The following is a 56,275-nucleotide window of genomic DNA, read 5'->3' as shown; positions in this document are numbered from 1 at the left end:
GTCGTCTACATCGAGGGCGTCACCAGCGACCTTTATCTGGAGAAGGCGAACGACGTCCACAAATACACCGTGATGTACGAGCACTTGCGGGCACAGGCCCTGAATGTGGACCAGACCCGGGAGTTCATCAAGGACATCGCCAAGGGATATGCCAGGTGACAACCGGGTTACGAAGTCGCGAGCGCGCACGGTACACCGTGACAAGCCTTTCCCGGAAGACCACTCCGGAATATGCCATCCGGTCGGGTGAACGGGCGTTCTCATCCGGAGAGCCCGCCAAGTAGCGTCGTGATCACGCCGTCAAGAACGTCGGCGGCAACGACCTACCTGGAACCGGAGATGCACATGGCTATTCAAAAGGGCGCCCTGGACACGTGGACCAAGTCCTCGTACTCCGGCGGAAACGGCGCCTGCGTCGAGGTCAAGTCCCCCGTGGTGAAGGCCATCGCCGTGCGGGACTCCAAAGTGCCCGCGGGACCCTCGCTCACCTTCGTCCCGGATTCGTGGAACGCCTTCGTGCACGGGGTGAGCAAGGGTTCCCTCTAGGACCTGTCGGGCATCTGGGACGACCTCAAGGACCTCGACCCCAATCCCTCGACCTCAAGGAATAGGGAAATACCGGAAGTCACGTAGAACACCGGATTTCGACGACAGAGCCCTCTCGACTGGTCCGCCGTCCCGGCCGAGGGGGCTCGGCATTTCCCCCGTCAGCGCAGCTGGTCCACGTAGCGGTCCGTCCCCGGCACCGTCGGGATGAAGGGCGCCACCAGCTCCACCCTCCCCAGCTCCCCCGCCTCCAGGTCCGTGAAGTGATCCGCCCAGCAGGCGCGCGGGTCCTGCTCCAGGAACCACAGCAGCGTCAGCCGCGTGTCGACGCCCTCCACCTGCTTGACGTACGACATCCGGTCCAGCGGGAGCGGCGTCGGCCGGAAGACCGTCACCATCGCCGCCGGGGAGCCGGCGAGCCGCTTCGGCAGCTCCCGCGACCGCAGCCACTCCAGCAGCTCCGCCCGCCGCTCCGGCCCCTCGGCGTCGATCACCTCCACCACCAGCCCCGCGTACGGGTGGTCGAGCGCGTGATGGTCGCGAGGGCCCGCGGCGCCGTCCCGGTAGACGGTCGCCACATGGTCCTGGAACGCGGTGAAGACGTGCGTACGGTCCTGGTGGACGCGCCCGTCGCGATTCAGCCGCTTGTTGATGCCGACGGTCCACTTCATGTGGTCGTCGTAGCGCCCTTCGGTGATCCAGTACGTGGAGATGTAGCACCCCGTGGTCACCGGCTGGGCGACCGCCGACTTCTCCGGGTACCGCAGGAGCTGCAGGTCCCGGGTCGCCACCCACCGCCGCCCCGCGTACATCCAGGGCATCGCCATCGCGCCCGCGTAGTAGTGGTCGTCCTCGTACCAGCGGTTGTACGCGTACTCATGGCCGGGATGCGGCTCGACCATGGTGATCAGGGCATGGCCCGGGTGGACTCCGTAGGGGCCGACGGCCGCCAGTTCCGCGTACACCTCGGACCGAGTGTCCTCGCTCACGACGCTCCCCTTCCTTCCTCCGGTGGACGGACCTACTCTGACGCACCGTCAGATGAAGGACCAGAGCCGGGAGCCGCCGAGATGCTGCTGCAGGGAAAGACCGTCATCGTGTCCGGCGTCGGCGCCGGACTGGGGCACCAGGTCGCCGCGACCGTCGTACGGGACGGGGGCAACGCCGTCCTCGGTGCACGCACGGAGGCGAACCTCGCCAAGACCGCCGCCGAGATCGACCCCGAGGGCGCGCACACCGCCCACCGCCCCACCGACATCACCGACGAGGCCCAGTGCGAGGCGCTGGCGGCGCTCGCCGTCGATCGCTTCGGGCGGATCGACGCGGTCGTCCATGTGGCGGCCTGGGACAGCTACTTCGGCGGCGTGGAGGACGCCGACTTCGCGACCTGGCAGCAGGTCATCGACGTCAATCTGCTGGGGACGCTGCGCATGACCCGGGCCTGCCTCCCCGCACTGAAGGAGCGGGGAGGCTCGGTCGTCATCATCGGCACCCAGTCGGCGGTGGCCGCACCCTCCCAGGTCCGCCAGGCGGCGTACGCGGCGTCCAAGGGCGCCCTCACCTCGTCGATGTACTCCCTGGCGCGCGAGCTGGGCCCGCACCGGATCAGGGTCAACACCGTGCTGCCCGGCTGGATGTGGGGGCCGCCGGTCGAGGCGTACGTCCAGTTCACCGCGCACACCGACGGCGTACCGGAGTCGGAGGTGCTCGGGCGGCTGACCGAGCGCATGGCCCTGCCGGAACTGGCCACGGACGGGGACGTGGCGGAGGCCGTCGCCTTCCTCGCCTCCGACCGGGCGCGGGCGATCACGGGCCAGTCGCTGCTGGTCAACGCCGGCGAGCTGATGCGGTAACAGACACCGCACCTGCCCCTCGGGCCGCACGGGCGATCACCGCCGTGCGGCCCCTTCTCGCCCGACGCCCGGTCATGGATGTGAATGAAGGTCAACAACTCGAACAATTTTACTTGCTCTTGACCTTTCGAGTCGTTGTCGTGGCCGCGCATATAGCCACACCATGAACGGCGTTCACAAGGCGGACCCCTGGAGGGGGACATGAACAGTCTCGACTGGACCGTGCTCATCGGCTACTTCGGCGTGATGGTCGCCATCGGCATCTGGTCCCACAAGCGTGTGGACAACGTCAGCGACTTCTTCACCGCCGGCGGCAAGATGCCGTGGTGGCTGTCGGGCATCTCCCACCACATGTCCGGCTACAGCGCGGTCATGTTCACGGGGTACGCAGCGATCGCCTTCACCTACGGCGTGACCTCGTACGTCACGTGGTCCTTCCCCATCGCGATCGGCATCGCCATCGGATCCCGGCTGTTCGCCCCCCGGCTCAACCGGGTCCGCTCACGCCTCCGTGTCGCGTCACCGCTCGAATACCTCAAGGACCGTTACAACCTGCCCACCCAGCAGGCCCTCGCCTGGTCCGGCGTCCTGCTGAAGATCGTGGACGTGGGCGCCAAGTGGGCCGCCATCGCCACCCTGCTCTCCGTCTTCACCGGCGTCTCGCTCAACATGGGCATCCTGATCACCGGCGCGGTCACGGCCGTCTACTGCACCGTCGGCGGCCTGTGGGCGGACGCCCTCACCGAACTCGGCCAGTTCATCATCCAGTTCGTCGCCGGCATCGCGATGCTGGTCGCCGTCTTGGCCGAGCTGGGCGGCTTCAGCAGCCTCTGGAACGTGTGGGACGAGCCGGTCCTGTCGGGCCACACCGAGCCGCTCGCCGGCCCGTACATGATGGTCTTCCTGATCGCCTACCTCTTCATCAAGACCTTCGAGTACAACGGCGGCATGTGGAACCAGGCCCAGCGCTACATGGCCACCGACTCCGCACGGTCCGCCGAGCGTTCGGGCCGGCTGTCCGCCCTGCTCTGGCTGATCTGGCCGCTGGTGCTGTTCTTCCCGATGTGGGTGGCGCCGGTGATCCTCAGTGACCAGCAGAACGTCGTCCCGGCCGACTCGTACGCCCTGATGGCGGAGCAGCTGCTGCCGCACGGTCTGCTGGGCCTCGTCGTCGTGGGCTTCTTCTCCCACACGATGGCGATGTGCTCCTCCGACGCCAACGCCATCGCGGCGGTCGTCACCCGCGACATCATGCCCGCCGTCTCCCGCAAGGTCCGCGAGTGGGACACGCGCGCCGGACTGCTCGCCGCCCGCTGGTCGACGCTGCTCTTCCTCGGTCTGTCGATGGCCATCGCGACGCAGGTCAACTCGGACTTCTTCGGGGACATCATCACCGTCGTCATCAAGTGGGTGGCCGGCCTGATGGGTCCGATCGCGATCCCGCTGATGCTGGGTCTGCTCCCCTGGTTCCGCAAGAGCGGCCCGACGGCGGCGCTGCTGAGCTGGGGCCTCGGCCTGCTGACCTTCTGGCTGGTCAACTACCCGATCAACTGGAACGTCGAGGGCGGTGTGCCGCTCCAGTACCAGGTGTCCATCCCGCTCGCGGTCTCGCTGGTGCTCTTCATCCTCATCGGCTACATCAAGCCGGAGGACACCCCCGAGCGCGACGGGATCCTCGCGCAGCTCAACCCGGGCGGCGGGGACGGGTCGGGCACCGCGGCCGTCCCGGAGCCGGCCGTGGCCGGCGACACGGTGACGCAGCCGGCGGCGACCAAGGAGTAGCGACGACGCATGTGCGAGAGGGGCGGGCGGTCCGAACGGGGGGCCGCCCGCCCCTCTGTGCGCGTGCTTCGGGCTCCGCCCGCGTGCCTCCGGCTGGGCCGCGTGCTTGGGGCTCCGCCCGCGTGCCACTGCTGGGCCGCGTACCCCGGCTGGGCGGCGCGCCTCGGCCTCGGCCGGGTGCTTCGGCCTCAGCCGCGCGGGTACCTGAGCAGCCAGCCCGGGGCCGAGACCGCGGGGCCGTGGAGGGCCGGGCCCTGCGTCATCTCCATGGCGAAGTCGTCGGCGATTTCGAGGATGGTGGGACGGCCCTCCAGCTCCGCGAGCCAGGCCGGGGGCAGGGCGGTCTCGCCGTGGAGCGCACCGAGGAGGGCGCCGCAGAGCGTGGCCGTGGTGTGGGAGGGGCCGTCGTGGTTGACGGCGAGGCGGAGGCCGTGGCGGATGTCCTCGCCGACGAGGGTGCAGTAGACGGCGACGGCGAGGGCGTCCTCGGCGTGCTGCGGGTTGCCGAGGTCGGCGATGCGGGCCGGGCTCGGAATGCCCTGGCGTACGGCCCCGAGGGCCTGCTTCAGCGCGTCGGTGACCGGCTGGTGGCCGGGGCGGGGCGATAGCAGGGAGAGGGCGCGCTGCACGGACCCGTCGACGGTCTCGCCACGGGCCAGGCCGTGCACGATCACGGCGAAGGCACCGGCCGAGAGATACGCGGTGGGGTGGCCGTGGGTCTGCGCGGCACACTCGACGGCCAGCTGGCACACCAGCTGCGGCTCCCAGCCGACCAGCAGCCCGAAGGGCGCCGAGCGGACGAGCGCCCCGGCGTCGCGTGCGGTGGGGTTCTTGGGCTTGTCGAGGGTGCCGAGGGTCTCGTCGGCGAGCCCGGTGAGGCTGGAGCGGTCGGGGTCGCGGCGGGTGTACAGCCACTCCTCGCGGGCGAGCCAGCCGTTGTCCTTGCGGCGCTCGTCGGGGCCCCAGTCGCGCTGGGTCGCCGCCCAGCGCAGATGGGCACGGTGCACGTCGGTGGGCGGGTGCCAGGCGCCGGTGTCGCGGCGGACCTGGGCGCGTATCAGGCCGTCGACGGTGAAGAGGGTCAGCTGGGTGGCCGCGGTGACGGCGCCGCGGCGGCCGTACGCGGGAACGAGGTCGGCCACGCCGTCCGGGCCGTGGGCGGCGCGTATCTCCTCGACCGTCAGCTCCGCGACCCCGGCGCCGAGCGCGTCGCCGATGGCCGCGCCGAGCAGACAGCCGCGCACCCGGGCGCGGAAGTCCTGCTGCTCGGTACGGCCCCACACGGCTGCGGCTGCTGTGGTCACGCGACTGCTCCCTCCCCACTTGTGCGCAGCACTGTAATCGACCGCGTGAGATCGCTTCATGGGCGGAATCCAGCCGGAGGGGTATGTGGCCGGTTACCCTTCAGGCCGGTTTTGATCGCTGTTCATCACCGCACCCGACGCCACTCGGCGCACCCGTACCGGAGCGGGACCTGCTGATCGGTTGGATCCTGTCCGGAACCGGGGTCCTGCCCGGGTCCCGGGCCGGGACCAGGGGCCGGACCCCTGGCACCGGGACCGCAGTCCTGCCCAGGACCCGGCCCCGGTGCTGACGGGGCCGGGACTCAGTCGGCCAGGGGCAGCAGCTCCGGCAGATGACCGTCGGACGCCGCCGCCGCCGCGATCCGCTCCTCGGGCACCTCCCCGTACAGCGTCGTCCGCGGCTTCGCCGGCCGCCCCGCCGCGTCCGCGATGGCGACCAGGTCCTTGACCGAGCGGTACGAGCCGTAACTGGAGCCCGCCATCCGGGAGATGGTCTCCTCCATGAGCGTGCCACCCAGATCGTTCGCCCCGGAACGGAGCATCTCCGCGGCGCCCTCGGTGCCGAGCTTGACCCAGCTGGTCTGGATGTTCGGGATGTACGGGTGCAGGAGCAGCCGGGCCATGGCCGTCACCGCCCGGTTGTCGCGGGTCGTCGGGCCGGGCCGGGCGATTCCCGCCAGGTACACCGGCGCGTTGGTGTGGATGAAGGGCAGGGTCACGAACTCCGTGAAGCCGCCGGTCCGCTGCTGGATGCGGGCGAGCGTACGGAAGTGTCCGAGCCAGTGCCGGGGCTGGTCCACGTGCCCGTACATCATGGTCGACGACGAGCGGATGCCCAGCTCGTGCGCGGTGGTGACGACCTCGATCCAGGTGGCGGTGGGCAGCTTGCCCTTCGTCAGCACCCAGCGCACCTCGTCGTCGAGGATCTCGGCGGCCGTCCCGGGGATGGAGTCGAGCCCGGCTTCCTTCGCGGCCGTGAGCCACTCCCGGATCGACATCCCGGTCCTGGTCGCCCCGTTGACGACCTCCATCGGCGAGAAGGCGTGCACGTGCATGCCGGGCACGCGTTCCTTCACGGCCCGTGCGATGTCGAAGTACGCCGTGCCGGGCAGGTCCGGGTGGATGCCGCCCTGCATGCAGACCTCGACGGCCCCGACGTCCCACGCCTGCGCCGCCCGGTCCGCGACCTGCTCGAGCGAGAGGGTGTACGCGTCCGCGTCCGTGCGGCGCTGGGCGAAGGCGCAGAAGCGGCAGCCGGTGTAGCAGACGTTCGTGAAGTTGATGTTCCGCGTGACGATGTACGTGACGTCGTCGCCGACGGCCGATCTGCGCACGTCGTCGGCGATCCGGGTGAGCGCGTCCAGCGCGGGCCCGTCGGCGTGCAGCAGGGCGAGGGCCTCGTCGTCGCCGAGCTTCGTCGGGTCGTCGGCGGCGGTCGCGAGCGCGGCCCGGACGTCGGTGTCGATGCGGGACGGCACCATGCCGGGCGCCGCGGCCTCGCGGAGCGCCTCCCAGTCGCCGTACACCTCGTCGAAGTCGTCACGGCGGTCGCTCGTACGCCCGTCGGTGTCGATGGTGCGGTGCAGGTCGGTGCGCCCGGCGGACGTGAACGCCTCCTCGGGCTCCTGCCAGGGCAGACCGACGGGGAGCGCGTCGGGCCGAGCGAGCCCCGTCTCCGGGTCGGCGAGCGCCCGTACGTGCGGCAGCAGCCTCGGATCCAGCCAGGGCTCGCCGCGCTGCACGAACTCCGGGTACACCGCGAGCCGTTCGCGCAGTTCGAAGCCGGCGGCCCCCGACCTGGCGGCCAGCTCGTCGATCTGCGGCCAGGGCCGCTCGGGGTTGACGTGGTCGGGCGTGAGGGGCGATACCCCGCCCCAGTCGTCGATCCCGGCGCCGATGAGCCGCCCGTACTCGTCGTCCACCAGATTCGGCGGCGCCTGCAGACAGCCGGACGGCCCCATGATGTGCCGCGCGACGGCGATGGTCGCGACGAGGTCGTCCAGCTCGGCGTCCGGCATGCCGCGCATCGCCGTGTCCGGCTTGGCGCGGAAGTTCTGGATGATGAGCTCCTGGATGCCGTGGTACGCCCGCGAGACGCGGCGCAGCGCGAACAGCGACTCCGCGCGCTCCTCGTACGTCTCGCCGATCCCGATCAGCAGCCCGCTGGTGAACGGCACGGAGCTGCGCCCCGCGTCCTCCAGCACCCGCAGCCGCACGGCAGGCTCCTTGTCCGGCGACCCGTAGTGCGGCCCGCCGGGCTCGCTCCACAGGCGGGTCGCGGTGGTCTCCAGCATCATGCCCATCGACGGCGCGACCGGCTTGAGCCGCTGGAAGTCGGTCCAGGTCATGACCCCGGGGTTGAGGTGCGGCAGCAGCCCGGTCTCCTCCAGGATGCGGATCGCCATGGCCCGTACGTACGCGATCGTGTCGTCGTACCCCTCGGCCTCCAGCCACTCCCGCGCCTCGGGCCAGCGGTCCTCGGGCTTGTCCCCGAGCGTGATCAGCGCTTCCTTGCAGCCCAGTTCGGCGCCCCGGCGCGCGATGTCCAGCACCTCGTCCGGCGACATGAACATCCCGTGCCCGGCGCGGCGGAGCTTGCCGGGGACGGTGGCGAAGGTGCAGTAGTGGCACTTGTCGCGGCACAGCCGGGTGAGCGGGATGAACACGCTCTTCGAGTACGTGATGACCCCGGGCCGGCCCGCCGCCTCCAGCCCGGCGTCCCGCACGCGCGCCGCGGACGCACACAGGTCGTCCAGATCCGCACCACGCGCCTGCAGCAGCACGGCGGCCTCGGCGACGTCGAGGGCGACGCCGTCCCGGGCTCGCTTGAGGGCGCGGCGCATGGCGTTGGCGGTGGGGGGTCCGGGCTGGTGTCCGGGCTGGTGATCCGTCATGCAGCGAGCATACGAGCGCGGGCGGACAGCGGAGTGCCCACAAGCGACCATGAAGCGGCCACAATCGGCCGCTGACCGGTTGCTGACCGCTTGCCGGCGGAAACGCGACGTGACCGTCGCCGCGATCCGGGTGTGACTCCCCTCCTGTGGGAGAGCGATGGACCATGGAACTCGACTGGTTCAAGAGCAGCTACAGCAGCGGCGAAGGTGGCACCTGCGTCGAGGTCGCCTACAACTGGCGCAAGTCCAGCCACATCGACGCAGAAGGCGACGAGTGCCTGGAAGTCGCCACCTGCCCCACCACCATCCACGTCCGCGCGACTCCAGGAACCCCGCCGGCCCAGCTCGCCTTCGCGCCCGCCCGCTGGTCCGCGTTCGTCACGCACACGCAGTCCACCCGCGTCGACGCCTAGGCCACTTCGTTCGGATCGTCCGATCGCTGGTCCGGGTGCACGCGTAGGCCACGGGATCGAGCACATGCGCACTCATTGCTCACGGTTTGGACCGCTTCGCGCCCCCTTCGCCGTGGCGTAAAGGTGACTTGACACCTGCTGGACAGCGGAAAGTGCTGACCCCCACGATCTGTGGCACCACGCTGTCCCCTCATGAGACACATGAACAACAGGTGGCGGCCGCGGGTACACGTACCCCGGCCGCAGTACATGGCGGCCGTTGCTCTCGTAGCGCTGCTGGCAGGTCTGACCGCCACACCTGGTGCCGCTCAGGACACGGCTCAGGGCACCGATCAGGCCGAGTCGGTCGTGCGGGGCAAGGCGGCCGATTCGCCCCGATCCACTCGGCACCATGTCACCCTGATCACGGGCGACCGCGTCACCGTGGAGACGGACCCGTCGGGCCGGCAGAGCGTCTCGGTCGAGCCCGCCGAAGGCCGCGAGCACGTCAAGTTCGTCAAGCGTCAGGACGGTCGCGACTGGACGGTCATACCCGTCGACGCGCTTCCCCTGCTCGCGGCGGACCGCCTCGACAAGGCCCTGTTCAACGTCTCGGCCCTGGTCAAGGAGAAGTACGCCGAGCGGCCGAGCCTGCCGCTGATCGTCGAGTACGCGGGTGACGCGGACACCGCCGAGAGCCGGCTGACCGCGGCCGGGGCCGGCAAGGTCAATGCCATCCCCGGTACCTCCTTCGCGACCCTCAGCGAACAGCGCAAGGGAGCCGCGGAGTTCTGGGAGAGCATCGCCCCTGCCAAGGCGGGTGCCGGCTCTTTCAGCGCCGGCATACGCCGGGTCTGGCTCGACGGCCACGCCAAGGTCCAGCTCGACCAGACGGTGCCGCACATCGGGGCGCCCCAGGCCTGGGCGAAGGGCTACCAGGGCGAGGGCGTCAAGGTCGCGGTGCTCGACAGCGGCTACGACCCGAATCACCCGGACCTCAAGGGCCTCATCGCGGACTCCGCGAACTTCACCACCGAACCGAACACCGACGACCTCAACGGCCACGGCACCCATGTGACCTCGACCGTCGCCGGCTCCGGCGCGGCCTCCGGCGGCCGGTACAAGGGCGTCGCGCCCGGTGCGCAGATCCTGTCGGGCAAGGTCTGCACCGCGAGCGGCTACTGCGACAACTCCGACATCATCGAGGGCATGGCCTGGGCCGCCGAGCACGGCGCCAAGGTGATCAGCCTCAGTCTGGGCGATGTCGACACCCCGGAGACCGACGCCATCGAGGCCATGGTCGACACCGTCACCCGTGACCACGGCGTCCTGGTCGTGGCCGCGGCCGGCAACAGCGGCCCCGGCAAGGTCGCCTCGCCCGCCTCCGCCGACCGCGCGCTGGCCGTCGGCGCCACCCAGATCGACGACGAACTCGCCGGCTTCAGCTCGATCGGCCCGCGGGTGGGCGACTTCGGCCTCAAGCCCGACCTCGTCGCCCCCGGCGTCGGCGTCGTCGCCGCTCGGGCGGGCGGTACGACCGCCGAGGACGGCTACACCGGCATGTCCGGAACCTCGATGGCGACCCCGCACGTCGCCGGCGCCGCCGCCATCCTGTTCCAGCAGCACCCCGACTGGACCCCGGAGCAGGTCAAGCGCCAGCTGATGCAGTCGACGACGGGCGGCCTCGAGCGCGGCGCCTACCGCCAGGGCGCCGGTCGGGTCGACATCGCCCGAGCGGTCGACCAGCAGGTCACCGCCGAGCCCACCGGACTGGACTACGGGCAGATCCGCTGGTCCGACGGCGGGCGGCCGCCGGTGAACAAGACGATCACCTACAACAACCCGGGCAGCGCGCCGGTCACCCTCGGCCTGTCGCTCAACGTGTCCTACGACGGAAACAAGCCCGCACCGGAAGGCCTGTTCCGCCTCAGCGCCGACGAGGTCACAGTGCCCGCGCACGGCACCGCGGACGTCACCGTCACCGCGACCCCGGAGACCGCCACGTCCTACAAGGCGTACAGCGGCGTGGTCATCGCGTCCACCGCCGACAAGGCCGTCTCGGTGCGCACCCCGGTCGGCATGGACGTCGAGCAGCCGTCATACAGCCTCCGCATCACCGTGAAGGACCGCTCGGGCAAGGCTCCCGACAACGCCTACCTGATCGTCAGCTCGGCTGATCGCAAGACCTACGAGCTCGAACTGCACGGCAAGGACAGCACCGAGCTGAGGCTGCCGCGCGACAACACCTACTCCGTGAGCGGCTTCCTCTTCGACGCGGCGTTCACCGAGGGCACCGTGGTCGGTGCGCCGAAGGTCGTGATGAGCACCGACCGGGACGTCGCCATCGACGCCCGGAAGGCGAAGCCCGTCACGGTCTCGGCCCCGAGCCGCTCGGCCCGCATCATGTCGGCCGAGATCGGCACCGTCGGCCTGGACGGCGGGCTGTTCTCCGTCACCATGAACAACGCGATCGGCGGCGACCGCATCGAGGGCGTGTACGCCACCCCGACGGCGCAGTACAAGGACTCGAAGTTCACCTACCTGGTGAGCACTGTCTGGGGTGAGCCCGCCACCGCCGGTACGAACCCCTCCTCGGTCTACTACCTCACCCGGCCGGTGCACGGCGCCATCCCGGCGGATCCCGCGTACCACCCCCGCAAGTCGGAGCTGGCCAGGGTGAACACCACGTTCGCCGCCACCGCGCCGGGAGCCCCCGCCTTCCGCTTCGTCTACACGGATGTCGACAACCTGCGTATCGGCTGGCACATGATGAAGGGCGTTCCGGTTCCGAGCCGGCGGGTCGACTACTTCTCGGCGGCCGACGGCCTGCGCTGGCAGACCGCCTTCGACCAGTTCGACTTCCTCGCTCCGGACAGCCCGAACGGGCAGATGTACCTCAGCACCCGGCACGGCTACAAGGCCGGAGCGACGGTCGAGGAGCGATGGAACCAGGGCGTACAGGCCATGGGGTTCGCTCCCGAGGGGATGAACACCTTCCGTGAGGGAGACACGATCCAGTACGCCATCCAGGACTCCGCCAACGGGAATCTCGACCTGGTGGCGGGAACGACGACCGCCAGCCGGCCCACGGCGCAGCTGAGGCGCAACGGTGAACTGGTCTCGGAATGGTGGGGTTATGCCCCGGTACCGGCCGATGCCACCCCCGCCGACTACCGGCTGAACCTCGAGGTGCAGCGCGACCGCAACCCCGTCTCTTCCATCTCCTCCGACGTGCGGGCCGAGTGGCGCTTCCGGTCGCAGACCACGACGACACGCCAGGCTCTGCCGCTGTACGCGGTGCGCATGTCGCCGAAGCTGGACGAGTGGAACCGGGCCATGTCCGGAGGCAAGCTCGACATCCCGGTCCTGATCCAGCGTCCGGTCGGCGCTGCCGTGTCGCCCATCCGCACCTTCACCACCGAGGTCTCCTACGACGAGGGCAAGACCTGGCAGCCGGCCACGGTCGAGGGCTCCGGCATGGAGCGCACCGTGACCGTGGACCACCCGCGCGTCTCCTCGGGCGGCTCGGTCTCGCTGCGCACCTACGTCAAGGACGCCGCCGGCAACTCCTTCCAGCAAACCGTGATCAAGGCCTACCTCCTCAAGTAGCCGCCGGAAGCAGTGCAGGGCCCGCCGGAATCCATCCGGCGGGCCCTTCTGCTGTCCCCTGGCGCCTGCCCGTGCCTCGGGAGTCCGCGCGAGCGGCCCCTCCCGGTCTCATTCTGTCGTCGTTCCTTCGCATCGCAGGTTGCTGATGTCGATCGAGACCAGCAATTCGTCGCGGATCGCCGAGCCGGCCTCGTCCCGCCGGTAGGCCCGGCGCACGGTGGGGAACCGGAGCCCGTCCACCTCGACGATGTCGTGTACGTACTGCGCGGCGGCGAACCCGCCGGCCACGTCGACGTGGTAGTCGTGCCGCCGCAGCAGGTTGTCCGGGCCGAAGTAGAAGTCCTGGATCGTGCTGTGTCCCGCGATGTACGCCGGGAAGGCCGCGCGCAGGCCCCGCCAGCGCTCACCGCCCTCCTGCCACGGTGCGATCTCCGAGATCTCGACGCCGGGCATGGCGAGGAGGAAGGGTGTGGTCAGGTACGTCCACAACGCGTATCCGTTGAAGTAGGCGCGGTGCAGCGGGTCCCAGGGCGTGCGCATCTCATGGCCGTCGAAGGACGCCCTCGGGTTGGCGCGCTCCGCCACGGTCCGACCGTCCAGCTTCTCGATGGCGATGCGATCCGGGGTGAAGTCGGTGCGCTGGTCCGGCGCGCCGAACGGGTACACGGAGGCGTGCTGGGTGTGCGCGGAGACCGTCATCTCCCGGGGATCCGAATCCTGCACCAGGCCCTTCATCCCCCACAGCAGGCCGCCGGTGACGATCGTGGCCCGCACCGTCTGCACCTGCCGCCAGCGCTCCAGCCCTCCGTGGGCCGAGAGCACCTCCTGCAGCAGCGGGCTCACCCGCGGATCTTGCGTCTGCATCGTCGGGCACTCCGTTCGTTCGGCGGGGCTGCAACCGCGACGTCGTGAGTCCGGACGGCACCCGCCCTTACCTATGACATAAACGTAAGCCTTTTACCTACGTCAAGCAAGGTGGATATCGACGCAACCGAATATGCTTTGGCTATGTCCTTTGCGGCCACTGGACGCTTGGGGATGGAGCCGGCCGCAGGCCCGCCCTGGTGCAAGACCTGCGGGCCTCGCCTCCTGGCGGTGCCCGTCCCGTGCGTCGCGGCCGGGACGGGGACTTCGTGAGCGGGGTCTCGAATCGGTCGGTCAGAGATACTGCCCGTACTCGTCCAGCACCCCCAGCACCTCCCCCTCCCCCGCCGGCGGCAGCTGCAGCACCACCTCCTCCACGCCCAGCTCCGCGTAGTGCGCGAGCTTGCCCGCCGAGGGCAGGACGGCGTACGGGACGATCTGCAGGGCGCCCGGGTCGCGGCCCGCCTTCCCCCACACCTCGCGCAGAGCCGGCACGGACTCCGTCAGGCCGCGCCCGCCGATCGGCATCCAGCCGTCCGCGTACTCCGCGATGTGGGAGAAGAGCTTCGCGCCGGCCGCCCCGCCGACCAGGATGCGGGGGGCGCCGTCCGTCACCGGCTTCGGGTAGGCGTACGACGCGCGCACCGAGCCGAAGTCGCCCTTGTGCGCCGTCGGTTCGGGCGCCCACAGGGCGCGCATCAGCAGCATCCGGTCGCGGCCGAGCTCGCGCCGCGTGGTCCATTCGACGCCGTGGTCCGCCGCCTCCTCCTTGTTCCAGCCGAAGCCGACGCCGAGCGTGAAGCGGCCGCCGCTCACGAAGTCCAGGGTCGCGATCTGCTTCGCGAGGACGATCGGGTCGTGCTGGGCGACGAGGGTGATGCCGGTGCCCAGGAGCAGGCGATCGGTCACCGCCGCGGCCTGGCCGAGGGCGACGAAGGGGTCGAGCGTGCGGCCGTACTCGGGCGGGAGGTCGCCGCCCGCGGGGTACGGGGTGGTCCGCTCGACCGGGATGTGGGTGTGCTCGGGCAGGTACAGCCCGGCGAAGCCGCGCACCTCGAGTTCGCGTGCCAGGCGCACGGGCGTGATCGTCTCGTCCGTGAGGAAGATCGTGGTCGAGATCCGCATACGGCTCCTCCGTCGGCGTCCGTGCATCAGTCGTCTTGTCGGTGGCGGGCCCAAGGTACGCCGTACGGTGCGGAATTCCGAGGGCCCGTAACGCCACGGCCGCGCAACCCGTGCAGCCCTTTCCCTTGCCCCGCGGTTCACGGCCGAGTACGAGGTTGGTCCAACGCCACTCCTGTCCCTCTCACCAACCCCCGGGGAGCCGACGGCATGTGCAACGACGAGCACGGTGAACACTCGATCAGCAGACGTGGACTGTTCGTGACGGGAGCCGCTGCCGCCCTTACGTTGAGCAGTGTGAGCTTCGCCGAGGCAGCAGCCGAAGAGAGCACCACCAAGGTCGTGCGCGGCACCCTCCCGCCCGGCTCCCCCGACTTCGTGTACCTCCCGGTCGAAATCCCGCGCGGTGTCGCGGAGATCCGGGTCTCGTACGCGTACGAGAAGCCGGCCGTCCCCGCGGGCACCCAGGGCAACGCCCTGGACATCGGCATCTTCGACGAGCGCGGCACGGAGCTCGGCGGGAAGGGCTTCCGGGGCTGGTCGGGCGGGGCGCGCAGCGAGTTCTTCATCCGGGGCGACGACGCGACGCCCGGGTACGTCCCGGGGCCGATCCGCGCGGGCACCTGGCACATCGCGCTCGGGCCGTACACGGTCGCGCCGCAGGGCCTGCCGTACACGATCACGCTCACGCTCACGTACGGCCCCCAGGCGCCGGCCCCCCGCCCGGTGTACCCGCCCGAGCGGGCCAAGGGGCGTGGCCGGGCCTGGTACCGGGGGGACTGCCACCTGCACTCCTGGTACTCGGACGGCAGGCGCACGCCCGCCGAGATCGCCGCGCTCGCCCGCGCCGCCGGGCTCGACTTCATCAACAGCAGCGAGCACAACACGCATGCCGCGCACGCCCACTGGGCGGAGGCGGCGGGCGACGACCTGCTGGTCCTCCTCGGCGAGGAGGTCACCACGCGCAACGGTCACGGCGTCGCCCTCGGCACCGACCCGGGCACGTTCGTCGACTGGCGCTACCGCGTCCGCGACAACCGCTTCGGCCACTACGCCCGCGAGATCCGCCGCGCGGGCGGCCTGGTCGTACCGGCGCACCCGCACGCCACCTGCATCGGCTGCAACTGGAAGTTCGGCTTCGGCGAGGCGGACGCGGTGGAGGTGTGGAACGGTCCGTACACGCCGGACGACGAGGTGTCCCTGGCCGCCTGGGACAACACGCTGGTCGCGTCCGCGCGTTCGGGGAAGCGGTGGACCCCGGCGATGGGCAGCAGCGACGCCCACCGCGACCCGGACCCCGTCGGCACCCCGCAGACCGTCGTCCTCGCCGACGATCTCACCCGCGAGGCGATCCTCGACGGCATCCGCGCGGGGCGCAGCTATGTCGCCGAGTCGGCGGCCGTGTCGCTGTCCTTCTCCGCGTCCGGGCCCCGCGGGCAGCATGCGGGCATCGGCGAGCGGCTGCGGGTGGACGCCGACGACCCGGTGACCGTACGCCTGGAGGTGACCGGAGCCCCCGGCCGCACGGCCCGCATCGTCACCGACCAGGGCGTGCTGCACACGGCGACCCTCCCGGCGGAGGGCACGGGCACGGTGGAGTGGCACACGACGGCGGCGTACGCGGCGTACGTACGGGCCGAGGTGCGGCACGCGCCGGTCGTCCCCGTCCCGGGACTCCCGGGGCCGCTGTCCGCGTTCACGAACCCCGTCTTTCTGGGGCACGCCTCCTGACCTGAAGGCCGCCCGGCCCGGGCCGTCGGTCCGGGCCGAGCGGCCTGCTCGGGGCCGAGGAATCGCCGGACAGCACCTCACGGACTAAGCTGAGGTTTTGTCATAGTCTGTCTGGTTTTTCGGATCTCCATGACGGCAGGTGAGTGATGGTGTTGCTCGCGTCGAGGAAGCCCCACGCCTACAAGGGCACATCACCCAAGTCGATCCGCCATGAGTACGACTTCCTGGGCGACTTCTACCGGCTGACCCTGGGGCCCGAACTCACCTACTCCTACGCAATGTGGGAGGAGGGCGACACCCTCGAATCGGCCCAGCTGCGCAAGCTGGACTACCACGCCGAAGCGGCGAAGGCCGTGGGTGCCGCGCGCGTGCTCGACGTCGGTTGCGGTTGGGGCAGCCTCATGCAGCGGCTGGCGGAGACACACGGCGTAGGGCACGTCGTGGGGATCACCATGAGTCCGGGCCAGGCCGCCTGGATCCGTGACCGAAACTGGCCCCGCTGCGAGGTGCGGGTCGAGAACTGGTTCGACCACGAGCCCGAAGCGCCCTACGACGCCATCATCGCCATCGAGGCGATCGAGCACTTCGCGGGCAACAACATCTGGCGGGCCAAGCGCGTCGCCCGCTACCGCGAGTTCTTCCGGAGCGCCCATTCCTGGCTGCGACCGGGCGGGCGGCTCTCCCTGCAGGCCAACGCCTGGAACACCCGCGGCTGGCTCCCGTCCCTGGTACTGCCGGCGCGGCAACTGGCCCCGCAGGGCAGGACGCCGGGCGACGCCGACGGACACCTCGCCCTCAAGGACGTCTACGACGGGGTCCAGAACATCCGCGAGGGCTTCCACGCATCGCGCAAGGTGTTCCCGGAGTGCTTCCTGCCGACCCTCTCCGAGCTCATCGACGCCAGCATCGGGCTGTACAAGCTCGTGGACGTGCGCAGCGACCCGGATGACGGCGTCCTGACGGTCCAGAGCTGGCTGGAGCGGGCGGAGGCCAACCGGCAGCGAGGTGCCGAACTCATCGGTGCAAGCGCGGTGTCCGATGTCATCCGAGAGGAACGCACGGCGCTCAAGTTCCTGCGCGAGCAGCGCTACACCGTTCTGCGCATGGTCCTCGAAAGGGCGTGACCGCCGGTCACAGGCGCACCCCCTCCCGGCCGTTGAACGTACGCCGGTAGGCGGCCGGTGACGTGCCCAGCAGCGTGCGCATGTGCTGCCGCAGGGAGTTGGCCGTGCCGAATCCGGCCCGGTGGGCGACCAGGTCGATGGACAGGTCGCTGGACTCCAGCAACTGGCGGGCGAGTTCGAGGCGCTGGGCCGTGAGCCAGCGGCCGGGCGTCATGCCGACCTCGTCACGGAAGCGGCGGGTGAACGTGCGCAGGCTCATCCGGGCGTGATCGGCCAGCTCGCCGAGGGTCAGCGGCTCCTGGAGGCGCTCCAGCGCCCACGCGCGCGTGGCGGCCGTCGTCGCCGCGGTCGGCTCCGGGACGGGCCGTTCGATGAACTGGGCCTGGCCGCCGTCCCGCCACGGCGGTACGACACAGCGGCGGGCGACCTGGTTGGCCACCGTCGCGCCGTGGTCGCGGCGTACGAGATGCAGGCACAGATCGACGCCCGCGGCGATGCCCGCCGAGGTCAGCACGTCGCCGTGGCGAAGGCGCACGCGTACGGCGAGCAGGGCCACACGCAGGGCAAGATCGTCCTCCGGGTCGAGTAGCCGTGTGACAGGATCATGCACATGACGAACGTTTTCGCGCGGAAGGGCGGCCACCGCCCCGTCCGATGAAGTGGCTGGACGAGGCGGTCGCCGACGGCACGACGTCGACAGGCGGCCACCCGTCCCGTTCAGCGGTGTTCGAGGCGGTGCGCGAGGACCGCGCCGGGCCCGTCGCGCGTCGGCTGCTCCAGCTCACCGGCGCGGAACCGGCGTCCGTACGCCGCGAGGCACTCGAGCTGCTGCGCGGCCTCGTACATGGAGCTGATGCCTGGGAGGCGGCGGCACAGGCGGCGCACGCCCGGTTGGCGGACGAGGACGAGGGAGTACGGCGACGGGCCGCCGATGTGCTCGTACGGTCGGGGCGGGCCGATCTCGCGCTCGTTGCGCTGCGGGAGCTGACGGACCCGGTGGTGCGGACTGCTCTCACCGGCCTGGTGCTCCCCGAGGCCGCCGAGGAGCTGCGCGACGACTCCCTGGCCGCGGTCCGCTTCCTGGCCCGCCTCTCGCTGCTGGGGGATGCGCGGTCTGCGGAGTGGCCGGCGCTCGACGCGGCGCTGCTGGCCGATGCCGAGGAGGCCGCCCCGTACGTACCGTGGATCGGTGAGCGCTGGGCGGGCGGGCTGTACCGGCTCGACCGCGAGGCGCAGACGTACGCGCTGGCCCGGCATCTTCTCGGCAAGGGCCGGCCGATCGTCCTCCAGCAGGTGGGTGTCCAACTGGCGCGGCGGGCCTGCCAGGGCTGGCGTGCCGCGCCCGTCGAGCTGCTGCCGCATCTCGTGCCGCACATCGCCCTGCCCGGCGGGGACGACGCGGTACGCACCGCGTTGATCTCGGAGGCGGCGGTACGTGAGCACGCGGCCCTGCTCGCCGGGACAGAGGTCACCCCGCACCCGAAGCGCCGCCGGTGGACTCGCGGCACCTCGCGGATCCACGACAGTCGCGCTGCCGCCGCGCACCTCGCCACCCGGCCCATCGGCATCGCCCGCCTGAGCAGAGCACCCGAGATCTTCGGCCCGCTGCTGGACGCGGGCCCCCTGACGTTCCGCCAGGCCGCTCAGTTGTACAACCTCACCTTCTCCTGGCCCAATGCGATGCAGGCGTCGTGTGCGCCTTTGTGGTTCCGGCACGCGGGAGCGTCCTCGCTTCCCCGGCTGCTGGGCCTGCTGGTGCGGCAGCTGGACGACCAGGCCCACGGCGAGGCCTTCATGGAGAGCCTCGCGAAGCTGGGCCGCCATGCCCTGCCCGCCGTACCGGATCTGGAGCGCCTCATCGACCGTCGCAAGCGGATTCCCGTCAACGAGCCCTCCCTGGACGCGGAGATGGTCACGGACGAACTCCTCCTGGCCGCGGCCGTACGCGCGCGCCGCCGCATCCTGGAGGACGCATCATCGGTGGACTGACCGGTGGCAGTCCGCCGCTTCCCCTGCTCCTTCGGCGACACCGTCCCCGCAGGGCAGTGGTCGTTCGACACCAGCGGGGCCTGTCCGTTACCGCTGAATCCCGGTGACGTCCGGAAAGGTCGGGCCCGGCCCCCGAGGAAGGAGGCCGGGCCCGGAGGTTCAGCCGGAGAAGGACGGGCCGGGGATCAGTCGGCGACGACCAGCGACGGGGTCTCCTTCGTCAGCACCTCGCCGCGGAAGAAGGCCGGGCTGCGGCGCTGCATCACCACCATGATCACGCCGCCGAGGAGCAGCAGGCCGACGCCGATGACGAAGACGGAGCCGACGCCGAAGACCGCGGAGCCGGAGCCGTAGGCCGGATCCCACATGTCGTAGAGGGTCTTGCCGAAGACCGCCGTGAGCAGGATGCCGCCGAGGACCGGGAAGAGGCCCTTGAAGGCGAAGTCACGGGCGGAGCGGAAGAGCTCCTGGCGGAAGTACCAGGCGCAGGCGAAGGCGGTGAGCGCGTAGTAGAAGCAGATCATGAGGCCGAGGGCGTAGATCGTGTCGACCAGGACGTGCTCGCTGACCAGGGTCATGACCGTGTAGAACGCGCCGGTGGCGATGCCCGCGACGATCGTGGCCCTGCCGGGGACCTTGTAGCGGGGGTGGACCTTCGCGAAGGACGCGGGGAGTGCCTCGTACGCGGACATCGCGAGCACCGTGCGGGCGACCGGGATGAACGTCGTCTGGAGGCTGGCCGCCGCCGATGCGAGGACGGCGACGAAGAGCGCGATGCCGAGGACCGGGCCCATGACAGGGCCGGCGAGGGCGGCGAAGACGTTGTCGGAGGTGTCCGGGTTGGCGAGGCCGAGGCCCTTGTCGCCCGAGCCGACGGCCATCTGCGCGGCGATGCCGGTGGCGAGGTACGAGCCGACCAGGACGACCATCGCGATGAGCGCGGCGCGGCCGGGGGTCTTGTCGGAGCCGGTCGTCTCCTCGTTCGTGGACAGACAGGCGTCCCAGCCCCAGTACATGAAGATCGACAGCGACAGGCCGGCGGTGAAGGCCGCGAAGGACTGGACCGCGAAGGGGTTCATCCAGGACCAGGAGAAGTCGAGGCCGGTGTCGAGGGCGCCGCTGCCCGCCTTCTGCAGGGCCATGGCGACGAAGACCGCGAGGACGACGAGCTGGAGGCCGACGAGCGCGTACTGCACGCGCTTCGTGGCGGTCATTCCGCGGTAGCTGATCGCGGTGGCGACGGCGATCAGGACGAGGCAGGTGAGGATGTGGACGGCCTTGTTGCCGTCCAGGGCGGCGATCGACTCGCTGCCCGTGATCTCACCGGCCAGCAGCCAGAAGTACGAGGTCGCGACGCCGGCGAGGTTGGAGAGCACGATGATCGTGGCGATCACCAGGCCCCAGCCGCACATCCAGCCGACGCGCGGGCCGAAGGCCTTCACCGTCCAGGTGAAGGAGGTGCCGGAGTCCGGCATCACCTTGTTGAGCTCGCGGTAGGCGAAGGCGACGAGAAGCATGGGCAGGAAGCCGGCCAGAAACACGGCGGGCATCTGCAGGCCGACCTCGCCGGCCGTGGAACCGAGGGTGGAGGTCAGGCAGTACACGGGGGCGACCGTCGAGATACCGATCACGGCACTGCCGAGGAGGCCGACGGAGTTCTTCTCCAGTCCCTTCGCCCGGACGCCCCCTTCAGAGCGTCCCCGTACCGTGTCTCCGACCTGGGGTCGCGTCTCCAGCTGAGTCATGAAGAGGACGTTAAGTGCTGCGGTTCCCGCATCCGGAAGCTTTAACTCCGCTACCTCGACCTTGGATGTTGGCGAGTCGATCATCGTTCAACCAGCGTTTGAAAGGTCACCCAGGATCCGCCTCAAGCTTTCGCAGGTTCACATCCAGGCGTTCCGGATTGCGGAAACCGCAGCAGCGCCCGTTTTGCCCCTTTCAAAATTTTCCCGTGAGGTTCATGTCTCAGTCACGGAGCGGCGCGGCGAGCGGCTCGGCCGGCGGGCGGACGCTCAGCCGCCGGGCCACACGATCGCCTGCAGCTCGCTGTACGCGTGCAGGGCGTACGAGCCCACGTCCCGGCCCACCCCGCTCTTCTTGAACCCCCCGAACGGGGCTTCCATGTTGCGGCCGATCGTGTTCACCCCGACCCCGCCGGCCCGCAGCCGGCGCGCCACCCGGAAGGCCCGGGCCGCGTCCCCCGACCACACATAGTCGATCAGTCCGTAGTCGCTGTCGTTGGCGAGCGCGATGCCCTCCTCCTCGTCGTCGAAGGGGACGACGACCACGACCGGGCCGAAGATCTCCTCCCGTACGATCCGCATTTCGTTGGTGCAGTCGGCGAAGAGCGTCGGGGCCACGTAGAAGCCGCGCGCGAAGCCGGGGCGCTCCCCGCCCGCGACCAGCCGGGCGCCCTCCTTCCTGCCCAGCTCGACGTACGACTCGATCCGGTCTCGGTGCGCCGCGGAGATCACCGGGCCGACGACCGTGCCCTGCGCCGCCGGATCGCCGACCTTCATGAAGGCGAGGTAGCCGGTGAGCTTCTCGATCAGCCGGTCGTGGACGCCCCGCTGGACGAGGACACGCGTGGGGGCGGTGCAGATCTGGCCGCTGTAGAAGGCGAACGTCGTCCCGATGCCCATGACCGCCGAGTCGAGATCGGCGTCGTCGAAGACGAGCGCCGCGCCCTTGCCGCCCAGCTCCATCAGCTGCCGCTTCATCGCCCGGCCGCACACCTCGCCGATGCGCTGCCCGACGGCCGTGGACCCGGTGAAGCTGACCATGTCGACGTCCGGGGAGTCGACGGCCGCCTCGCCCACCTCCGTGCGGGTGCCGCTGACCACGTTGAGGACCCCCGGCGGCGCGCCCGCCTCCGCCAGCGCCTCCGCCATCCGGTACACGGACAGCGGGTCCTGCGGGGCGGGCTTCACGACGACCGTGTTGCCCATGGCGAGCGCGGGGGCGACCTTGCCGGCCGGATTCGCCCACGGGTTGTTGTACGAGGTGATGCAGGTGACCACGCCGACCGGGCGGCGTGCGGCGAGCGCGCCGAAGACGCCGGCCCTGCCCATCGGGCCGGCCTCGTTGATCTGCGGCGGCAGTCCCTGCTCGACGGGCTCCAGCGCGCCCTTCGCGTACCGGCGGAAGCGCGACACCCCGACCGCGACCTGCATGCCGCGGGCCGTCCCGGTCGTCGCGCCGGTCTCGGCGCGGGCGAGCTCCGCGTACGCGTCGAACTCGCGCTGGATCACGTCCGCGGCCCGGTCCAGGACCGCCGCGCGCTCCTCCGGAGCGGTGCGGGACCAGGAATCGAAGGCCTCCCGGGCGGCGGCCGCGGCCTCGTACACCTGGTCGCGGCTCGCCTCGGGCGCGAGGCCGACGACCTCCTCGGTCGCCGGGTCGATCACCTCGTAGTGGCCGCGGTCGGGCTCGGTCCACTCGCCGCCGATGAACAGCCGCTGGGGTGCGCCGGATGCACCGGATGCGCTTGGTGTGCTGGGTGCGTTCACCGGGTGCTCACCGTCCTGGTGTCGCGGCCGGACCGCAGCACCTTGCCCGGGATCGCTCCCGTGACCTCGTCGTCGCGAATGGTCTCGACGCCGTTGACGCGGACGGACACGATCCCGACCGCCCGGGAGTCGAGCCGCGGGCTGTCCCCCGGCAGGTCGTGCACGAGCGTCGCGGGGCCCGCGTCGATCCGCTCCGGGTCGAAGAGGACCAGGTCGGCGTGGAAGCCCTCGACGATCCGGCCGCGCTCGCGCAGGCCGAAGAGCTGCGCCGGGTCGTCGGTGAGCATCTTCACCGCCTCCTCCAGCGAGGCGAGCTTCCGCCCGCGCAGACAGTCGCCGATGAAGCGTGTGGTGTACGGCGCCCCGCACATCCGGTCCAGATGCGCGCCCGCGTCGGAGCCGCCGAGCATGACGTCCTCGTGCTGCCATGTCTCGGCGCGCAGGGCCCAGCTCGCGGGGTCGTTGTCGGTGGGCATCGGCCACAGGACCGTACGCAGGTCGTCGTTGGCGCAGATCTCGACGAGGCACTGGAACGGGTCCTGGCCGCGCTCGGCCGCGATGTCGTTGACGACCCGGCCGCTCAGGCCCTCGTTCTCCGCGCTGTACGTGTCGCCGATGACGTACCGGCCGAAGTTGGCGAGGCGCCGGAAGACGCCCGCCTCCTTGGAGTCGGCGCGGCGCAGCATCCCGGCGCGGACGTCCGGGTCGCGGAGCTTCGCGATCCGCTCGGGGACGGGCAGGCCCAGGATCTCCCCCCACCCCGGGATGAGGTTGAGCGCGCAGAAGGTACCGAGCGACATGTTCATGGGCGTGAGGATCGGCATGGTGAGGGCGACGATCCGGCCGCCGGCCTTGCGGGCGCGCTCGCTCGGGACCAGCTGGCGCGGTACGCGCTCGGGTACGGCGGCGTCGACGGTGAGGACGTTCCAGTTGAGCGGGCGGCCCGCGGCGGCGCTCATCTCGACGAAGAGGTCGATCTCGTCGTCCGAGAACTGGTCGAGGCAGCCCGCGACGATCGCCTCCAGCTGGGTGCCCTCGTGCTCGGCGACGGCGCGGGAGAGCGCGAGGAGCTCCGCCGGCTTCGCGTGACGGGAGGCGACGGGCTGTCCGTCGCCGTCCGAGTGGGTGGACGACTGCGTGGTGGACAGGCCCAAGGCGCCGGCGTCCATCGCGTCGTGGAAGAGCCGCAGCATGGCGTCGAGCTGCTCGGGCGTGGGCTGCCCGCCGACCGCGTCCGGGCCCATGACGTGCCGGCGCAGGGCGCAGTGGCCCACCATGAAGCCCGCGTTGACGGCGATGCGGCCGTCGAGGGCGTCCAGGTACTCGCCGAAGGTGTGCCAGTTCCAGGGGGCGCCCTCTTCGAGCGCGACCAGGGACATGCCCTCGACCTTGGACATCATGCGGCGCGTGTAGTCGGCGTCCTCGGGGCGGTCGGGGTTGAGCGGGGCGAGCGTGAAGCCGCAGTTGCCTCCCGCGACGGTGGTCACGCCGTGGTTCATGGAGGGCGTGGCGTACGGGTCCCAGAAGAGCTGGGCGTCGTAGTGCGTGTGCGGGTCGACGAAGCCGGGGGTGAGGACGAGCCCGGCCGCGTCCTCGCTGGTGCGGGCCTCTTCGGTGACGGTGCCGGGCTCGGCGATGACGGCGATGCGGCCGTCGCGGAGGCCGACGTCCGCGGTGTAGGCGGGGGCGCCGGTGCCGTCCACGACGGTGGCGCCCTTGATCAGGTGGTCCAGCATGGGTTGGCGTCCCTTTCGTCGCTGATCGGTGCCCCGGTCGGAGGCCCCCGCGGCCGGCCGCAGCCGCGCGGCCCTCCGACCGGGCCGGTCGCGGGTGGCGGTCCGGGAAGACGCCGCCCGCGGTCTGTGGGGGTGGGGGTGGGTCGCGTTTTTCCCTCCCCGCCCGTTCCCGAACTGGGGGCAGGCCCCAGCCCCCTTCCGGGGCGCCGCCTCCTGGATCCCGTGCCGGGACACCGTTCCGGGGCTCCTTCGGGAGCCCGTCCAGCGTTGGAGGACGGACACCCGGGCCGCAGGGTCGGTACCGGCTACGTCCCGGGGGTCCGGGGGCGAAGCCCCCGGTTCGGGAAGGGGCGGGGTGGGGAGGAAGCCCGCCGCAGGCGCCCACTGGGCCGCGCCCCGGCCAGGGGAGCCGCCCGCAGGGCGCAACGGGGCCCGGGGCGCAGCCCCGGCAGGGGCCGGCCGGGGGCGGAGCCCGCCGTCAAGCGGACTCGCGGAAGCGGGTGGTGCGGTGGACCGGGTCCGTGTCGATCTTCGGGATCACGTGCTCGCCGACCAGCCTGATCGTCTGCAGCGTGTCCTCCTTCGAGATCCCGATCGGCAGCCCGAACGACAGCTGGTCCGCCCCCGCCTGCTCCCACCGCTTGCACTGCGCCAGCACCTCGTCCGGGTCGCCGCAGATCAACAGCTCCTCGGCGATGAGGAGTTCGATGATCTCCTCGTTGTACTCGGGCAGCGTCTCGGGCCACTCGGGGAAGCCCTCGGGCCGCGGGAAGGTGTCGTGGTAGCGGAAGACGAGGGACGGCAGGTAGTGCAGCCCGCCGCCGACCGCGATCCGTACGGCCTCCTCGTGCGTCGGCGCGCAGATCGCCGTCGTCGTCACCATCACGTTGTCGTTGACGTAGTCGCCGATCGGCTCGGCGTCTACGATCGCCGTCTTGTACTGCTCCAGCACCCACTCCATGTCGGAGACCTTCTGGACGCTGAAGCCCAGCACCCCGAGCCCCTTCTTCGCGGCCATGGCGTACGAGGGCGGGGAGCCGGCCGCGTACCACATCGCCGGATGCGACTTGCCGTACGGCTTGGGCAGGACCTTGCGCGGCGGCAGCGACCAGTGCTTGCCCTGGAACCCGACGTACTCCTCCTGGAGCCACATCTTCGGGAACTCGGCGATGGTCTCTTCCCAGATCTCCTTGGTGTAGTTCATATCGGTGACGCCCGGAATGAACCCCAGGATCTCGTGCGAGCCGGCGCCGCGCCCCGAGCCGAACTCATGGCGCCCTTCGCTCAGGTGGTCGAGCATGGCGACCTTCTCGGCGACCTTCACCGGGTGGTTGACCTGGGCGAGCGGGTTGAAGATGCCCGAGCCCAGGTGGATCCGTTCGGTCGCGTGCGCGAGGTAACCGAGGAAGACGTCGTTCGCCGAGAGGTGCGAGTACTCGTCCAGGAAGTGGTGCTCGGAGGCCCAGGCGTACTTGAAGCCGGACTTGTCGGCCTGGATGACGTACTCGGTCTCCTCCATCAGTGCCTTGTGTTCGGCGAGGGGGTCGGTCTCGGCGCGCTTGCCGACGTAACCCTGCACAAAGAGCCCGAATTCCATGGGGGTCCCACCACCGTCCCTACGGTTTCTGACATACCGTCAGATCTGAATGCGTCGACTGTTCCACCGCGCGTCCGAGGCGTCAATACCTGACGATGCGTCAGAGAACGCTGACCCCCGCCAGCCAGCCCCCGTCGATGACGAACGGCTGGCCCGTGATGTACGAGGAGTCGTCGCTGGACAGGAACAGCGCCAGCCGCGCCACCTCCTCCGGCTGCCCGACCCGCCCCAGCGGCACGAGCTTGCTGTACAGCTCGTCCAGCGCCTCCGGGTCCGCGCCCCCCGGGTTGCTCATCGGGGTGTCGACGGCACCGGGGCAGACGGCGTTGACCCGGATCTTCTTCGGCGCCAGCTCCATCGCGGCCACCCGGGTCAGGCCGAGGATGGCGTGCTTGGTCGCCGCGTAGGCGCCCACGTAGGTCATACCGGTGAGTGCCGTGTACGACGCGGTGTTCACGATCGTGCCGCCGCCCGCGGCCTCGATCTCGGGTGCGACGTTCTTGATGCCCAGGAAGGCGCCGATCTGGTTGACCTGGATGATCTGCTGGAACTCCTCCAGCGGGGTGCTCACCAGCTCGTTGAAGGCCAGGATGCCGGCGTTGTTCACCAGGCCGTCGATGCGGCCGAAGGCGTCCTTGGCGGAGGAGACGGCGGCGGCCCACTCGGCCTCCTGACTCACGTCGAGGTGCACGTAGTGCCCGCCGATCTCCTTGGCCACCGCCTCGCCCTGGTCGTCGAGGACGTCCGCGAGGACGACCTTCGCCCCTTCGGCGGCGAAGAGCCGGGCCTCCTGCTCCCCCTGGCCGCGTGCGGCGCCCGTGATGAGGACGACCCGTCCGTCCAGCTTCCCCATGCCACTCTCCTCGGTTCAGGTACATCAGTTCAGGTGTGGTGCGACGTCGGCGGCGAAGGCCGTCATCTGGTCGATGAGTTCACTGCGGCTCCGGCTGCGGAACCGCACCTGGATCTGGTCCACGCCCATCGCGCCGTACGCGCGCAGCGACTCGGCGAGCGCGTCCGGTTTGCCGGCGAGGGTGCGGCGGCCGACGTCCCAGGACGCGTCGCCGACGTACAGCGGCTCGGTGATCGCGCCGATCTCGACGGGGCCGCTGACCCCCGCCTCCTCGCGCAGCGCCTTGAGCTTCGCGATCTGCGCCGGGAGCCGGTCGCGCGGATCACCCTGCGGCAGCCAGCCGTCGCCCTTGAGCGCGGCCCGGCGCACGGCGGCGGGCGAGGAGCCGCCGACCCAGATGGGCACGCGGGCCTGGGCGGGCCGGGGCTTCTGCCCGAGCCCCTCGAAGGCGAACCGCTCCCCCGCGAAACTCGGGAACTCCTCAGGCCCGAGCGCCGCCCTGAGCGCGTCGATCGCCTCGTCGAGCACGGGTCCGCGGCGCTCGAAGTCCACCCCCAGCGCCTCGAACTCCTCGCGTACGTGACCGGCGCCGACACCGAGGACCAGGCGGCCGGCGGAGAGGTGGTCGAGGGTCGCGTACTGCTTGGCGGTGAGGAGGGGGTGCCGCAGGCCGACGACGGCGACATGGCTGAGAAGCCGGACGCGCTCGGTGATCGCGGCGAGGAAGGAGAGCGTGGCGACGGGGTCGTACCAGACGGTCGACATCGCGTCGGCGAGCCTGCGCGGGATCGCGACGTGGTCGCAGCTCGCGAGGTAGTCGAAGCCGGCGCGGTCGGCGGCGCGGGCGATCTCGGCGAGATCGGCGGGGCCGGCGGCGGCCTCCCAGGGCTCGGCGTAGATGGTGCTCTGCGACTGGACCGGGAGCTGCATCCCGTAGACCACCATGGCCCATCCCCTTGATCTGACGATCCGTCATATACGATGGACCCTATGGTCTTGGCTGACGCTCCATCAGACAAGGGGTGTGCGGGTGCCGGGATTCCGGGGCTGTCTACAGTGCACCGCATGAGCCACGCACCCCTGATCCCGCCCGCGGCCGCCCCCGAGCCACGCCCCGTCCCCGAGCTGCTGGCCACGGCCGAGCGCGCCGCGACTGCGGGCGACTGGGTCGCGGCGGGCCACGCCTGGGTGGAGGCGGCGATGCAGGCCAGCCTCGAAGGGGCGAACCAGGCATCCCGGGTGGCCGCTCCCGAGCTGAAGGTCCTCGCGGACGCGGGCTCGGCGGATGCGGCGGCGCTGCTCTCCGGAATCCTGCTGGACTACTACGACGAATCCGCGCTGCCCATGGCAGTGGAGTACGCGAAGGCGGCCGCCGATGCCGGCCATCCGGCGGGGCAGCGTACGTACGGACACATGCTGGCCACCGGCCAGGGTGTGGACAAGGACGAGGAACGGGCCGCGGAACTGTTCCGCGCGGCGGCCGACGCCGGCGACGCGTACGGCTTGTTCAACTTTGCCGCGACGCGCGACGGCGACGAGAAGCTGCGCCTGCTGGCCGGCGCCGCTGCCCACGGCATCAGCGTGGCGGGCTGCGTGCTCGGTGACCGCCTCGGTGCGGTGGACCGCGACGAGGAGGCCCTGGCCTGGTACCTGTGGGCGGCCGAGCGCGGCGAGACGGAGGCCATGTACGCGGCGGCCTGCTGGTACCGCGACGGGTTCGGCACCGCCCCGGACCCGGTCCAGGCGGTCCGCTGGTACTTCACGATGTACGAGCACGGCAACGGCAACGGCATCCACGACGCCATCGAGCTCGCCAAGCAGGGCATGACCGACGAACAGATCCACGAGGCGGGCCGGCTCGCCGGTGACCCTGGGTGGGCGGAGGCCGTGATCGGCACGATCAGGGGCAAGCGGCCCCAGGACCAGGCGTAACCACAACCGGCGGGCTACCGCACCCGCCGGTAGCTGCTGCCGTCCCTCGTCCGCGACAGCAGACCACCCACCACCAGATAGCGGCGCAGCGCCGAGCAGTCCTCGTGCACCGTGAGCAGCGCCTCGTTGATCTCGCGCTCACTGTAGGCCCGGTCCGGCTCGAACAGGGTCTCGGCGAGGTGCGTGAGCAACTGCTCGCGGCGGGCCGGCCTCCTGGGGATCGCCGTCAGCCGGCCGCGCGAGAAGAGGGCGGCCACGCTGTGCGCACCGCTGGATCCGTCGTCAGACATGGCCGGGAGCCTCGCAGCCGGGCGCCCGAAGGGGCAAAGGGATTTCGCTGAGGCTCAGGTGTCTGCCCGGCAACGTGTGCGCCGTCGAGGCCAACGCCGCCTGATCCACGCCACAAAGGGCACGGGGCCCCCTCCGGGCCCCGTTCTTCTCATGCGTTCTCGTCCCACGTGGTCTCGCCGGCTCGCCGGGCCGGCGGATCAGCTCGGCTCGGCGTACTTCGCCCGCTCAGACGTCCAGGCGTCCATGATCTCCTGGGTCGTCATCCGGTCCGTTCCAGCGGGGAGCGTCCGGCCCGACTTCGCGAGTTCGGCCTCCCACAGGCGTATGTAGTCGGCGCGGCTCTTCTTCGGCTCGGAATGCACGGTCACCCCGGTGTCCGGTGACGCGAGGCACTGGACACCTACGGCGCCGCCGCCGGCGAGTGCGGTACCGGCGAGGAACGCCACGGCGGCCACGGCGCGGCGAGTGCGTATGGGAAGGGGGTCCTTGTCTGTCGTGCGGTCGGCGGAGCAGGGTATCGCCCCAGTGTCATGCACGCGCCCAGAGCCCCGCACGGCGGTGGGGCCACCTTCGGGTGACTGCGGGCCTGCCCCTCGCTCCGGACTCCAGGCAGTCCTCACGGCCCCCGTCCGGACATCCGCACGCCGGGCGGACGGGTCCATCCGGGCGTGCGGAGGTGTCCGGCACTGATGCAGTGCACACATATGGCATACGCGGGAAATGCCGAGGTGGCTGCCTCCCGCTCGTCTCCCCTGCGCGTCAGCAGCGACCGTCTTCCTGGAGCTGGAGTAGCAGCGATGCCCGAAACCGGCGAAGCAACCACCTGCCCGTTCGACTTCAGCGATGGCCTGGAGTTCGACCCCTCGCTCGCGGAACTGATGGCCCGCGAGACCATCACACGGATCCGGCTGCCGTACGGCGATGCCCATGCCTGGCTGGTCACCGGGTTCGACGGCGTTCGGAAGGTGACCACCGATCACCGGTTCAGCCGGGCGGAGATCATGGGACGTGACTATCCGCGGCTCACGCCGGAGCCGATCGTCTCCCCGGAGTCGATCAATGTGATGGACCCGCCGCGCAGCAGTCGGCTGCGGCGACTGGCCTCGCAGGCGTTCACCCCGCGGCATGTGGACCCGATGCGGACGGCGGTCGTACGGCTCGTGGACACGCTGCTCGACGAGATGGTCGCGGCCGGGCCGCCGGCGGATCTGGTGCACCATCTCTCGGACCGGCTGCCCCAGCACACCATCTGCGAGCTGCTCGGGATCCCACGGGCCGACCGGCCCCGGATGCAGGAGTACGCCCATCAGATGCTCTCCACCGGCCCGGACAGCCGGCAGGCCGCGGCAACGGCCAAGGCGGAGCTGCGGGGGTACTTCGGTGGGCTCGTCGACGAGCGGCGGCGTGCCCCGGGGGACGACCTGATCAGCGCGCTGGCCGCGGCCAAGGACGGCGACGACGCGCTCGACGACCAGGAACTGGCGGTCATGGCGCTGACGCTGATGCTCAGCGGCCATGACACCGCCACCTGCCAGATCAGCAACATCTCCTATCTGCTCCTGACCCGCCCCGAGCTGATGGAGCGGCTCAGGAACCGGCCGGAGACCCTGTCCGCCGTCCTGGACGAACTGCTCCGCTTCATCCCGTTCCGCAAGGGCGTCGGCATTCCCCGGGTGGCCCTGGAGGATGTGGAGCTGGGCGGGGTCCGGATCCGGACAGGCGACTTCGTCCATGTGTCGTACCTGACGGCGAACCGCGATCCGGAGCGCTTCCCGGACCCCGACACCATCGACCCGGACCGGCCGGGTCTGCCTCATATGACCTTCGGCTGGGGCGGACACCGGTGCATCGCCGCGCCGCTGGCGATCGCGGAGCTGGAGGTGGCGATCGGGCGGCTGGTGGAGCGGTTTCCGGGGCTGCGGCTCGCCGTGCCGGCGGAGGAGGTCCGCTGGGACACGGAGACCATCCGGCGCTTCCCGATCGAGCTGCCCGTGGCCTGGTAGGCCGCCGCCCGCGGTGGACGGCCCGGCGAAGCCGGCCGGCAGGGGCCGCCGGACGGCCTCTGACCCCCTCTAACCCAGCAGCGCGTACACCGTGGAGGCGCGGGCGGCAGGCTCGGCCGTACCCTCCGCCGTCATCGTGATGTCCGCGAACGCCATGCGCTTGCCGAGTTTGGAGATCCGCGCGTCGATCAGGACGTCCGCGCCGGCCACCGCGCGCTGGAAGGTGGTCGACAGCTGGACCGTCGTCATCGGGACGAAGGCGCCCCGGGCGGAGGAAACGGCGATCACGGTCGCCGTGTCGGCCGCGGCCATCAGCGCCTGGCCCGAGAGCGCGCCGCCCTCGCGGGCGAGCCGCTCCGACCAGGGCAGGCGCAGGACGGCGTGCAGGCCGCCCGTCTCGACGACGGTCAGGCCGAGGTCGAGCACCCACGGGGCGAAGTTGTCGGCGAGGATCTTGTCGGCTTCAGCGAGCGAAAGCGTCATGGCCCGATGGTGGTGCCGCCCGCGCCCCGCTGTCCACGACCTGCGCGGAACGGCCGCGGGCCGACCGGAACAGCCGCGGGCCTGTCCCCAATGGCCGCGGCTTGTCCCGGGCCTGTCTCAGAGGCGTAACCGGGTGAGGGGCCGCGGAGCCCGCCTCGTACCTCGTGGCGAAGGCTCCGGGGGGTCCGGAGCGTGCGTACGACGCGAGGAGAGCCCCATGTTCATCGACAAGCGCTTCGGAATGATCGCCAGTGCCGCCGCGGCCGGCGCCCTGCTGCTCACCGCGTGCAACGGCGACGGCTACGGGACCGACGCCGCCGCCCCGTCGACCGCGGCGTCCGCCGACGGGCAGGGCCGGACGCAGAGCCTCGACTTCCTGAGCGGTACGGCGCAGCAGAACAAGGCCCGGGCCGGGACCGGTGACTGGGCCAACGGCCCGGGCAGGCCCGCGGCGACGCCGGTGGCCAAGAAGTGGGTCCAGCTCAGCGCCGCCACGGCCGGGGACCTGAACCCCGTCGTGGTCAACGGCGCGGGCTTCACGCTCTACCGCTTCGACAAGGACACCGCCAACCCGTCGAAGGCCGACTGCAACGGCGAGTGCGCCACCACCTGGCCGCCCGTCGTCGTCGCGCCCGGCGGCAAGATCTTCATCGACGGGGTGAAGAAGTCCGACGTCGGGGTCGTCAAGCGGGACGACGGCAACCTCCAGGTGACGATCGGCGGCTGGCCGGTCTACCGGTTCAGCAAGGACCTGAAGCCTGGCGACACCAACGGGCAGGGTGTGGGCGGTACCTGGTTCGGCGTGACGCCCGACGGCCGGAAGGCGGGTGGCGGCCGGGCCGGTGAGCCCGCCACAGGCACCCCCGCGCAGGGCGCCGCCACCAGCGTCACGCTCTCCGACGAGAAGAACTTCGGTGACCCGTCCGAGGGCCTCGCCGGCTCCGGCTGCCAGAACGTCGTCCGCGACGACCTCGCCTCGTCCCTCCAGGCCTCCGGCTCCCTGAAGATCTGGTCCGAGAAGGACTGCAAGGGCAGGTCCAAGGTCGTGAACGGCAATGTCGCCGACCTGTCCGCCATCGGCTTCGACAACACCGTCTCGTCGGTCTTCCTCGGCTGACCGCGCCCTTATGGAGCCGCGGCCCCTCGCCGGGGGCCGCGGCTCCCGCGCGCTACGCCCCCGCCCAGAGCCCCTCGGGCGTCAGCCCCAGCAGTTCGATCGCGTTCCCGCGTACGATCCGCTCCACCACATCGGGCGCCAGGTGCCCCATCTGGGACTCCCCGACCTCGCGCGACTTGGGCCAGGTGGAGTCGGAGTGCGGGTAGTCGGTCTCGTACAGGACGTTCCCGGCGCCGATCGCGTCCAGGTTCCGCAGGCCGAAGGCGTCGTCGAAGAAGCAGCCGTGGACGTGCTCCGCGAAGAGCTCGGACGGCGGCCGCAGGACCTTGTCCGCGACGCCGCCCCAGCCGCGGTTCTCCTCCCACACCACGTCCGCGCGCTCCAGGATGTACGGGATCCAGCCGATCTGGCCCTCCGCGTACATGATCCTCAGGTTCGGGAAGCGCTCGAACTTGCCGCTCATCAGCCAGTCGACCATCGAGAAGCAGCAGTTGGCGAAGGTGATGGTCGAGCCGACGGCCGGCGGGGCGTCCGCCGAGGTCGACGGCATCCTCGACGAGGAGCCGATGTGCATGGCGACGACCGTGCCGGTCTCGTCGCACGCCGCGAGGAAGGGGTCCCACGCGTCGGTGTGGACGGACGGGAGGCCGAGGTGCGGGGGTATCTCGGAGAACGCCACGGCCCGCACACCGCGCGCCGCGTTGCGCCGCACCTCCGCGGCGGCGAGCTCCGCGTCCCACAGGGGTATCAGCGTCAGCGGGATCAGCCGGCCGCGGGCCTCGGGCCCGCACCACTCCTCCACCATCCAGTCGTTGTACGCCCGGACCCCGAGCAGCCCGAGCTCGCGGTCCTTGGCCTCGGTGAAGGTCTGCCCGCAGAAGCGCGGGAAGGTGGGGAAGCAGAGCGCCGACTGGACGTGGTTGACGTCCATGTCGGCAAGCCGGTCGGGGACGGAGTACGAGCCCGGCCGCATCTGCTCGTACGTGATGACCTCGAGCCGGATCTCGTCCCTGTCGTAGCCGACCGCGGTGTCGAGGCGGGTCAGCGGCCGGTGCAGGTCCTCGTACACCCACCAGTCGCCGATCGGCCCCTCGTCGCCCGGGGCGCCCATGACCGGGGCGAACTTCCCGCCCAGGAAGGTCATTTCCTTCAGCGGCGCCCTGACGATGCGCGGACCGGTGTCCTGGTACTTCGACGGGAGCCGGTCCCGCCAGACGTCGGGCGGCTCCACCGTGTGGTCGTCCACCGAGATGATCTTCGGGAAGGTCTCCATGCGTCCCACGGTAGCGCCGATCTGACGACCCGTCAGCTACCTGTGCGGGCGGATCCCGGACCGAACCCGCAGATCCTGTGCAGAGCGTCACCCCTTGCTGACGAGCCGGCCCCCCACAAGGCAGACTGTCCGGGGCGACACCGGCGAGGGGGAAGCTATGGACCGTGAGAACGGGCCCTCCGCACCGAAGCGTGTCCCGGAGCAGCGGTCTCCGGTACGGCACGGCGGCAGCGGCCTGCGCTTCAGCGTGCTCGGACCCGTGCGCGCCTGGGGCGACGGCGAGGCCCTGCCCTCCGGGTCACCACAGCAGCGGGCACTGCTCGCCGCGCTGCTGCTGCGCGAGGGACGCACCGCCACCGCGGCCGAACTGATCGACGCGATCTGGGGCGAGGAGCCGCCCTCGCAGGCGCTGGCCGCCGTACGGACGTACGCGTCACGGCTGCGCAAGGCGCTCGGCCCGGGCGCCCTCGTCAGCGAGTCCGGCGGCTACGCCATCCGCACCCCGGCCGACGCCCTCGACCTGCACGTCGCCCAGGAGCTCGTCGCCGGGGCCGAGAAGGCACGGGCGGCCGGTGACCGGTGCCGGGCACGCGTGCTGATCAACAAGTCGCTGGGGCTGTGGGACGGCGAGGCGCTCGCCTCCGTGCCCGGGCCCTACGCGGAGTCGCAGCGGGCCCGGCTGGAGGAGTGGCGGCTCCAGCTCCTGGAGAGCCGCCTGGAGATGGACCTCGACGTCGGCTGCCACGCGGAGGCCGTGTCCGAGCTGACCGCGCTGACGGCCGCGCACCCGCTGCGGGAGCGGCTGCGCGAGCTGCTGATGCTCGCGCTCTACCGCAGCGGACGGCAGGCCGAGGCGCTCGCGGTGTACGCGGACACCCGGCGGCTGCTCGCCGACGAGCTGGGCGTCGACCCGCGCCCCGAGCTGTCCCGGCTCCAGCAGCGCATCCTCCAGGCCGACGCGGAACTGGCGCGTCCGGTCGAGGAGCCGGAGCCGACTGCCCCCCAGGTCACCCGCCCTGCCCAACTTCCGGCGACCGTCCCCGACTTCACCGGACGCGCCGCCTTCGTCCGCGAACTGGGCGCGCAGCTCGCCACCGCCGAGGGCTCGGTGATGGCCGTCTCCGCACTCGCGGGCATCGGCGGCGTCGGCAAGACGACGCTCGCCGTGCACGTCGCCCACGAGGCACGGGCGCACTTCCCCGACGGGCAGCTGTACGTGGATCTCCAGGGCGCGGGCGCGCGGGCGGCCGAGCCGGAAACGGTGCTCGGAGCCTTTCTGCGGGCGCTCGGCACCGCGGACTCGGCGATCCCCGACTCGCTCGACGAACGGGCCGCGCTGTACCGCTCCACGCTCGACGGCCGCCGCATCCTCGTGCTCCTGGACAACGCGCGCGATGCGGCCCAGATCCGCCCGCTGCTGCCCGGCACGGCGGGCTGCGCCGCCCTCATCACCAGCCGCGTGCGCATGGTCGACCTGGCCGGGGCGCACCTGGTGGACCTCGACGTGATGTCCCCCGAGGAAGCCCTCCAGCTCTTCACCCGGATCGTGGGCGCCGAGCGGGTCTCGGCGGAACGCAAGGCCGCCCTCGACGTCGTCGCCGCCTGCGGCTTCCTCCCGCTCGCCATCCGCATCGCCGCCTCCCGGCTCGCCGCCCGGCGCACCTGGACGGTCTCGGTCCTGGCCGCCAAGCTCGCGGACGAACGCCGCCGCCTCGACGAGCTCCAGGCCGGCGACCTCGCCGTCAAGGCCACCTTCGAGCTGGGCTACGGCCAGCTGGAACCCGCCCAGGCCCGCGCCTTCCGCCTCCTCGGCCTCGCCGACGGCCCCGACGTCTCCCTGGCCGCGGCCGCCGCCGTCCTCGACCTCCCGCTCCAGGACACCGAGGACCTCCTGGAGGCCCTGGTCGACACGTCGTTGCTGGAGTCGGCGGCACCGGGCCGGTACCGGTACCACGACCTCGTACGCCTCTACGCGCGTGCATGCGCCGAGCGCGACGAACAGCCTCCGGCGGAACGGGAGGCGGCGCTGTCGCGGCTGCTGGACTTCTATCTGGCGACGGCGGCACGGGTGTTCGCCATCGAACGGCCCGGGGACCGGCTCGTGGACCACCTGGAGCCGACGGCGTACGACGGCCTGACCTTCGCCGACCGGCACGAGGCCCTGGACTGGCTCTACACCGAGGCGAACAGCCTCCTGGCGTGCGCCCGCCAGTCCCTGGCCGCGGGCCGGCTGCGACGGGCGGTGGACCTGCTGTGGGCGGCGAAGGACCTCGGCGAGTCCGGCGCCAACTCCAAGCAGTACGCATCGGCTGCCCTGGCCGCGCGAGAAGCAGCCCGCACTCTCGACGACACCCACGCCGAAGGCCGCGCCCGGACCGTCCTCACGAACGTCCACCTGGTCGTCGGCCGTTACGCCGAGGCGGACGAGGAGGCCCGCAGTGCGCGGGCACTGGCGGTTTCGACGGGGGACGCGGCGCCGGTGTACTGGGCGGACAACGACCGGGGGATCATCGCCCTCGTCGAGGGACGGCACGCGGAAGCCGAACAGCACCTGCTCCAGGCCCTGGACGGCTCTCGTGCCGACGGCAACCTTCCAGGAGAGGCAAGCGCCCTCTGCAACCTTTCGCGTGTGCATGTACTGATGGGCCGCTCACCCATGAGCGCCATTGATCTTGCCCGGAAGGGTGTCGCCATCTACGACCACATGGGACTCACTCTGCGACTGGCCAACGGCCGCTACGCCCTCGGGATCGCGCTGTCCCATGCGGGACAGCACGCCGAGGCGTTGACGGAGTTCGACGAGGCCCTCGACATCTTCGGGAAGAACCGTCAGCGCCTCTGGGAAGGGACGACACACTTCCGTATCGCGGAGGCCCACCTGGCCGCGGGTCGACCGGCACGCGCGGCGCAGCACGCCGAGCAGGCCCTGGCCATCGGCTGCATCGGCGGCGACCGTATGCGGGGCAACACGCTCACCGTCCTGGGCAAGGCGCTCGAGTCCCTGCGCCAAGGCGACCGCGCCCGTGCCTGCTGGCGCGAGGCCCTGTCCATCTACCGGCAGTTGGGCGCTGCCGAGGCCGACGAGGTACAGCGTCTCCTGACGCCGATGGCAGCGGCATGACACCGGCCGGCTGAAGCGTTCAGCATTCGTTTATGCCTGCCCGGCACTCTCTACGTATCGGTCCGTCGCGTCGGGGGGCAGGCGGGTCGCCCGGGTGCTCATCGCTAAGGTGAGCGGTCCCGATACGCCCGTTCGGCGACCCACGGGGGAGTCGCCGAACGGGCGTTACCGATCGAACGCCGCAACGCCGGCACGAAGGGGAGCTGACGACGATGAGCGACGAGAAGAAGAACGAGGACATCACCACCCTGGGCGACAACCACGCCCCTGTCCCGCCGAAGGATGGCGACATCACGACCCTGGGCGACAACCACGCGCCCACCCCGCCGAAGGACAGCGACATCACCACCCTGGGCGACAACCACGCGCCCACCCCGCCGAAGGACAGCGACATCACCACCCTGGGCGACAACCACGCCCCTGCCCCGCCCCAGGGCTGAGACTCACATCCGACGGGGTGCGGCCGCGGCGGCGCGGAGGGGGAGCCACCGCGGCCGCGGCATGTTCGTGCGCGGCAGCTTCTCGCTGGTCGAGAACGCCCCCTGATCGGCGGCACCGCGCCGAGCACCCGCCTGGCCAGGCCGGCCCCGATGCCCTGCGGCGACGACGACGCCGTACCGTTGCCGTGGCACCTCAGGAAGAACCAGGATGACCGCACAGCACACTGAGACCGGCGGGCCCGGCCCCCTCATCCCCCGTCCGGAGCGAACTCCTGGCGCGCTGCGCGTCGCCCTGGCGCAGGTGGCTCCTCACCGGCTCGCGGAGATGGAGCGACAAAAGGACGAGGCCATCGCCATGGCCGCCCAGACCGGCAGCCTGGGCCCGATCCTCCGGTTCCTCGAGTCGTGGGCCGTCACAGTGGAAATCGCCCGCCACCCCGCCGTCGCCGCCCGACTGCGCGCGGCCGAGTACACGGCGCAGACGCTCGACCGTGAAGACCCCGCGAGGCGGGATGCCATGGACGAGATCAGGCAGGTGCACGCAGCCGCGCGGGAGTCTCTCGACGTATGAGTGAGTGGCCCTGGGAGTACGACCCCGACGAGGCCCACGTCATCGGCGACGAGAACCGGCCCCCTCCGGCGTTCGTCGCCGAGGTCGAGGAGCAAGCCTGGGAGCTCGCCAGGGCGGCCGAGGCTTCGTTGGCACGCAAGCACCGTGCCGTGAGTAAGCAGTGAGCCACTCGGAGTTTCGACCGGACCGGCGGCAGGACGGGTTCCTTCTCCCGTTGTCACCCCCTGGCCCTGAGCTCTGTCTTCAAGACCTTCCCGCTCGCGTTCCGCGGCAGCTCCGTCACGAACTCGAACTCCCGCGGAACCTTGTAGTTCGCCATCTCCCGCCGGGACCACGCGATGAGATCGTCCGCCGTCAGCGTCGAACCCGCCCGCCGTACCGCGTACGCCTTGCCCACCTCGCCCAGCCGCCCGTCGGGGATGCCGATCACCGCGACGTCGGCGATGTCCGGGTGGAGGCCCAGGAGTTGCTCGATCTCGGCCGGGTACGCGTTGAAGCCGCCGACGATGAACATGTCCTTGATCCGGTCGGTGATGCGGAGGTTGCCCGCCTCGTCCAGGACGCCCACGTCGCCCGTGTGGAGCCAGCCGCCCGCGTCGAGGACCTTGGCCGTCTCGGCCTCGTCCTCGAAGTAGCCGCGCATGACGTTGTGGCCGCGGACCAGGACCTCGCCCGGTTCGCCCGGGGCGGAGGAGAGGACGCGGACCTCGGTGCCGGGGATCGCGCGGCCCGAGGTGGAGGCGATCGTTTCGGGGGCGTCGCCGCGGCGGCACATCGTGACGATGCCGGACGCCTCGGAGAGGCCGTACGCCGTGAGGACGGTCGCGATGCGGAGCTCGTTGCGGAGGCGTTCGACCAGGCGCAGTGGGACGACCGCCGCGCCGGTGACGACCAGGCGCAGCGCGGACAGGTCGTGGGCGTCGCGCGCCGGGTGGTCGAGGAGGGACTGGTGCAGGGTGGGCGGGCCCGGCAGTACGGATATGCGCTCCGACGCGATGTTCGCCAGGACCGTATCCACGTTGAAGACGGGCTGCGGGACCATCGTCGCGCCGCGCATCAGGCACGCGATGATGCCCGCCTTGTAGCCGAAGGTGTGGAAGAAGGGGTTCACGATCAGATAGCGGTCGCCCTCCCGCAGGCCTGCCAGCTCGCTCCAGATGTCGTAGCAGCGCAGGGTCTGCTCGTGGGTGATCACCACGCCCTTGGGCGCGCCCGTCGTGCCCGACGTGAAGATGATGTCCGAGGGGGACGAGGAGGCCACCGCGTCCGCCCTGGCCCGTACCTCCGACGCCGGCACCCCGTCGCCGCCCGCCAGGAAGTCCTTCCAGGTCCGGTAGTCCTCGGGGGCGCTGTCCGCCAGGACCACCACCTGTTCCAGGCAGGGCAGTTCCACCTCCGCGCGACGCAGCGAGGCCACGTACGACGTGCCGAGGAACGTGCCCGTGATGAAGAGCAGCTTGGCGCGGGAGCGTTCGAGGACGTACGCCGCCTCCGTCCCCTTGAAGCGGGTGTTCAGCGGCACGAGCACCGCCCCCGCCGACACCGCCCCGAGCGCGGAGACGATCCAGTCCAGCGTGTTCGGCGCCCACACCGCGACCCGGTCGCCCGGCTCCACGCCCGCCGCGATGCACGCCGCCGCCGCGCGCTCGACGCGCTCGCCCAGCTCGGCGTACGAGACGCGGGTACGGCCCTCGACGACGGCCTCCCGCTCGCCGAACCGTTCCGCGGCGCTCCGCACCAGCCTCGGGATGGAGCCCCACTCCAGGTCGCCGCGCATAGCTAACCCTCCCGCCGTCGGAGTCGCAGTAGCTGACTGTCCGTCAGATTAGCTGTACCCTCGCCCGCATGGCGAGCCTCAAGAGCCTCAAGGACGCAACAGCGATAGCCGGGATAGGACAGACCCGCTTCGCGAAACACCTCCCCGAATCCGAGAAGACCCTGGCCTGCCGGGCCGTCCTCGCCGCACTCGACGATGCGGGCATCGCCCCCGCCGAGGTCGACGCCTTCGCCTCCTACACCATGGAGGAGACCGACGAGGTGGAGGTCGCGAAGGCGGTCGGCGCGGGTGACGTCACCTTCTTCAGCAAGGTCGGGTACGGAGGCGGCGGCTCCTGCGCCACCGTCGCCCACCTCGCCGCCGCCATCGCGACCGGACAGGCGAGCGTCGGCGTCGCCTGGCGCTCACGCAAGCGCGGCTCCGGGCCGAGGCCGTGGAAGAACACGACGGTCCAGCTGCCCACTCCCGCACAGTGGACCCGCCCCTTCGGACTGCTGCGGCCCGCCGACGAGATCGGCATGCTGGCCCGGCGCTACATGCACGAGTACGGCGCCACCCGCGACCACCTCTTCAACGTAGCCCTCGCCTGCCGCAACCGCGCCAACCAGAACCCCGCCGCGATCATGTACGAGCGACCGCTGACCCGCGAGATGTACATGACCGCCCGCTGGATCAGCGAACCACTCTGCCTCTTCGACAACTGCCTGGAGACGGACGGGGCGCTGGCCTGCGTCATCGTCTCCGCCGAGCGGGCCCTCGACTGCCGGCAGAAACCCGTGTACGTGCACTCCGTCGCCCAGGGCCTGCCCGCCCAGCACCACGGCATGGTCAACTACTGGAACGACGACCCGCTCACCGGCCCCGCCTGGACCGCCGCCCGCCAGCTGTGGAAACAGGCCGACTTCGGACCCCAGGACGTGGACGTCGCCCAGATCTACGACGCGTTCACGCCCCTCATCCCGCTCTCCCTCGAGGGGTACGGCTTCTGCGGACGCGGCGAGGGCGCGGCGTTCACCGAGGGCGGCGCGCTCGAGATCGGCGGGCGGCTGCCCGTCAACACCGGTGGCGGCGGGCTCAGCGAGGCGTACGTCCATGGCTTCAACCTCATCAACGAGGGCGTGAAGCAGCTGCGCGGCAGTTCCACCGCCCAGGTGCCGGACGCGGCAACGTGCCTGGTCACCGCCGGCGAGGGCGTTCCGACTTCAGCCGTACTTCTGAGGAGTTGAGCTGACAGATGACAGATTCTGACGTTGGCTATCTGGCACCCGTCGTCGATGACGACGGTGCGCCCTTCTGGGAGCACGCCGCCCGCGACGAACTCCGTGTCCAGGCCTGCGCCTCCTGCGGCGAACTGCGCTTCCCGCCCCGTCCCTGCTGCCCGCGCTGCCAGTCGTTCGACAGCGAGTGGCGGCGGATGAGCGGGCGCGGCCGGATCTGGTCGTACGTCCTGCCGCATCCGCCGCTCCTGCCCGCGTACGCCGAGCAGGCCCCGTACAACGCGGTCGTCGTCGAGCTGGCCGAGGCGCCGCACATCCGGCTCGTGGGCAATGTGGTGGCCGCGCCGGACGCGCCGCTGAACTCGGTCGATCCGGCGCGACTGCGGATCGGGGCGGCGGTGAAGGTGGCGTTCACCGAGCTCCCCGACGGGACGACCGTGCCGCGCTGGCTGCTGGAGCGCACATGAGCATCCGGGTGGAGACGGACAAGGACACCGGGGTCGCCGTCGTCACGCTCGACCGGCCCGGCAGGCACAATGCGATCGATCTGGCGATGGCGCACGAACTGGGCCGGATCTGGCGCGGGTTCAGGTACGACGACACGGTGCGGGCCGCCGTGGTGACGGGCGCGGGGACGCGGGCGTTCTGCACCGGGATCGACCGCGGCACCGAGGTGCCGCAGCCGTCGTCCCCCTACTCGATCGACGATCCGCTGCTCACGATCGGCCCGAAGGCGAACGACCTGTGGAAACCCGTCATCGCGGCGGTCCGCGGGCTGGCGTGCGGCGGGGCGTTCTATCTGCTGGGCGAGGCGGAGTTCGTGGTCGCCGCCGAGGACGCGGAGTTCTTCGATCCGCATACGACGTACGGCATGGTCAGCGCGTACGAGTCCGTCCACATGGCGATGCGGATGCCGTTCGGGGAGGTGGCCCGGATGGCGCTGATGGGGACGGCCGAGCGGGTCTCGGCCCGGCGTGCGTACGAGACGGGGCTGGTCAGCGAGGTGACGGCGCCCGGTGAGGAGGTCGCTGCGGCGATCCGGTGCGCGGCGGTGATCGCGTCGTACCCGACGGAGGCCGTACAAGGGACGGTACGGGCCGTCTGGTCGGCGAAGGAGGCGGCACGGACGCAGGCCCTCGCACACGCCCCGCACCTGATCGCGCTCGGGAACCTGCCGCCGGAGCGGCAGGCCGAGCTGTTCACGGGCGGGCGGGGCAGGGGCGCGTACCGGGTGCGTTAGGAGAGCTTGGGGGTGCGGGTCGCGCTGACGACCTTGCAGTCCCGGAAATCGGTGCCCTTGCCGGAGCCGGTGTAGGGGGCGCTCGCCTCCCTGTCGTACCACTGGCCCGCCGCGACCGTCACGTCGTCGATCTTCGCGACGAGCGGCACGTTCGGGTCGTCACCCTGGAAATGCACCGTGATGTCGTAGGTCTGGTCGACGGCGGTCCTGTTGTTGATCAGGAGCTGGCCCCTGACGTTGACCGCTGCGGGGTCGATGGAGCAGTACTTGATCTCCACTTCCCCCATGGCGGCGTCGACCGGGCCGGTCGGGCCGGCGTACGTGGGCGCGTCGGTGACATCACTGCCGCCGGACGCCGATCCGCCGCTGGTACCGATGTCGAGGTCGTCGTCATCGTCATGGCCGGAGTGGCTGCCGCCGATGCCGCTGCCTCCGCTGCTGGAACCGGAGCTGTGGTTGTCGTCGCAGCCCCCGCCGCGCGAGCCGCGGGCGCCGGTCAGCGTGATCAGGGCGATGCCGAGAACGGCGATCGCACGGACATGGCGCATCTTCACGATTCAACCCCCCGTTGAAAGTGCCGGTGTGGCGAGAAACAGCCCTTGTTTGACGGGCGCACGACACCATACAGCTCGCCGGAACCGCTCAGGAGCGGGTCGCGTACCCGGACCACCGGGCGTAGCGTCTGCTGCGAGAGGAGGCCGGGAATGGTGCGCAACGTCATCGGCTCGGTGCTCGCTCTCGCCGGAGCGACGGCCGCCGTCCTGAGCCCCTTCCGTGCCTGGTACGACGGCCGTCACGGCAGCGACTACCGCATCGACGACCTGTTCCGGGGGATCACCGACGCGGAGACGACGGTGGGGACGTCGATCCTGCTGCCGTTCGCGTTCGCGGCGCTGGTGACCCTGGTGGGGGTGATGCTGCGGTCGCGGTGGCTGGTGGCACTGGCCGGGCTGGTCGTGCTCGGCTTCACGGTCCTGTGGATGGTGCGCCAGGGGCAGGCCGCGGGCAGCCTGACGGTCGGCGGTGACGGGCCGGTCCTCGGTGACGGGGTCGCGAACGCGCTCGGGGGCGGCGTCCTTCTGCTGCTGGGCTCGGTGGTGATGAGCGGGCGCGCTCCCAGGCTCGAACCGGCGGAGGAGCCCGGGCCCGCGTATCCGTCCGCCGGCCCTGAGGCGTACGCACCGTACGAGCCGTACGAGCCGTACGGCTGGGCGCCGCGGCCCGGGGACACGCAGCCCCTGCCCACGAATCCGCCGGGCCCGACGGACCCGACGGCACCGCGCCGCCCGCGCCGGGACCCGTACGGAGCAGGTCCACCCCAGGACCCGTTCCGTGACGATCCGTTCCGTGACGATCCGTTCGGCGACGGCAGACGACAGCGGTAGGGGCTTCGCCCCCACGCCCCGGCCCCGGGATGTGCCCGGTACCGTCCGGCCGGCCCGGGTGTCCGTCCTCGAACGCCGGACGGCCGGACGGGCTGAGCGCGGCCGGCCCGGCGTCAGCGGGCCGCCGGGGTGCCGCGGCCCGTGGCCGTGCCCTTGACCGCGTCCAGTGCGTAGACGCAGCGGTCCTTCGAGCAGGCGTACACGACGCCGTTCCGCGCGACCGGCGAGCCGGTGATCTCGCCGCCGGTCGCCAGCTTCCAGCGCAGCTGTCCCCCGCCGGCGTCCAGCGTGTAGAGCACGTGGTCGGCGGAGCCGAAGTGGACCCGGCCGTCCGCGACGACGGGGGTGCCGATGACCTCTCCCCCGGCCGCGAACCGCCACTTGGGCGTGCCGGTGACCGCGTCCAGTGTGTACAGCGCGCTGCCGCTGCCGACGTGGATGTTGCCGTCGGCGACGAGGACCGGCTCGATCGACTGGCGGGACTCGGTGGCGATGCGCCAGCGGTCCTTGCCGGTCGTGGCGTCGAGTGCGTACACGGTGCCGAGGTAGTCGGCGAGGTACACGCCGCCGCCGGTCACGGCGGGGCCCGGGGCGTAGGCGGGCGGTGAGAGGAAGACCGCGGGTGCCTCGAAGTGCCAGCGCACATGGCCGCCGGCGGTGTCGACGCAGAGCACCCGGGTGCCGGCCGCGATGTACGTGCACCCGTCCGGTGCCTGGTTCACGCGGACCGGTACGCCGCCGCAGGAGGCGGCGTCGCCGACGGGGTAGGACCAGCGTTCCGCGCCGGTGCGGGCGTCGAGGGCCTGGAGCCGGGCGTTGCGCCATACGTAGACGGTGTCGTCGAACAGCGCGGGCCCGGCCTCGGGGGTCTCGAAGTCGGTCTGGGCGCCGGTGATCTCCCACAGCTTCTCGCCGTTGGACGCCTCCCAGGCCTGGGCGCCGCCGCCGCGGGTGCCGGTGACGACGGTGCCGCGGGCGGCCTTGAGGGAGTAGACCCAGGCGTCGGTCCCCAGCCGCCAGCGCTCGCTGCCGTCCGTGGCGTCGAGGGCGTACAGCGTGGGTCCGTCGGACGCGTGGATACGGCCGCCGGTGACGGCCATCGCCCAGGCCACGTCCCGGGTCTTGAACTGGCGGCGGCCGCTGGCCACGTCCAGGGCGTGCACCTCGAAGGAGGTGACGTAGAGCAGGTCCCCGTCCACGACGGGGGTGCCCCAGACGTCGTTCGACATCCGGAACCGCCAGGGCCGCCAGCGCGCAGGGCCGTCGGCGCCCGGCGCGGGCACGGGGACGGGCGGTGCGGCGTGGGCGGTGGGGGCTGTGGGGGCGGGCATGGCGCTGGTGGCCGCCTCGTTGCCGCCGGGGGCGCGGACCCAGCCGGTGGCGGGGCCGGCGTCGGCGGCGACGGACCCGCGGGCGTCGGCGACGCGTGGGCCCGGGCCGATCGGGACCTTGGCGCCGGCGAGGCGCACGGGGCCGTCGGGGACGGGGGCGGACGCGGGGGTGCCGTCCTGGCGGGCCGGTCCGGGGCGGGGGTCGTTGCCGCCGCGCCAGGCCGCGTCCCAGTCGGACGCGGCGTCGGGCGCACGGCCCGGTCCGGGGGGCGCGGGAGGTGTCTCGGGCCGGCGCCCGCCGCCTCCCGCAGCCGCGCCTGCGCCGGTGCTCGGCAGCCGTCCTCCGCGCCGCTGTTCGATCATCGACACGGCACTTCCGGGCAGCCACGCGGATGCCGTGCCGCTGTCGTCGCTGCCGGAGGAGAAGAGGTGGGGTGCGAGCTGTGCCTGCAGGTCCTCGGGGCTGGGCCGCAGCCCGGCCTCCATCTGCATGCAGGATTCGATGAGCGGTCGCAGCTCGTCGGGCAGCCCGGCGAGGTCGGGGCCTTCGCGCAGCAGCATGAAGACGGTCTCGACGGGGTTGGCGCCGTGGAAGGGGGCGTGCCCGGTCGCCGCGAAGACGAGGGTGGAGCCGAGCGAGAAGACGTCGCTCGCGCCGGTCACGCTGCGCGAGTCGCGGGCCTGCTCGGGCGACATGTAGGCGGGGGTGCCGACGGCAACGTTCGTCATGGTCAGGCGGGTGTTGGACACCCCGGACGCGATGCCGAAGTCGATCACGCGGGGGCCGTCCTCGACGACGAGGACGTTCGACGGCTTCAGGTCACGGTGGACGAGCCCTGCGCCGTGGATGGACTGCAGGGCCTCGGCGATTCCGGCGGCGAGCCAGCGCACCGCCTGGGCCGGGAGCGGCCCGCACTCGTTCACTATCTCTTCGAGCGAGGGCGCGGGCACGTACGCGGTGGCGAGCCACGGCACGGCGGCGCGCGGGTCGGCGTCCACGACGGCCGCGGTGTAGAAGCCGGAGACCGCTCGCGCGGCCTCGACCTCGCGCGTGAAGCGGACGCGGAAGAGCTGGTCCTCGGCGAGCTCCGTGCGCACCGTCTTGATCGCCACGCGCCGGCCGGACGCCGACCGTGCGAGATAGACCAGCCCCATGCCGCCGGCTCCGAGCCGTCCCAGCACCTCGAAGGGGCCGATCCGCCTCGGGTCGTGCTGCGTCAGCTGCTCCACTTCGCCTGCCACCTCCCCGTACGGGCCATGCAGTACGGCCCCGTCGCCCCTGATTGTTCCTGCCGGAGGACGCGGTTGCGAACCCGGGGGCGTTCCGGGGTGTCTCGGGTTATTTTGACGGCTCGGCGCGGACTATTTGGACTGCTCGGCGAGAACGGCGAAGGCGGCGCCCTGGTTGTCCGTCAGGACCGCCATCCGTCCGTACGGGATGTCGAAGGGCGGTGCCGTGACCCGGCCGCCGAGGTCGGTCAGCGTTTCCACGGTCCCGTCGCAGTCCGCCACGGAGAAGTAGACGAGGAAGTGTGCGGGCATCTCGGCCGGGAACGCGTCGGTGATGACGCTGCGGCCGCCGATCGCGGTGTCCTCGCCCGGTTCGGTGCCGGCCGGCGACCACATCAGATAGTCGACGCTCTCGTCGGGCAGGGGGGTGCCCTGGAAGCCGAAGACGTCGGCGTAGAAGTGGTCGACGGCCTCCTTCTCCCTTGTGTAGACCTCGGTCCAGCAGAACGAGCCGGGGGTGCCCTGGACCTCGAAGCCCGCCTGCTCCCCCTTCTGCCAGAGCCCGAACACGGCGCCGCCGGGGTCCGCGGCCAGTGCCATGGTGCCGAGGCGGCCCACCGGCACCGGGGCCGTGATCACCTGGCCGCCGGCTTCGCCGATCCTGGTGGCGGTCCTGGCGGCGTCGTCGGTGGCGAGGTAGACGCCCCAGGTCGTGGGCATGCGGCCGTCCCGTTTGGGCACGAGGGCGGCGACGAGTTTTCCGTCGAGGAAGGCCTCGGTGCCGTGGCCGTGCCGCTCGGCCGCGTCCTTGTCGTCCCGGCCGTAGGTCCACCCGAACAGGTCGCCGTAGAAGCGCTTGCCCGCCTCGAGATCGGGCAGCTGGGCGTCCACCCAGCAGGGCATGCCCTCGGTGAATGCGGCCATGGCCTGACCCCTTCCTGCGCTGCCTTGCACTGGGTGCGCTGCCTGCGCTCCTGTACGTCCCGCACGCGGAGTGTGATGCCAGTCACAGTCAAGCGGAGAGCGGGGCGCGCCGCACGCAGGAGGGGTTGATCGTTGAGTTGTCCACCGAAGTTATCCACAGGCTGTTGATAACACTATTAGCCCACACGAGGGACGCACCCCATTTGCAGTCGGCCGAATCGCGCGCCGATCACCCCTCGGTAAGCTGACGGCATGACAGGACAAGTACGCACCGTCGACGGCCGCGTGGCCGGTCGGCGCGGCCAGGCGACGCGGCAGAAGCTGCTCGACTGCCTCAGCGAGATGCTCAGCTCCTCGCCGTACCGGGACGTCAAGGTCATCGACGTGGCCCGCAAGGCGGGTACCTCCCCCGCGACCTTCTACCAGTACTTCCCGGACGTCGAGGGCGCGGTCCTCGAGATCGCCGAGGAAATGGCCGACGAGGGCGCCGGGTTGACGGCACTCGTGTCCGGCCGTTCCTGGGTCGGCAAGGCCGGCTGGCAGACCGCCGAGGAACTCGTCGAGGGCTTCCTCGACTTCTGGCGCAAGCACGACGCGATCCTGCGCGTCGTGGACCTCGGCGCGGCCGAGGGGGACAAACGGTTCTACAAGATCCGTATGAAGATCCTGAACTCGGTCACCAACTCCCTTACGGAGTCGGTGAAGGAGCTCCAGTCCAAGGGCAAGGTCGACAAGGACGTGAGCCCGGCGGCGATGGCCGGCTCACTGGTCGCGATGCTCGCGGCGGTGGCCTCGCACCAGAAGGGCTTCCAGACCTGGGGTGTGAAGCAGGCCGAACTGAAGCCGAATCTGGCGCTGTTGGTGCACCTGGGTATCACGGGCAAGAAGCCCACGAAGTAGCGACCGGACCCCGATCACGGGCGCGCCCACGCCAGTCCTGTCACACGGGCGCGCCCGCACTGCGGGGCTCACCCGCGACGTGTCAGCCGGAACAGTCTGATCTCGCGCTCCACCCTCGCCTGGTACGTCGCGTACGGCGGCCAGAAGGCGAGCACCGCCCGCCACGCCTCCTCCCGCTCCTTCCCGGTGAGGAGTTCCGCGCGTACGGGGACGTCCTCGCCCTTCCAGCTGACCTCCGCGTCCGGGTGCTCGAGCAGGTTCGCCGTCCACGCCGGATGGCCCTCGCGCCCGAAGTTGGAGCCGATCAGGATCCAGGTGCCGGTCCCCTCCTCCGGCATGCAGGCGAGCGGGGTGCGGCGCGGCAGGCCCGATCGCGCTCCTCGTGCGGTGAGCACGACTCCGGGCAACATCTGGGCGCTGAGCAGGATCTTTCCGCGGGTGAGGCGGTGGAAGGCGCGGTCCATGGCCGGGATGAAATGCGGGGCGATCTTGGCGAAGGCGCGGGTCGAGGACACCTTCTGCACCAGGCGGGCTCCGGGGGGCATCAGACGGCCACCGCCTCTCGGGTGAGCGGGTCCCCGGCGCCGCCGGCGAAGAGGCCGGCCGACTCCGCCGCGCGGGCGCGCAGCCGGTGGACCGGGCCGAGGAGCAGCTCGTCGGAGGCGGCCCGCTTGAAGTAGAGATGCGCTTCGTGCTCCCAGGTGAAGCCGATGCCGCCGTGCAGCTGGATGGCCTCGCCGGCGACGGTCCGTAGCACTTCGAGGCACTGGGCGAGGGCGAGGGGGCCGGCGTCCGGGTCCCATGCCGCGTAGTACGCCGCCGAGCGTGCCGCCTGGACCCGTACGTACAGATCGGCCAGGCGGTGCTTGACCGCCTGGAACGAGCCGATGGGCCGGCCGAACTGCTCGCGCCCCTTCACGTGCTCGACGGTGCGGTCGAGGGCGGACGCGGCCGCGCCGACGGCCTCGGCGGCGAGCAGCGCGGCGGCGGTCCGGCCCGCGGCGGCGAGCGCGGCGGGCACGTCCGCGTCCGCGTCGTCGCCCAGCAACTCGGCCGGGGTGTCGCGGAGTTCGACACGGGCCTGGGGCCGCGTCTCGTCGAGGGTCGTCCAGCGGGTGCGGGCCAGGCCCTCGGCATCGGCGGTCCGGACGAGGAAGAGCAGGGTGCGGCCCCGCGCGAAGCCTCCGGCGTGCGCGGCGACGAGGAGCAGCCCGGCGCTGTGGCCGTCGAGGACCTGCTCGGCCTCTCCGAAGAGCAGCCAGCCGTCGCCCTCGGGCGCGGGCCTCGCCTGGACGCCGCCGGCCCGGCCGCCTCCCGCCCACGTCCCGTCCGCGTTGTCCCCGGTGAGCCCGAGCGCCGTGGCGAGGCTTCCGCCGGGGACGGCGAGGGCCGCGGTGAGCGATCCGCCGGCGATGCGCGGCAGCAGCGCGGCGCGCTGCTCGCCGCTGCCGAGCGAGGTGATCAGCGGCGCGGCCAGTCCGGCGGTGGCGAACAGCGGCGTGGGCACCAGTGCCCGCCCGGCCTCCTCGAAGGCGAGCGCGAGCTCCACGGTGCCGCCGCCTGCGCCTCCGTACGCCTCGGGCAGCGCGAGCCCGGGCAGCCCGAGCTCGTCGGCGAGCCGCGTCCACAGCGCGGGGTCGTACCCGGGCCCGGAGTCGCCGGGGGCGGGTCCCGGGGGCGCGCCCCGGGACAGCGCGGCGCGCAGGGTGCGGCGGATGGCGGACTGCTCCGGGGTGAAGGCGGCGTCCATGGGCTCCCCTCCCTAACTGACGGGGCGTCATGTTAGGCGGGGTGGCCCCAGAAGCACAGAGCCCGGCTCAGCAGACTTCGCCGGGCCCGGCCACGGTCGCCTTCAGCAGATCCCGCACGAGGGCGAAGTCGACCTTCTCGGTGCGCCGGAAGCGCAGGCACCCCCTGCCCATGTCCTGGTCGGCGAGCCGGTCCTCGAAGCCTTCCCGCACGTCCGGGCGCATCAGATAGAAGGAGATGTACTGCTTCTGGTTGGCGAAGGCGATCTCGGGCTCGCCGCCCGGGCGGCGGTAGGCGGGCATGCCGTACGCCATCACCTCTTCGTAGCCGTCGAGCTCGGTACGGCACAGCTCGCGGATACGGACGAGGACCGTCAGCCGGTCGGACTCCGCCACCTCCGCGAGGTAGCCGTCGACGTCTTCCGCAGTGGATCGGGGCATGCCGCGAGCGTACCGCCGGGCGGCACGGCCTCATGGTCCGCCGCAGGACCCGGCCGTCGCCGCGGCCGTCCCCGGGTATCCGCATCTGATATACCGTCAGATTCATGCCTTCCAGCCCGCGCACTCGCGCCCCCCGCAAGGTCGCCGTCGTCGGCATATCCCTCTCGGACTGCGGCCGCGTCGACGGACCGACCCCCTACGCCCTGCACGCCCAGGCCGCCCGCCGCGCACTCGCCGACTCCGGGCTCGACCGCGGCGTCGTCGACGGCCTCGCATCGGCCGGGCTCGGCACGCTCGCCCCGGTCGAGGTGGCCGAGTACCTCGGCCTGCGGCCCCGCTGGGTGGACTCCACCGCCGTCGGCGGCGCCACCTGGGAGGTGATGGCCGCGCACGCCGCGGACGCCATCGCCGCGGGCCACGCCGACGCCGTCCTGCTCGTCTACGGATCCACCGCCCGCGCCGACATCCGCGCCGGGCGCCGCACCTCGAACCTCTCCTTCGGCGGGCGGGGGCCGCTGCAGTTCGAGGTGCCGTACGGGCACACGCTGATCGCCAAGTACGCCATGGCCGCCCGCCGTCATATGCACGAGTACGGCACCACCCTGGAGCAGCTCGCCGAGGTCGCCGTCCAGGCGCGGGCGAACGCGTCGCACAATCCCGAGGCGATGTTCCGCGACCCGATCACCGTGGACGAGGTCCTGGGCGGCCCGGTGATCGCCGACCCGTTCACCAAGCTGCACTGCTGCATCCGCAGCGACGGCGGCTGCGCGGTGCTGCTGGCGGCCGAGGAGTACGTACCGGACACGGCGAAGGCGCCGGTGTGGGTCCTCGGCACGGGTGAGCACGTCTCGCACACCGCGATGTCGGAGTGGGAGGACTTCACGGTCTCCCCGGCGGCGGTCAGCGGGCGGCTGGCCTTCGAGCGGGCGGGGGTCGGGCCGCAGGACATCGACATCGCCGAGATCTACGACGCCTTCACGTACATGACGCTCGTGACGCTGGAGGACCTCGGGTTCTGCGCGAAGGGCGAGGGCGGGGCGTTCGTCGAGAAGGGCCGGCTGCGCCTGGACGGGGAGCTGCCCGTGAACACCGACGGCGGCGGGCTCTCCGCCTGCCATCCGGGGATGCGTGGACTGTTCCTGCTGGTCGAGGCGGTGCGGCAGCTGCGCGGCGAGGCGGGCGGGCACCAGGTGCGGCGGGCGGACGGGAGCGTGCCTGAGCTGGCGGTGGCATCCGGCACGGGGGGCTGGTTCTGCTCATCGGGGACGGTGGTGCTGGGCCGTTGAGCCGCACCCCGAAGAATCTATACGGCCGTCATAGACAGACGTATTAAACACTCGTATAGTCGAGGCAATCGGCAGGGCCGCACCGAGCGCGGCCCCGCAACGGATACCGGGAGCCTCGCCATGACGCAGAGCAGCACGAGCACGCCCCGCACCGCGACCCCCCTCCTCAACAGGACCGTCCTCATCTCCGGCGCGAGCGTCGCCGGCCCCGCGCTCGCCCTCTGGCTGCACCGCTACGGCTTCGCCCCGACCGTCGTCGAGCGCGCGCCCGAGCTGCGCACCGGGGGCTACAAGGTGGACCTGCGCGGCATCTCGATCGACGTGTGCGAGCGGATGGGCATCCTCGACGACGTGCGCCGCCACTCCACCGACATGGCCGGCGGCTCCTACGTCGACGGCGCGGGCCGCACCATCGCCGAGCTGCCCGCCGAGATCTTCGGCGGCCGCGTCGAGGGCGACGACGAGATCATGCGCGGCGAACTGGCGCGGATCATGTACGAGAAGACCCGCGACGACGTCGAGTACCTCTTCGGCGACTCGATCGCCGCCCTCGACGAGGACGCGGACGGCGTCACCGTCACCTTCGAGTCCGGCACGGTCCGCCGCTTCGACCTCGTCGTCGGCGCCGACGGACTGCACTCGAACACCCGGCGGCTCGTCTTCGGGGACGAGAAGCAGTTCACGCGCCACCTCGGCGCCTACATCTCGATCTTCACCGCCCCCAACGACCTGCGGCTCGACCGCTGGGAGACCTACCACGCCCTGCCCGGGAAGCTGGTGTGCGCGTACAGCTCCAGCGGCGAGACGTCCGCCAAGAACTTCCTCGTCTTCCGCTCGCCAGAGCTCGCCCACGACCACCGCGACGTCGCGCGGCAGAGGCAGCTGCTCGCCGAGGCCTTCGCGGGCGACGGGTGGGAGATCCCGCGGATGCTCCAGAACGCCCGGGCCGCCGACGACTTCTACTTCGACTCCCTCACGCTGATCGAGATGGACCGCTGGTCGAAGGGGCGGGTCGTGCTGCTCGGCGACGCCGCGCACTGCGCGTCACCCGCGTCGGGGCAGGGCACGGGCCTCGCCCTGACCGGGGCGTACGTCCTGGCCGGTGAACTGGCGGCGGCGCGCGGCGACCACACGGCCGCGTACGAGAACTACGAGCGGGTGATGCGGCCGGGCATCGAGATGAACCAGCGGTTCGCGGAACGGTTCGCCAAGGAGATGACCGTCGCGTCGCGCCGGGGCATCGCGATGCGGCTGTGGATGCTGCGCGTCCTGCCGCGCACACCGTGGCGGAACCTCGTCGCGAAGAAGATCCGCGAGGACATCCAGAAGGCGGCCCGGGCGGTCCCGGTCAAGGACTACTCGGAGTACGCCGCCGGCCCGACGCCCCTCACCGCGTAGACGGAGCGCCGCGCGCGTCCACGGCTCCCGCGGTCCGCCGTACGGCACAGTGAGGACCGACGACGTACCGGCGTACCGCGTCCGCGCGTGCCCGGGGAGACCGTGGAACAACCGTGGAACCGCGCGAAGGAGACCCCGATGGCCCTGACCCGTGAAGAGTGCGAGCAGTTCCTGGCCCGGCCGCACGTCGCCGCGCTGGCGGTGGCGGCCGGTCCGGAGCGGGGGCCGCTCACCGTGCCGATCTGGTACCAGTACGAGCCGGGCGGCGAGGTCTGGATCATGACCGGGGCCGGCTCCCGCAAGAACAAGCTCATCAGCGCCGCGGGACGGTTCTCGCTCCTGGTCGACCAGCTCGAACCCACCATCCGCTACGTCTCCGTCGAGGGCCCGGTGACCCGCACGGACCCCGCGACCCACGAGCTGCTCCGGGAGGTCTCGGCCCGCTACCTCCCGGCGGACAAGGTCGACGGCTACGTCGACTTCGCCGAGAAGAACCACGGCGAGCAGGTGGTGATCCACATGCGGCCCGAGCGGTGGCTCTCGACGGACCTGGGCAAGCTCTGAACCTGTGAAGATCGGCGCATGACACACCAGCACGAGCCCCACGACGCCGACGCCTTCCACGAGGTGCTCAGATCCCTGCCGGTCTGGGACACCGAACTGCCCGCCTTCGCACCGGACACCGCGCCCGGCGAACCCCTGCCGCTCTTCCGGCGGTGGTTCGTCGAGGCCGCGGCGGCCGGTCAGCCCGAGCCGCACACGATGTCGCTGGCAACCGTCGACGAGGACGGCCGCCCGGACGTCCGGACCCTGATGCTGCACGACGCGGACGAGCGCGGCTGGCACTTCGCCTCCCACGCCACCAGCGCGAAGGGCCGTCAGCTCGCCGCTCGCCCGGAGGCCGCGCTCGGCTTCTACTGGCCTGCGCAGGGCCGCCAGATCCGGTTACGGGGACGGGTGGTGCCGGGCACGCCGAAGGAGGCGTACGACGATCTCCACGCGCGCTCGACGGGCGCACTGGCCGCGGCGCTGGTGGGCCGGCAGAGCGAAGTGCTCGCCGACTACGGGGACTTGGTGCGGGCGAGCGAGGCCGCCTGGGAGCGGGCCGCGGCCGAGCCGGATGCCGCGGCCGGCACCTGGACGGTCTACGTGCTCGACCCAGCCGAGGTGGAGTTCTTCCAGGGCGACGCGCGCCGCAGGCACGTACGGCTGCGCTACCGGCGCGAAGGGGACGGCTGGGTGAGGGAGTTGCTCTGGCCGTAGTGCCGTAGTCCCGTAGTGCCGTAGTCCCGTAGCGGGCCGGTGGCGGTCATCCGCGGACGGAAAAACGGCCCCTTCCGGCCTACACCCGACGGACCATTCGTCACGCCGGTCCGTACGCCTGCGGTCGGAGGAACACCGTCCCGTCGATGGATTCGCGCGAACTCCCTTACAGGGAGGGTGGATGGGACCAGCCACCCCCCTCACAAGGACCGACATCATTGTGCGAACAGGACGAATAGCGCGAACAGCGCCCCTCATGGCCGTGACCGCCCTCGCGACCCTCGTGCCCGCGCTCGCGCCCGCCACGGCCTCCGCGGCCGCCCCAGCTGCCCCCGCGGCCGCGGACCCGCTGAAGCCGTACCTGCAGCAGAAGCCCCGGTGGCAGCGCTGCGACGCCGAGAGCCCCGCCGCCTTCCAGTGCGCGACCGTCAAGGTGCCGCTCGACTACAGCCGCCCCGGCGGCAAGAAGATCGGCATCGCGATATCGCGGATGAAGGCGAGCAGCGCCCGGGAGCGTCGCGGCGCTCTCCTGCTCAACCCCGGAGGCCCCGGCGGGGAGGGCCTCGGCATGCCCCTCTTCCTGGCATCCGAGCTGCCCACGGCCGTGAAGAAACGGTACGACCTCGTCGGATTCGATCCGCGGGGCGTCGGGCAGAGCTCGCCCGTCAGCTGCGGACTGACCGACGACGAACGCAACTGGCAGCGCCCGTACAAGTCGGCGACGTTCGCGAAGGACGTGCAGTGGGCCCGTACGGTCGCCGCGAAGTGCGAAGCCAGGGGCGGCGACAAGCTGCGGCACCTCACCACCCGCAACACCGCCCGCGACATGGACGTGATCCGGAGCGTGCTGGGCGAGAAGAAGATCTCCTACCTGGGGTACTCCTACGGCACGTATCTCGGCGCCGTCTACACGCAGATGTTCCCCCGGCGCGCCGACCGGTTCGTCCTGGACAGCGCCGTCGACCCCCAGCGGGTCTGGCGGGGCATGATCCAGGTGTGGGCGGAGGGCGCCGAGCCCGCGTTCACGAGGTGGAGCGAGTGGACCGCCCGGCGCGCCGCGACGTACCAGCTGGGTGACACCCCGGCCGCGGTCCGCAAGACCTTCTGGGATCTGGTCGCCCAGGCCGACCGCAAGCCCATCGACTTCGAAGGGACGCCCCTCACCGGCGACGACATCCGTGCCGGGCGGGCGGTGTTCTTCAGCGTCCGCGAGGCCGCCGAGTCGGTCGCCGCCCTGAAGAAGGCCGCCGAGGGCACGAGGCCGGCCCCCGCCACCCGGTCGCCCAGGTCGACCCCGCCCCCGGCTCCGCCCGCGTTCGGCCGTGCCGTTCCCCCGGACAACGGCGAGGCGAGCTTCTGGGCCGTGGTGTGTGCCGACAGCCGGTCCTGGCCGCGGGATCCGGAGCAGTACCGCCGTGACGCGATCCGCGACAAGGCCAGGTATCCGCTCTACGGCGACTTCGCGTCGAACATCATGCCGTGCGCGTTCTGGAAGAACGGCAGTGAGCCCGCCACCACGGTGGACAACAAGGTCGGTGCGCTGATCCTGCAGAACGAGTGGGACTCCCAGACGCCTCTGACCAGTGGCCAGGGCCTGCACCGGGCCCTGAAGGGCTCGCGGATGGTCACGGTCGCCGGCGGGGAGGGCCATGGCATCTACGGCTCCAAGTCCTGCGCCGACAAGACCGCCACGGCCTACCTGACCACCGGCAGGCTCCCGGCCAAGGACCTGACCTGCCAGGCCGCCGCCGGGCGGGAGCAGGGAGCCCTCAGGCTTCCGGTGCCCACGCCTCCGGGGATCCCGGGCATGCACGGACGCTTCTGATCGGGCTCCGACCGGGTTGATCCGCCCCTGCCCGGTGGCGGGGGGGGGGGGGGTGTTGCGGGGGAGGAACCCCGCCCGCCCGCTTTCCTCCTGGGCCCCCCCCCCATCCCGCGTTGCCCTTTGCTTTCGTTCTGTGCGCCGCTAGTTTGTTTCTCCCCCCTTCTCCCCCCCCCC

At 71.5% G+C, this 56,275-nt stretch carries 48 protein-coding genes and 1 pseudogene (1 of these 49 cut by a window edge); 26 read left to right on the top strand and 23 right to left on the bottom strand.

The features are described 5' to 3' along the window. Positions 1–159 carry the final stretch of a helix-turn-helix domain-containing protein gene (locus ACFV9O_RS11015; RefSeq protein WP_385415299.1) on the top strand. 699 nt of this gene lie to the left of the window's left edge, so only the last 159 of its 858 coding nucleotides appear in the window; its start codon lies off the left edge, out of view; the stop codon is at positions 157–159. 186 nt (positions 160–345) lie between these two features. Next, positions 346–546 carry a DUF397 domain-containing protein gene (locus ACFV9O_RS11010; protein WP_385415296.1) on the top strand — a complete coding sequence of 67 codons (201 nt, stop codon included), beginning with the start codon at positions 346–348 and terminating at the stop codon, positions 544–546. Between the two features lie 161 nt (positions 547–707). On the opposite strand, the gene ACFV9O_RS11005 is transcribed toward ACFV9O_RS11010, so the two are convergent. After that, positions 708–1,535, bottom strand: coding sequence for a hypothetical protein (locus tag ACFV9O_RS11005; protein WP_385415293.1), 828 nt, complete (start codon positions 1,533–1,535; stop codon positions 708–710). A gap of 81 nt (positions 1,536–1,616) precedes the next feature. Between ACFV9O_RS11005 and ACFV9O_RS11000 the strand changes: the two genes are divergently transcribed. Both ACFV9O_RS11000 and ACFV9O_RS10995 read left to right on the top strand, forming a co-directional pair. Then, positions 1,617–2,399 (top strand): SDR family oxidoreductase, encoded by a 783-nt coding sequence (locus tag ACFV9O_RS11000; RefSeq protein WP_385415291.1) that lies wholly within the window; start codon positions 1,617–1,619, stop codon positions 2,397–2,399. Positions 2,400–2,600: 201 nt separating this feature from the next. Continuing rightward, positions 2,601–4,181 (top strand): sodium:solute symporter family protein, encoded by a 1,581-nt coding sequence (locus ACFV9O_RS10995; RefSeq protein ID WP_385415288.1) that lies wholly within the window; start codon positions 2,601–2,603, stop codon positions 4,179–4,181. 188 nt (positions 4,182–4,369) lie between these two features. Here ACFV9O_RS10995 and ACFV9O_RS10990 read toward each other — a convergent pair whose 3' ends face one another. After that, positions 4,370–5,485, bottom strand: coding sequence for an ADP-ribosylglycohydrolase family protein (locus ACFV9O_RS10990; RefSeq protein WP_385415285.1), 1,116 nt, complete (start codon positions 5,483–5,485; stop codon positions 4,370–4,372). A gap of 302 nt (positions 5,486–5,787) precedes the next feature. Next, positions 5,788–8,379, bottom strand: a complete 2,592-nt coding sequence (locus ACFV9O_RS10985) for a bifunctional FO biosynthesis protein CofGH (protein ID WP_385415282.1) — start codon at positions 8,377–8,379, stop codon at positions 5,788–5,790. 164 nt (positions 8,380–8,543) lie between these two features. Between ACFV9O_RS10985 and ACFV9O_RS10980 the strand changes: the two genes are divergently transcribed. Together ACFV9O_RS10980 and ACFV9O_RS10975 are read left to right on the top strand one after the other, a co-directional pair. Then, positions 8,544–8,792, top strand: a complete 249-nt coding sequence (locus ACFV9O_RS10980) for a DUF397 domain-containing protein (protein WP_385415279.1) — start codon at positions 8,544–8,546, stop codon at positions 8,790–8,792. Positions 8,793–8,984: 192 nt separating this feature from the next. Beyond that, positions 8,985–12,380, top strand: coding sequence for a S8 family serine peptidase (locus ACFV9O_RS10975; protein WP_385415276.1), 3,396 nt, complete (start codon positions 8,985–8,987; stop codon positions 12,378–12,380). Positions 12,381–12,488: 108 nt separating this feature from the next. Here ACFV9O_RS10975 and ACFV9O_RS10970 read toward each other — a convergent pair whose 3' ends face one another. Together ACFV9O_RS10970 and ACFV9O_RS10965 are read right to left on the bottom strand one after the other, a co-directional pair. After that, positions 12,489–13,244 (bottom strand): hypothetical protein, encoded by a 756-nt coding sequence (locus ACFV9O_RS10970; protein WP_385415273.1) that lies wholly within the window; start codon positions 13,242–13,244, stop codon positions 12,489–12,491. 294 nt (positions 13,245–13,538) lie between these two features. Continuing rightward, on the bottom strand, positions 13,539–14,369 hold the full coding sequence (locus tag ACFV9O_RS10965) for an LLM class F420-dependent oxidoreductase (RefSeq protein ID WP_385415270.1): 831 nt from the start codon (positions 14,367–14,369) through the stop codon (positions 13,539–13,541). A 207-nt stretch (positions 14,370–14,576) separates the two neighbouring features. On the opposite strand from ACFV9O_RS10965, the gene ACFV9O_RS10960 reads away from it, so the two are divergent. Both ACFV9O_RS10960 and ACFV9O_RS10955 read left to right on the top strand, forming a co-directional pair. After that, entirely contained in the window at positions 14,577–16,097 is a 1,521-nt protein-coding gene (locus ACFV9O_RS10960) for a CehA/McbA family metallohydrolase (protein WP_385415267.1), read from the top strand. Between the two features lie 146 nt (positions 16,098–16,243). After that, positions 16,244–17,221, top strand: coding sequence for an SAM-dependent methyltransferase (locus tag ACFV9O_RS10955; RefSeq protein WP_385415264.1), 978 nt, complete (start codon positions 16,244–16,246; stop codon positions 17,219–17,221). A 7-nt stretch (positions 17,222–17,228) separates the two neighbouring features. Here ACFV9O_RS10955 and ACFV9O_RS10950 read toward each other — a convergent pair. Further along, a pseudogene (locus ACFV9O_RS10950) lies at positions 17,229–17,741 on the bottom strand (helix-turn-helix domain-containing protein); the annotation flags it as partial. A 134-nt stretch (positions 17,742–17,875) separates the two neighbouring features. On the opposite strand from ACFV9O_RS10950, the gene ACFV9O_RS10945 reads away from it, so the two are divergent. Continuing rightward, a complete protein-coding gene (locus ACFV9O_RS10945) occupies positions 17,876–19,210 on the top strand; it encodes a hypothetical protein (RefSeq protein ID WP_385415261.1) in 1,335 nt (444 codons plus the stop codon). A gap of 185 nt (positions 19,211–19,395) precedes the next feature. On the opposite strand, the gene ACFV9O_RS10940 is transcribed toward ACFV9O_RS10945, so the two are convergent. From ACFV9O_RS10940 to ACFV9O_RS10915, 6 genes are all read right to left on the bottom strand, one after another. Continuing rightward, the gene (locus ACFV9O_RS10940; protein ID WP_385415258.1) at positions 19,396–20,955 is read right to left on the bottom strand and encodes an APC family permease; all 1,560 of its coding nucleotides are present in this window, start codon (positions 20,953–20,955) and stop codon (positions 19,396–19,398) included. Positions 20,956–21,222: 267 nt separating this feature from the next. Beyond that, positions 21,223–22,719 carry an aldehyde dehydrogenase family protein gene (locus tag ACFV9O_RS10935; protein ID WP_385415255.1) on the bottom strand — a complete coding sequence of 499 codons (1,497 nt, stop codon included), beginning with the start codon at positions 22,717–22,719 and terminating at the stop codon, positions 21,223–21,225. Continuing rightward, the gene (locus ACFV9O_RS10930) at positions 22,716–24,455 is read right to left on the bottom strand and encodes an amidohydrolase family protein (RefSeq protein ID WP_385415253.1); all 1,740 of its coding nucleotides are present in this window, start codon (positions 24,453–24,455) and stop codon (positions 22,716–22,718) included. Before ACFV9O_RS10930 ends, ACFV9O_RS10935 begins: the two co-directional genes overlap by 4 nt. 478 nt (positions 24,456–24,933) lie before the next feature. Then, positions 24,934–26,052 carry an LLM class flavin-dependent oxidoreductase gene (locus ACFV9O_RS10925; RefSeq protein ID WP_385415250.1) on the bottom strand — a complete coding sequence of 373 codons (1,119 nt, stop codon included), beginning with the start codon at positions 26,050–26,052 and terminating at the stop codon, positions 24,934–24,936. Positions 26,053–26,152: 100 nt separating this feature from the next. Continuing rightward, positions 26,153–26,905, bottom strand: a complete 753-nt coding sequence (locus ACFV9O_RS10920) for an SDR family NAD(P)-dependent oxidoreductase (protein WP_385415247.1) — start codon at positions 26,903–26,905, stop codon at positions 26,153–26,155. Positions 26,906–26,929: 24 nt separating this feature from the next. After that, entirely contained in the window at positions 26,930–27,850 is a 921-nt protein-coding gene (locus tag ACFV9O_RS10915; RefSeq protein ID WP_385415245.1) for an LLM class F420-dependent oxidoreductase, read from the bottom strand. Positions 27,851–27,970: 120 nt separating this feature from the next. Here ACFV9O_RS10915 and ACFV9O_RS10910 point away from each other — a divergent pair, with 120 nt between their 5' ends. Next, positions 27,971–28,837, top strand: a complete 867-nt coding sequence (locus tag ACFV9O_RS10910) for a tetratricopeptide repeat protein (RefSeq protein WP_385415242.1) — start codon at positions 27,971–27,973, stop codon at positions 28,835–28,837. Between the two features lie 14 nt (positions 28,838–28,851). Here the strand turns inward: ACFV9O_RS10910 and ACFV9O_RS10905 are convergent, their stop codons facing one another. Together ACFV9O_RS10905 and ACFV9O_RS10900 are read right to left on the bottom strand one after the other, a co-directional pair. Continuing rightward, a complete protein-coding gene (locus ACFV9O_RS10905; RefSeq protein ID WP_385415240.1) occupies positions 28,852–29,127 on the bottom strand; it encodes a DUF2087 domain-containing protein in 276 nt (91 codons plus the stop codon). Positions 29,128–29,325: 198 nt separating this feature from the next. Then, the gene (locus tag ACFV9O_RS10900) at positions 29,326–29,583 is read right to left on the bottom strand and encodes a hypothetical protein (protein ID WP_385415238.1); all 258 of its coding nucleotides are present in this window, start codon (positions 29,581–29,583) and stop codon (positions 29,326–29,328) included. Between the two features lie 342 nt (positions 29,584–29,925). Between ACFV9O_RS10900 and ACFV9O_RS10895 the strand changes: the two genes are divergently transcribed. Next, entirely contained in the window at positions 29,926–31,131 is a 1,206-nt protein-coding gene (locus tag ACFV9O_RS10895; RefSeq protein WP_385415235.1) for a cytochrome P450, read from the top strand. Between the two features lie 69 nt (positions 31,132–31,200). Here the strand turns inward: ACFV9O_RS10895 and ACFV9O_RS10890 are convergent, their stop codons facing one another. Next, entirely contained in the window at positions 31,201–31,614 is a 414-nt protein-coding gene (locus ACFV9O_RS10890) for a PaaI family thioesterase (RefSeq protein ID WP_385415232.1), read from the bottom strand. A gap of 217 nt (positions 31,615–31,831) precedes the next feature. Between ACFV9O_RS10890 and ACFV9O_RS10885 the strand changes: the two genes are divergently transcribed. Next, on the top strand, positions 31,832–32,731 hold the full coding sequence (locus ACFV9O_RS10885) for a hypothetical protein (protein WP_385415229.1): 900 nt from the start codon (positions 31,832–31,834) through the stop codon (positions 32,729–32,731). 52 nt (positions 32,732–32,783) lie between these two features. Here ACFV9O_RS10885 and ACFV9O_RS10880 read toward each other — a convergent pair whose 3' ends face one another. Beyond that, on the bottom strand, positions 32,784–34,004 hold the full coding sequence (locus ACFV9O_RS10880) for an amidohydrolase family protein (RefSeq protein ID WP_385415227.1): 1,221 nt from the start codon (positions 34,002–34,004) through the stop codon (positions 32,784–32,786). Between the two features lie 157 nt (positions 34,005–34,161). Here ACFV9O_RS10880 and ACFV9O_RS10875 point away from each other — a divergent pair, with 157 nt between their 5' ends. From ACFV9O_RS10875 to ACFV9O_RS10860, 4 genes are all read left to right on the top strand, one after another. Next, positions 34,162–37,125 (top strand): BTAD domain-containing putative transcriptional regulator, encoded by a 2,964-nt coding sequence (locus tag ACFV9O_RS10875; RefSeq protein WP_385415224.1) that lies wholly within the window; start codon positions 34,162–34,164, stop codon positions 37,123–37,125. A 212-nt stretch (positions 37,126–37,337) separates the two neighbouring features. Beyond that, complete coding sequence (locus tag ACFV9O_RS10870; RefSeq protein ID WP_385415222.1) at positions 37,338–37,565, top strand: hypothetical protein; 228 nt, start codon at positions 37,338–37,340, stop codon at positions 37,563–37,565. A 208-nt stretch (positions 37,566–37,773) separates the two neighbouring features. After that, complete coding sequence (locus ACFV9O_RS10865; RefSeq protein ID WP_385415219.1) at positions 37,774–38,136, top strand: DUF6247 family protein; 363 nt, start codon at positions 37,774–37,776, stop codon at positions 38,134–38,136. Next, entirely contained in the window at positions 38,133–38,300 is a 168-nt protein-coding gene (locus tag ACFV9O_RS10860) for a hypothetical protein (protein ID WP_385415217.1), read from the top strand. Before ACFV9O_RS10865 ends, ACFV9O_RS10860 begins: the two co-directional genes overlap by 4 nt. A 53-nt stretch (positions 38,301–38,353) precedes the next feature. On the opposite strand, the gene ACFV9O_RS10855 is transcribed toward ACFV9O_RS10860, so the two are convergent. Then, the gene (locus tag ACFV9O_RS10855) at positions 38,354–39,913 is read right to left on the bottom strand and encodes a FadD3 family acyl-CoA ligase (protein ID WP_385415214.1); all 1,560 of its coding nucleotides are present in this window, start codon (positions 39,911–39,913) and stop codon (positions 38,354–38,356) included. A 68-nt stretch (positions 39,914–39,981) separates the two neighbouring features. Here ACFV9O_RS10855 and ACFV9O_RS10850 point away from each other — a divergent pair, with 68 nt between their 5' ends. From ACFV9O_RS10850 to ACFV9O_RS10840, 3 genes are read left to right on the top strand one after another with little or no spacing between them, the layout of a single operon-like run. Further along, on the top strand, positions 39,982–41,139 hold the full coding sequence (locus tag ACFV9O_RS10850; RefSeq protein ID WP_385415212.1) for a lipid-transfer protein: 1,158 nt from the start codon (positions 39,982–39,984) through the stop codon (positions 41,137–41,139). Between the two features lie 8 nt (positions 41,140–41,147). Further along, on the top strand, positions 41,148–41,597 hold the full coding sequence (locus ACFV9O_RS10845) for a Zn-ribbon domain-containing OB-fold protein (protein WP_385415209.1): 450 nt from the start codon (positions 41,148–41,150) through the stop codon (positions 41,595–41,597). Further along, positions 41,594–42,370, top strand: coding sequence for an enoyl-CoA hydratase/isomerase family protein (locus tag ACFV9O_RS10840; RefSeq protein ID WP_385415207.1), 777 nt, complete (start codon positions 41,594–41,596; stop codon positions 42,368–42,370). Before ACFV9O_RS10845 ends, ACFV9O_RS10840 begins: the two co-directional genes overlap by 4 nt. On the opposite strand, the gene ACFV9O_RS10835 is transcribed toward ACFV9O_RS10840, so the two are convergent. Continuing rightward, positions 42,367–42,918: a hypothetical protein gene (locus ACFV9O_RS10835; RefSeq protein ID WP_385415204.1), complete on the bottom strand. Its 552-nt coding sequence runs from the start codon at positions 42,916–42,918 to the stop codon at positions 42,367–42,369. The two genes, ACFV9O_RS10840 and ACFV9O_RS10835, sit on opposite strands and share 4 nt — an antisense overlap. 156 nt (positions 42,919–43,074) lie before the next feature. On the opposite strand from ACFV9O_RS10835, the gene ACFV9O_RS10830 reads away from it, so the two are divergent. Further along, a complete protein-coding gene (locus ACFV9O_RS10830; protein ID WP_385415202.1) occupies positions 43,075–43,755 on the top strand; it encodes a hypothetical protein in 681 nt (226 codons plus the stop codon). Between the two features lie 113 nt (positions 43,756–43,868). Here the strand turns inward: ACFV9O_RS10830 and ACFV9O_RS10825 are convergent, their stop codons facing one another. Next, complete coding sequence (locus ACFV9O_RS10825; RefSeq protein ID WP_385415199.1) at positions 43,869–46,316, bottom strand: PQQ-binding-like beta-propeller repeat protein; 2,448 nt, start codon at positions 46,314–46,316, stop codon at positions 43,869–43,871. Positions 46,317–46,448: 132 nt separating this feature from the next. Continuing rightward, positions 46,449–47,240 carry a VOC family protein gene (locus tag ACFV9O_RS10820; RefSeq protein WP_385415196.1) on the bottom strand — a complete coding sequence of 264 codons (792 nt, stop codon included), beginning with the start codon at positions 47,238–47,240 and terminating at the stop codon, positions 46,449–46,451. Between the two features lie 252 nt (positions 47,241–47,492). Between ACFV9O_RS10820 and ACFV9O_RS10815 the strand changes: the two genes are divergently transcribed. Continuing rightward, positions 47,493–48,140: a TetR family transcriptional regulator gene (locus ACFV9O_RS10815; protein WP_385415193.1), complete on the top strand. Its 648-nt coding sequence runs from the start codon at positions 47,493–47,495 to the stop codon at positions 48,138–48,140. A gap of 68 nt (positions 48,141–48,208) precedes the next feature. On the opposite strand, the gene ACFV9O_RS10810 is transcribed toward ACFV9O_RS10815, so the two are convergent. From ACFV9O_RS10810 to ACFV9O_RS10800, 3 genes are all read right to left on the bottom strand, one after another. Continuing rightward, on the bottom strand, positions 48,209–48,685 hold the full coding sequence (locus ACFV9O_RS10810; protein WP_385415190.1) for a nitroreductase family deazaflavin-dependent oxidoreductase: 477 nt from the start codon (positions 48,683–48,685) through the stop codon (positions 48,209–48,211). Next, positions 48,685–49,890, bottom strand: coding sequence for an acyl-CoA dehydrogenase family protein (locus tag ACFV9O_RS10805; RefSeq protein ID WP_385415188.1), 1,206 nt, complete (start codon positions 49,888–49,890; stop codon positions 48,685–48,687). The genes ACFV9O_RS10810 and ACFV9O_RS10805 overlap by 1 nt, the downstream gene beginning before the upstream one ends. A 67-nt stretch (positions 49,891–49,957) precedes the next feature. Then, entirely contained in the window at positions 49,958–50,329 is a 372-nt protein-coding gene (locus ACFV9O_RS10800; protein ID WP_385415185.1) for an iron chaperone, read from the bottom strand. A gap of 104 nt (positions 50,330–50,433) precedes the next feature. Between ACFV9O_RS10800 and ACFV9O_RS10795 the strand changes: the two genes are divergently transcribed. From ACFV9O_RS10795 to ACFV9O_RS10775, 5 genes are all read left to right on the top strand, one after another. Beyond that, positions 50,434–51,615 (top strand): acetyl-CoA acetyltransferase, encoded by a 1,182-nt coding sequence (locus ACFV9O_RS10795; RefSeq protein ID WP_385415182.1) that lies wholly within the window; start codon positions 50,434–50,436, stop codon positions 51,613–51,615. 120 nt (positions 51,616–51,735) lie between these two features. Further along, entirely contained in the window at positions 51,736–53,013 is a 1,278-nt protein-coding gene (locus ACFV9O_RS10790; protein ID WP_385415179.1) for an FAD-dependent monooxygenase, read from the top strand. Positions 53,014–53,151: 138 nt separating this feature from the next. Next, positions 53,152–53,577 (top strand): pyridoxamine 5'-phosphate oxidase family protein, encoded by a 426-nt coding sequence (locus tag ACFV9O_RS10785; protein WP_385415176.1) that lies wholly within the window; start codon positions 53,152–53,154, stop codon positions 53,575–53,577. An 18-nt stretch (positions 53,578–53,595) separates the two neighbouring features. After that, entirely contained in the window at positions 53,596–54,276 is a 681-nt protein-coding gene (locus ACFV9O_RS10780; RefSeq protein ID WP_385415173.1) for a pyridoxal 5'-phosphate synthase, read from the top strand. A gap of 256 nt (positions 54,277–54,532) precedes the next feature. Next, the gene (locus ACFV9O_RS10775) at positions 54,533–56,101 is read left to right on the top strand and encodes an alpha/beta hydrolase (RefSeq protein ID WP_385415170.1); all 1,569 of its coding nucleotides are present in this window, start codon (positions 54,533–54,535) and stop codon (positions 56,099–56,101) included. The last annotated feature ends 174 nt before the right edge of the window (positions 56,102–56,275 follow it).

Origin of the sequence: Streptomyces sp. NPDC059909, assembly GCF_042730885.1 — a bacterium.
In the GTDB taxonomy this organism is placed as follows: domain Bacteria; phylum Actinomycetota; class Actinomycetes; order Streptomycetales; family Streptomycetaceae; genus Streptomyces.
The sequence above is the reverse complement of the archived record's forward strand: the minus strand, read 5'-3'. Positions and strand labels throughout refer to the sequence as shown.

Excerpts from the sequence above, each read along its gene's own strand:
- ACFV9O_RS11010 (WP_385415296.1), top strand. The coding sequence starts at position 346 with ATGGCTATTCAAAAGGGCGCCCTGGACACGTGGACCAAGTCCTCGTAC.
- ACFV9O_RS11000 (WP_385415291.1), top strand. The coding sequence starts at position 1,617 with ATGCTGCTGCAGGGAAAGACCGTCATCGTGTCCGGCGTCGGCGCCGGA.
- ACFV9O_RS10995 (WP_385415288.1), top strand. The coding sequence starts at position 2,601 with ATGAACAGTCTCGACTGGACCGTGCTCATCGGCTACTTCGGCGTGATG.
- ACFV9O_RS10985 (WP_385415282.1), bottom strand. The coding sequence starts at position 8,379 with ATGACGGATCACCAGCCCGGACACCAGCCCGGACCCCCCACCGCCAAC.
- ACFV9O_RS10980 (WP_385415279.1), top strand. The coding sequence starts at position 8,544 with ATGGAACTCGACTGGTTCAAGAGCAGCTACAGCAGCGGCGAAGGTGGC.
- ACFV9O_RS10975 (WP_385415276.1), top strand. The coding sequence starts at position 8,985 with ATGAGACACATGAACAACAGGTGGCGGCCGCGGGTACACGTACCCCGG.
- ACFV9O_RS10970 (WP_385415273.1), bottom strand. The coding sequence starts at position 13,244 with ATGCAGACGCAAGATCCGCGGGTGAGCCCGCTGCTGCAGGAGGTGCTC.
- ACFV9O_RS10965 (WP_385415270.1), bottom strand. The coding sequence starts at position 14,369 with ATGCGGATCTCGACCACGATCTTCCTCACGGACGAGACGATCACGCCC.
- ACFV9O_RS10960 (WP_385415267.1), top strand. The coding sequence starts at position 14,577 with ATGTGCAACGACGAGCACGGTGAACACTCGATCAGCAGACGTGGACTG.
- ACFV9O_RS10955 (WP_385415264.1), top strand. The coding sequence starts at position 16,244 with ATGGTGTTGCTCGCGTCGAGGAAGCCCCACGCCTACAAGGGCACATCA.
- ACFV9O_RS10945 (WP_385415261.1), top strand. The coding sequence starts at position 17,876 with ATGAAGTGGCTGGACGAGGCGGTCGCCGACGGCACGACGTCGACAGGC.
- ACFV9O_RS10940 (WP_385415258.1), bottom strand. The coding sequence starts at position 20,955 with ATGACTCAGCTGGAGACGCGACCCCAGGTCGGAGACACGGTACGGGGA.
- ACFV9O_RS10930 (WP_385415253.1), bottom strand. The coding sequence starts at position 24,455 with ATGCTGGACCACCTGATCAAGGGCGCCACCGTCGTGGACGGCACCGGC.
- ACFV9O_RS10925 (WP_385415250.1), bottom strand. The coding sequence starts at position 26,052 with ATGGAATTCGGGCTCTTTGTGCAGGGTTACGTCGGCAAGCGCGCCGAG.
- ACFV9O_RS10920 (WP_385415247.1), bottom strand. The coding sequence starts at position 26,905 with ATGGGGAAGCTGGACGGACGGGTCGTCCTCATCACGGGCGCCGCACGC.
- ACFV9O_RS10915 (WP_385415245.1), bottom strand. The coding sequence starts at position 27,850 with ATGGTGGTCTACGGGATGCAGCTCCCGGTCCAGTCGCAGAGCACCATC.
- ACFV9O_RS10910 (WP_385415242.1), top strand. The coding sequence starts at position 27,971 with ATGAGCCACGCACCCCTGATCCCGCCCGCGGCCGCCCCCGAGCCACGC.
- ACFV9O_RS10905 (WP_385415240.1), bottom strand. The coding sequence starts at position 29,127 with ATGTCTGACGACGGATCCAGCGGTGCGCACAGCGTGGCCGCCCTCTTC.
- ACFV9O_RS10895 (WP_385415235.1), top strand. The coding sequence starts at position 29,926 with ATGCCCGAAACCGGCGAAGCAACCACCTGCCCGTTCGACTTCAGCGAT.
- ACFV9O_RS10890 (WP_385415232.1), bottom strand. The coding sequence starts at position 31,614 with ATGACGCTTTCGCTCGCTGAAGCCGACAAGATCCTCGCCGACAACTTC.
- ACFV9O_RS10885 (WP_385415229.1), top strand. The coding sequence starts at position 31,832 with ATGTTCATCGACAAGCGCTTCGGAATGATCGCCAGTGCCGCCGCGGCC.
- ACFV9O_RS10880 (WP_385415227.1), bottom strand. The coding sequence starts at position 34,004 with ATGGAGACCTTCCCGAAGATCATCTCGGTGGACGACCACACGGTGGAG.
- ACFV9O_RS10875 (WP_385415224.1), top strand. The coding sequence starts at position 34,162 with ATGGACCGTGAGAACGGGCCCTCCGCACCGAAGCGTGTCCCGGAGCAG.
- ACFV9O_RS10870 (WP_385415222.1), top strand. The coding sequence starts at position 37,338 with ATGAGCGACGAGAAGAAGAACGAGGACATCACCACCCTGGGCGACAAC.
- ACFV9O_RS10865 (WP_385415219.1), top strand. The coding sequence starts at position 37,774 with ATGACCGCACAGCACACTGAGACCGGCGGGCCCGGCCCCCTCATCCCC.
- ACFV9O_RS10860 (WP_385415217.1), top strand. The coding sequence starts at position 38,133 with ATGAGTGAGTGGCCCTGGGAGTACGACCCCGACGAGGCCCACGTCATC.
- ACFV9O_RS10855 (WP_385415214.1), bottom strand. The coding sequence starts at position 39,913 with ATGCGCGGCGACCTGGAGTGGGGCTCCATCCCGAGGCTGGTGCGGAGC.
- ACFV9O_RS10850 (WP_385415212.1), top strand. The coding sequence starts at position 39,982 with ATGGCGAGCCTCAAGAGCCTCAAGGACGCAACAGCGATAGCCGGGATA.
- ACFV9O_RS10845 (WP_385415209.1), top strand. The coding sequence starts at position 41,148 with ATGACAGATTCTGACGTTGGCTATCTGGCACCCGTCGTCGATGACGAC.
- ACFV9O_RS10840 (WP_385415207.1), top strand. The coding sequence starts at position 41,594 with ATGAGCATCCGGGTGGAGACGGACAAGGACACCGGGGTCGCCGTCGTC.
- ACFV9O_RS10835 (WP_385415204.1), bottom strand. The coding sequence starts at position 42,918 with ATGCGCCATGTCCGTGCGATCGCCGTTCTCGGCATCGCCCTGATCACG.
- ACFV9O_RS10830 (WP_385415202.1), top strand. The coding sequence starts at position 43,075 with ATGGTGCGCAACGTCATCGGCTCGGTGCTCGCTCTCGCCGGAGCGACG.
- ACFV9O_RS10820 (WP_385415196.1), bottom strand. The coding sequence starts at position 47,240 with ATGGCCGCATTCACCGAGGGCATGCCCTGCTGGGTGGACGCCCAGCTG.
- ACFV9O_RS10815 (WP_385415193.1), top strand. The coding sequence starts at position 47,493 with ATGACAGGACAAGTACGCACCGTCGACGGCCGCGTGGCCGGTCGGCGC.
- ACFV9O_RS10810 (WP_385415190.1), bottom strand. The coding sequence starts at position 48,685 with ATGCCCCCCGGAGCCCGCCTGGTGCAGAAGGTGTCCTCGACCCGCGCC.
- ACFV9O_RS10805 (WP_385415188.1), bottom strand. The coding sequence starts at position 49,890 with ATGGACGCCGCCTTCACCCCGGAGCAGTCCGCCATCCGCCGCACCCTG.
- ACFV9O_RS10800 (WP_385415185.1), bottom strand. The coding sequence starts at position 50,329 with ATGCCCCGATCCACTGCGGAAGACGTCGACGGCTACCTCGCGGAGGTG.
- ACFV9O_RS10795 (WP_385415182.1), top strand. The coding sequence starts at position 50,434 with ATGCCTTCCAGCCCGCGCACTCGCGCCCCCCGCAAGGTCGCCGTCGTC.
- ACFV9O_RS10790 (WP_385415179.1), top strand. The coding sequence starts at position 51,736 with ATGACGCAGAGCAGCACGAGCACGCCCCGCACCGCGACCCCCCTCCTC.
- ACFV9O_RS10785 (WP_385415176.1), top strand. The coding sequence starts at position 53,152 with ATGGCCCTGACCCGTGAAGAGTGCGAGCAGTTCCTGGCCCGGCCGCAC.
- ACFV9O_RS10780 (WP_385415173.1), top strand. The coding sequence starts at position 53,596 with ATGACACACCAGCACGAGCCCCACGACGCCGACGCCTTCCACGAGGTG.
- ACFV9O_RS10775 (WP_385415170.1), top strand. The coding sequence starts at position 54,533 with ATGGCCGTGACCGCCCTCGCGACCCTCGTGCCCGCGCTCGCGCCCGCC.